The following is a 57,671-nucleotide window of genomic DNA, read 5'->3' on the forward strand; positions in this document are numbered from 1 at the left end:
AGATTAATCTCATCATTCTTATACCAAAAAGAGTATTCACTTTGGTGCTTGATCTCTTCAAGCGCCTCCGAGATAGTAACATTGTGCAGATTCAATGATATTTCCGCTACTTGAGAGTAACCCGTTTTCGCGGATGCGCAAAATAAGCTGAGCATACATAGTACAACAGATAGTCTCATGATGTTATATGTTTTTTTTAGGTTAACATTAGGCATATAATGCCTTGTGTGTGAAATAAATTTCATACTTTTGCAATGATTTAAAGTTTTTAATTGTGTTGCGATAATTAAGACTTGAGTCTTTAGAAACGGAAGATGTTGGTAGCATTTTCCGTTTTGTTTTTCTCTATTCCCTCTTTTTTCTATTTCATAGGCATATCGATTTAACGTTTATAACTCATTTGATTTACTTTTTCGAGATCGTGATTTGATCCCCTTCTATCTCATACTTTATAAGTCGATTAGCGGTCATGACCCGGAGGATTTGGTCTATGTTCTCTCCCCGTACGAAATCACCGGTAAAAGCTGCGTTCCTCAAATCATTCCCGAGGATCTGTATCCTTACGTTGAAACTCCTTTCCAGTTGCTTAGCGATTTTCTCTAGTGGATAGTTGGTGAAATAGAATTTACCACAAATCCACGAAGTATAACTTTGTAATCTCACTTCTCTCTTGATAAAGCGATGTGAGGCTTTCATATATTTTATTTGCTGTCCCGGCATTATCTGGATGAGATTTTTAGTGTCAAGTCCGACACCGACTTTCCCTTCCGCTAAAGTCACCTCTATATTATCATCGTCATCATAGGCCTTCACATTAAACTTCGTTCCTAATACTTTCACCTTAACATTTTCAGCGCTAACGATAAAGGGATGCTCCTTGTCGTGCGATACCTCGAAGAATGCCTCACCGTTCACCTTTACCTCCCTCTGCCCGGAGACGAAAGCTGTCGGATAACTCAATGTCGTACCGGCGTTGAGGATCACTTTCGTGCCGTCAGACAGGACTACGGAGGATCGCATTCCCATCGGATTCACCATCTCTACCATTTGGCTGTTCAGTTTCTTGTAGCCTTCGTGGAAAGAGATATAATTGGAGATGCTGAACAAAAGCGTGACGGAGGCGGCGACCGCAGATATTCTCAACCAAAACCTTCTGCGCAAGCTGCGTTCGATACGGTTGTTGACCTCTAGGAAGATATCTTCCCTCATTGCGTCACCCATTTGCTTTATGATCTCTTTTCTTGTCTCCATATTTCGTCTTTCTTATAATAAGGAGTAAGGATCGGTGAAATTCGTTTAAAGAGAAAGACATTTTTTTTAAAATGTTTGAAATATGTCCTAGATGCATAAAACATCCAAATAATTGTCGTGTAGAAAGTCATTTTCACCTAGTATTACTCCCTTCTGTGTAGAATATATACTTTAAGTGCTATAGGATATATACTTCAAGTGCTTTGGAATATATACTTCATTGGCTAATTTGATTTTATTGGAAAATGGATATTAATATGAAAACAAACGAAATATCAGGAAAATCCGATTTCAACCGTTTTATTAACTTCTCCACCGCAATCTTCATTTGCACTCGGACCGTACTCTCTTGGATGGATAGGATTTTAGCGACCTCCTTGGTACTTAATCCTTCCTCACGGATCATCAAGAATATTAGGCGACATTTTTCGGGAAGCTCATCAATTGCTAGATTAAGAAGTTCCCGCATTTCTTGCGATTCCAACATACCCTCAGGAGTAGCTTCTTCCTCTGGTTCAAATGAGCATAACTGATCCATCTGGATTTTATTGACACTATTGCTTCTTGAAATATGACGAAGCGCTTCGTTGCGTACCGTTATATACAAGTAAGTATCTATATTGTCTATCTCTTTTAAGCGTGCTTTTGATTTCCAAATGGAAAAGAACACGTCGGACACGACCTCCTTGCAAGCCTCTTTCTCTCCAAGGCAATAATACGCAAAACGGAATACCTGATCGTAATACAAATTATAAAAGCGCTCAAATGCCCCTCTGCCGTCTGAAGAAACAGAGGATAACAAGTTCATAATATTTTGTTTAGATACTTTCATGCCCTTTTATACTTAGAGAAAAAGCGGGTTGTCGCCTACACTTCGTAAGGTATCGCCAGAGACCTATGCACACGTAGACAAGCAACCCGCAGATATAGCGAGGGCTTGTGCCTTGTGTGCTGTTAAAACTGGCGATTTCAACGAAGTAAGGCACTACCAAAATTTTCACGATACAAATATAAGGTTTTTATCACATTTAAATCTCTTTAAAGCGTACTATTGATTTCTGTGAGATCATTATCTTTGTACGAAACATATCGGTGAAATTATGGACGAGAAAGTGCTCGAGAAATTGAAAATCTTGGCCGAGTCGGCAAAATATGACGTATCCTGCGCTTCCAGCGGAACCTCCCGTTCGCATAAGAGCGGGGCTATAGGAAGTGCCGCGGGATGGGGCATTTGCCATAGTTTCGCTGAGGACGGACGGTGCATCTCGCTTTTAAAGATCATGCTGACGAATTATTGTATGTATGATTGCGCCTACTGCATCAACCGGCGAAGTAATGATTTGCCGAGGGCTACACTCTCCGTTACCGAGTTGGTGAATCTTACGATCGAGTTTTACCGGCGTAATTACATTGAAGGATTGTTTTTAAGTTCCGGCGTGGTCCGAAACCCGGATTACACGATGGAACGGTTGGTGAGAGCCATCAAGGATTTGCGTCTCGTACATCACTTCAATGGATACATACATATGAAGAGTATCCCCGGAGCCAGCCAAGAATTGGTAAATGAGGCTGGGCTTTACGCCGATCGTTTAAGCGTGAATATAGAGATCCCGAATGAGGCGAGCTTGCAGACTTTAGCTCCGGAAAAGGATTTTAAAAGCGTATTTGCCCCTATGCGTTATATCCAACAAGGCGTATTACAAAGCGCCGAGGAACGCAAGCGTTTCCGGTATGCCCCACGATTCGCTCCCGCCGGGCAAAGCACGCAGATGATCGTTGGCGCTACGGCGGATACCGACAAGGATATACTTCGTCTATCATCGGCCTTATATCAGAGACCTACGATGAAGCGTGTTTACTATTCGGGATTCATTCCGGTAAATGCGTATGATAACCGTCTTCCGGCACTTACCACGCCTCCGCTGGTCCGTGAGAATCGTTTATATCAAGCGGATTGGTTATTGCGTTTTTATCAATTCAAGGTAGATGAGATTGTCAATGACGCATATCCGGATCTGGATCTAGACGTGGACCCGAAGTTGGCTTGGGCCCTGCGGCATCCGGAAGTCTTTCCAGTAGATATCAATAAAGCGGATTACGAGATGCTTCTTCGAGTTCCGGGAATTGGCGTGAAATCGGCAAAGATCATAATCGTTTCCCGGCGTTACGCTAATCTCGGTTCAGAGCAGTTGAAGAAAATAGGAGTGGTCATGAAAAAGGCTAGCTATTTTATTACTTGCCGGGAACTCCCGACGCAGACCGTGAATGAGGTCAGCCCTGAAACCGTCCGGCAACTATTGACGAGAAAGAGCGGAAAGAAAGTAGACGATCGGCAGCTTATACTGCCTTTTATAGATTAACGCCTGTTTTATAAGAAGGATTGATAATGATTATATTTGTTTACGACAAGACTTTTGAGGGATTGCTTACCGCCGTATTCGATGCCTATTCCCGCCGGACTTTTCCGGATTTGTTATTAGCCGAGGGCGAGCCATTTCCATTGTTCTATGACGAGGCGATCCGGATTTATACGGACGACCGGAAAGCAGAACGGGTATGGAAAGGGCTTGAGAAGAAAATCTCCAAGTCTTCTCTTTCCGGGTTGACGGTAACTTGGTTGTCGGAATTACCGGAAGTAGACCTGTTGTTATTCAGATATATCCGCAAAGCGATCGATGCTCCAGCTACGATTGAGTTCAATCTTGGTGACCCGGACATATTGGAAACGGCCAAGATCTGGAAGAAAGTAAACAACGAACGCTTGCGAGTGATGCAATTCTTTCGTTTCCAAAAAGCGGCGGATGGAACTTACTTTGCCGCCATCGCACCTATATATAACGTATTACCTTTGGTATTACCTTATGCGCAAGACCGTTTCGCTGATCAGCAATGGCTCATTTACGACTTAAAAAGAGAGTATGGATATTATTATGATCTTAACGATACGATAGAAGTCCGTTTCGAAGAGAAAGATTCACACTTATTGACCGGATTGCTCAGTGAGGATATCATGGATAAGGATGAGAAACTTTTTCAAAGTATGTGGAAAGAGTATTTTAAGTCTATCGCTATCAAGGAGCGTTTAAACCCACGGCTTCATCGCCAACATATGCCGGCTCGTTTTTGGAAATATATGCCGGAGAAGAGATAATAGTATAATTGCTATTAATCAGCCAATTACAGTTTTTGTTAATTTCATTATCGAAAAACTAAAGTTTTTTCAGCAGGAAACTAGAGTTTCTCCATTGGAAAACTTTTGTTTCATCTAAGGAAAACTAAAATTTCGTGCTATAGAAAAAAATGTTTCTCTCATATAAAACCAGCCTGTTATTTAACGAAAAAGGGATGAGCTTAATATCAAGTCCATCCCTTCTTATTACAATCAACACGTTTCTCTTATAGCTCACGAATCCAGATATTACGGAAGCTGATCGGCTCGCTAGGATCGCCATGGCTCTGTAGGATGATAGGGCCTGCGCCATGTTTCTTCACTTGTGGGAAACCGATCCACTCTGTCGTACCCAATATCGTCGTATGGTTCTGCAAAACCACGCCGTTCTGGATAACCGTTACGGTTGGATGCGTGCGATAAGAACCATCTTCCTTGAAAGTGGGGGCGGTATAAATGATATCGTACACGTTCCATTCGCCCGGTTTACGCATGGCGTTGGCCAAAGGAATGGATTGTTTGTAGATACTACCCGTCTGGCCGTTCACGTAAGTCGGGTTATTGTAGCAGTCTAACACTTGAACCTCATACATCCCTTGCAGGAAAATACCGCTGTTACCTCTCGACTGGCTCTCTCCAGTGATATTCGTCGGGACCTGCCACTCGATGTGCATCTGGAAATCGTTGAATTTCTGTTTGGTCTGGATATCACCTTTCTTCTTGTTTACGGTAAAAACGCCATCATGTACATCCCATTCGGCCGCACCGCCTTTTACGCTCTCCCAAGCGGAAAGATCCTTGCCGTCAAACAAAACGATAGCGTCGGAAGGAGCCGTGAAACCTCCACCTTTTAAGTCTGTACCCGGAGTGACAACGGGAGGAACCGGTTCGTAAAACTCGGACATCTCATGCGTGATACCGGCATAACCTGTAGGCATCTTGAACTCTTTTTTCTTGTCTTGAGCAACAACGGTAACGCAACCCGCTAAAGCGAAAGCCGCAACTGTAAGCAATCTTTTGTTCATGGTCTAAAATGATTTATTAGTTAGTTAACATTTCTTGCTGCAAATATACCGTTTTTTGCCGAAACAGATAACGATTTGTCAGAAATCTTATTGATTATGATCAAATAATCTTTTCTCGGCCAACTGCTCAAACTTGGTGTTCGGACGACCGTAATTGCAATACGGATAAATACTTATACCGCCTCTCGGTGTGAATATACCAGTAACTTCGATATATTTCGGATCCATTAATTTTATCAAGTCCTTCATGATAATATTCACGCAATCCTCATGAAACGCCCCATGGTTGCGGAAGCTGAATAAGTAAAGCTTCAAGCTCTTGCTCTCTACCATTTTCACGTCGGGGATATAATCGATATGAATCGTAGCGAAATCCGGTTGTCCGGTAATCGGGCAGAGACTGGTGAATTCCGGGCAATTAAACCGTACCCAATAATCATTTCCTTGATGCTTGTTCGTAAAAGCCTCCAATACCTCCGGAGCGTAATCCTGTTTATATACGGTAGAGCCACCTAATAAATGCAACTCTCCTTCTTGTTTTCTCTCGTCCATTTCTTTCATTTACTTTTGATTCTCTTCTTTCCTTTTCAGATATTTCTCCAATCCGTCCTTACGAAGTTTGCAAGCCGGACAATGCCCACATCCCTCAGCCATAACACCGTTATAGCAAGTCAGCGTCTGCGTACGTACTAGATCAAAGACGCCCAGCTCGTCCGACAATTCCCAGACTTCGCTCTTATCCCGGTCCATAAGTGGGGTATGAATTACGAATTGCTCATCCATCGCCAGATTTAATGTTACGTTAAGAGAACGCACGAACGTATCCCGGCAATCCGGATAACCACTATAATCAGCCTCGGAGACACCCGTTACCAAATGATAAATCCCCTTACCACGGGCTAAGATAGCGGCGAAAGTAAGGAATACCATATTACGGCCGGGCACAAACGTATTCGGATAGCTATCCTCCGGCTTCTCTTGATCCATCTCTATGCTCGCATTCGTAAGCGAGCAATTGGGATCTAACTGGCTGATAAGCGATACGTCCAATAACTGAAAAGGTACGTCCGCATCCGCGGCGATCTTTCGAGCGACCTCTATTTCCAAGGAATGTTTCTGTCCGTATGTGAAGCATACGGCCTCTACACGTGAAAAATGCTTCTTCGCCCAGAAAAGGCAAGTCGTGGAATCTTGTCCACCCGAGAAGCATACCAAAGCGGCATCTTGTTGTTTCATATCTTTCTTGTTTTTAATACGTGGTTTAGCAAGCACACGGAAAAGACATCTTTTCAGCCACAAAGATACGCTTTTTTTTAATTCTTTCGAGCGGCGATAAGCAACATCATCGGACGGCGAAGTTCGTCTCGCATCCCGGGAACCGTATCCAGCATCGATTCGTCCGGTTGAGGCTCCACCAGATGGGTGATACAGAAACCCGCCTTGATCAATCCGTTCACGTAAGTCGTAAGTGTCTTATGATATTTGGTTACATCCTCTCCCAAAAAACGAGCATGCCGGATTCCCTCTTGAAAATAATGATCCACCGGCCAATGCGCAGGTTTCCCTTCCGAATCGTAAATCCAATCTTGATTGCCATAAGCAGTAAAAACGGGATGTTCCACAGAGAAGACAAAGACACCCTCTTGCGTTAAACATTTATATACCTCTGTACAAACCGTATCGAACGACTCGAGATAATGGAATGTCAAGGAGCTGATCACGATGTCAAAAGAATTTGGAGCAAAATCAAAATCCTCGATTGCTATTCTTTTATATTCGATCAACGGGGAGGGATTTATCTCCCGTGCCTTGTCTAACATCTTCCCAGAAAGGTCAATGCCTAAAGCGAAGGTCGCCCCTCGCTCTATGGCATATCGACAATGCCAGCCAAAACCACACCCTAAATCCAATACACGCTTTCCGTTAAAATCAGGCAACATCTTCTTTAGCTCATGCCATTCTCCTGCTCCTCTCAGCCCTTGTACAGAGCGAGACATCTGACTGTATTGACCGAAAAAGCGTTCATCATCATACTTATTTTCTTTCATATTATATATTGTAGGGATATCTTGGCCAAAGATACTTATTTTTCGTAGATACCGACATGATTTCCTTCGCTATCTTCTAAAACGGCGAAGTATCCTTTATTTTCCGCTTCAATCTTTGTCTTGGGTATAATAATTTTACCCCCTTTATCCAATACTTTAGATAAAGTGTCCTCGATATCTTGGCTATTAAAATGGATTAAGATACCATCCGGCGAAGGTTGATAACTAGGAGCGTAGAACAAAGCCCCAACCGCTTCTCCTTGCTCGATAAAACAGGCCATCTTCTCTGTCTCACATTCGGAAACCGATAATTTTAGTCCCAAAATAGTTTCATAGAAATCGATCGCTCGATAAAAGTCTACAGTTGGAATCTCGAAAAAAGCAATTAAATTGTTCATTTTGTTTTCTTTTTATAGTTACTGTTAATGTCCTCGCGAAGACATCACAAAAGTAGAGCGTATCGTATCTATAGGATAGAAGAAAAAGGACATCTTGATCACTCCGAGAAATAATCAGAATAAGGAGCGCATAAGGAAAGATACTCCGTGGGTGTATAGCCGGAAAACAGCTTAAACTCTTTTATCATATGTGACTGATCTGAAAACCCACATTCATAAGCTAATTGAGCGAATGAAATGGATGGATTCTGTTGTACCTTAAATAAAGCCCGTTGCATCCTAACGATACGAAGAAACTCTTTGGGCGTAGCTCCTACATAATCTAAGAAAATGCGGTTGAACTGTTTAGAACTCAGGCATGCGGTTTCAGATAACTCAGAAATATTAGTTTTCGCTTGTTCATTTATTTGATGGAGGACTGCGGATATTCGCTTTAAATTATATTCATAGCCTTCAAACCTATAAAGACGGTGAATCAAAAACTGCTCGATCAAGCGGATGCAAGTTTCATGATCATCAGCCTCTATCACTTTTCTGGATAATATTGATAATTCCAAATCTTCTATAGCATCCACCGCTATAAGTTCTCCATAAAAGAACTTAAGGGGAAGTTGAAGGATGGCTCTTGCCGCGTACGGCTGAAAAACAACCGTGATCATTTCAATCTTTCCGGCTGACATCACATCTGAAAAGTTGAGGCATTGCCCACAGATGAACGCTTGAGGCTGCGATTCTTTTTTTCCTACTAATAAAAGCCTTTTACCCCTATGAAATACTAATTGTATGCAGCCCGTTGGTAAAGTCCGTTCAGATACAGAAACATCCGCGCCATCTTCCAGTATCCAATAATATCTCACATAAGGAGTTAATATATGAATAGGCTTTATTATTTTAAATGACTGCATCTTATAGAATTTAATTTATCGGGGCAAAGGTAAATAACCCCTAATCAATTCTATAGTAAAAAAGAGACATTTCATATTAATACTGCGACATTAAGCTTCAATCAACTATTTTTGGGTATATTCAAAACTGTAGTATTCTTGATTTCATTAAGTACAAAAGAGCTTTGCATCTTCACGATGCCATGAACCTTGGTTAATTTCTCGAACACAAATTGATTATAGGCATCTAAATCCTTAAGAACCACTTTGACAAAGAAATCATAAATACCTCCCGTCGAGTAACATTCCATTATTTCATCGATATTCCGTATTTCTTCTTTGAAGCGTTCGATATGCTCATCATCGTGTACAGCTAAAGATACATTACAGAAAATGATCAAGGGTAATCCTATTTTTTTATTGTCGACCAATGCCACATATCCTTTTATATATCCTTCGTTTTCTAAACGTTTGATTCGTTCGTAAATAGGAGTCTTGGAGATATGAAGTTTCTCAGAAAGCTCTTTTGCATTGATCTTCGCGTCCTTTTGCAAAGAATGAAGAATTTCAATATCTGTCTCATCAAGTAGTGCCATAGTTTTTTTTCCTGTTTTATTTGATTTAATATCCCCGAATTAGAATTATAGAATGCAAAACAGGACAAAAATAGGAAAATTATCGTATTTAAGATTGACATATAGGAAAACAATCTTCTTTAAATAACTTTGCAGCAAATAAAAATCTAATTCTAACACAATTATGTTTAAAAGTAAAGATCTTCTGTATCATAGTATCGCCATATTGACAGTCATTATATGGGGAACAACGTTTGTCTCCACAAAAATACTGATTAATACAGGATTATCACCGGTTGAGATATTGTTATACCGTTTCGTGCTTGCGTATTTTTGTATTTTGACTATAGCGCATCGACGGTTGTGGGCTAATTGCGTAAAAGATGAATTCTTATTGTTCTTGTCTGGATTATGTGGTGGTTCCCTATACTTCATAGCGGAGAATACGGCACTGGGCATCACATTGGCTTCCAACGTTTCATTATTGATCTGTACAGCACCGATCATTACAACGGTATTGTCTCACCTATTTTATAAAGAATCTCTTAGGAAAGGACTGTTATATGGATCTTTAGTTGCCTTATTTGGAGTCGGATTAGTTGTTTTCAACGGCAGTGTTCTTTTAAAAGTAAATCCACTTGGTGATTTTCTCACTTTAGTTGCCGCTACGATGTGGGCTTTTTACTGCCTTATCCTAAAGCGTTTGAGTCGTTCTTATCCCACCTTGTTTATTACACGAAAAGTATTTTTTTATGGGATACTTTCTCTTTTCTTCTATTTTGTGATCTACCCTTTAAATATCAAACTAGAGTTATTGAAACTGCCAGTCGTATATTTAAATATATTATTTCTGGGTGTCATCGCCTCAATGCTTTGTTATATCATGTGGAATACGGCAGTCAGAGCCCTCGGAGCATCAAAAACAGCCAATTATATTTACATTGTCCCTCTGGGCACCTTGATAACTTCTGCGATTTTTCTATCAGAAACTATTACGATAGCTTCTGGTATTGGCGCTTTAGCCATTATTAGTGGAGTTTATATCGCAGAGAGGTAAAAATAAAGAAGGGTTACTCATATGAGTAACCCTTTGATTTTCAGTGGTGCCACCAGGAATCGAACCGGGGACACAAGGATTTTCAGTCCTTTGCTCTACCAACTGAGCTATGGCACCATCATGTCGTTTTGTATATCGTTGTTTCGATTACGGGTGCAAAGGTAGGTATTATTTTTAATCCAGCAAATGTTTTGAAAGAAAAATTCACAGGACAGTAAATTATCTATTTTTCCTGCAAAAAAATCCACTTTTCTCTTGCAGGTTCAAAAACAATGTGTACCTTTGCACCCGTAATCGAGACAACGATACAACAAAACAAAAAAAACGGGATGTAGCACAGTTGGCTAGCGCGCCACGTTCGGGACGTGGAGGTCGGAAGTTCGAGTCTTCTCATCCCGACTCATCAAAAAGGCAAGAATCTTGAAAGAGATCTTGCCTTTCTTTTTTCAATCCTATTAATATCTAATGAATAACAAAAGGTATCAACATATATTGTTCGATCTGGACGGTACATTAACCGATCCTATGATTGGTATTACCAGTTCTGTAAAGTACGCCCTCTCCTATTTCAATATAGAAGTAGAAGATTTACGATCTTTATGCCCTTTCATCGGGCCACCATTAAAAACATCCTTTAAGGACTTCTATCAGTTTACGGATGAGCAAGCAGATGTAGCCATTGCTAAATACCGGGAATATTTTTCAAAACAAGGTATTTTCGAGAATACCCTGTATCAAGGTATTGAAGAATTACTCCGTTTGCTTACCGAAAACGAAATGAAAATCTACTTAGCCACCTCAAAGCCGCAACCCTTCGCTCAACAAATTCTAGAATATTTCCACTTAGAATCTTATTTTGCATTTGTTGGAGGAAGCACATTCGACGGAAGCCGTTCCGAAAAAGCGGATGTAATACAATATGTATTAGACAGCACCGATATAAAAACACGGTCTGACGTAGTCATGATCGGTGATCGTAAATATGATATAGAAGGGGCCAAAGCGAATAACATAGATTCAATAGGAGTCCTTTACGGCTACGGGGATGAAGAAGAACTAGCGAATGCCGGAGCAAACAAAATCGTTACTGATATAAAAGAACTATCATCTTTCCTTCTAACAGGGAATATCCCCATATAGAAAGCTTAAGCAGATCTATAAATCACATTAAAAATAAACATCAGCAATAAAGAGAATGAAATATTTGGAAAGCTCGGCTTCAACCGGGCTACCAATTTTTCTATAGCGATCTTCATCTGTACACGAACCGTACTCTCTTGAACCGATAATATTTCCGCGATCTCCTTCGTTTTCAATCCCTCCTCACGAGACATCAAAAACACAAGACGGCATTTCTCAGGAAGTTCGTCAATCGCTTTATCAAGCATCTCTCTCATCTCTTTTAACTCCAAATGCTCCTCCGGAGAACCCTCATCTTCCTCTTCCATTAATGGCAACAACTCATTTAAAGAAACCCTATTCAAGTCTTTATTCCTTGCTTGAAAACGAAAAGACTCGTTACGTACGGAAATATATAAATAGGTATCTATATTATCAATATCCTTTAATCGTTTCCGAGATTGCCAGACCGAGAAAAAAACATCTGTCACAACTTCACGGCATGCCTCCTTCTCGCCTAAACAATAATAAGCGAAGCGAAAAACCTGATCATAATATAAATTATAAAAACGTTCGAAAGCTCCCCTGTTATCTACCGACACAGATTCAAGCAACCCTTTGATATCTCGCACAAAAACTCCCACTCCTTTTTCTTTGATTTGGCAAACATACTAAATATAATCTAAATGCCTTTTTAAAAAGCAGACTATTTTTTCTCATATTTTACTTGCATATTCAAATTATTAAACTACTTTTGCACCCGCAATACGGAAGTAGCTCAGTCGGTAGAGCACTGGTCTCCAAAACCAGGTGTCGGGAGTTCGAGCCTCTCCTTCCGTGCGTGAGCGGCAACACAATGAATATGTGTTGCCGCTTTTTTATTATTCACCCTCTCTTCCCATTGCGATAAAAAAGCGTAAATAAGACAACATTTTTCGTTAAAGACACTATTTTTTCTTTCAATATATAAAGGAATATACTACTTTTATTGCCGATTTTAAATCTAATTGAGACTTAGTGTAAATCGTATACCATAGAAACAGATGACAACTAACAAATTTTCAAATCGATACTCGTCTGAGAGGAAAAAGTATTTTTTCAAAAGTAAGGCGTTTATCCTGTGCCTCGGATTATTTTTGGGAGCTGGGATTATGATCGCCCTTTATAAAACATCTGTATATTTCTCGACAGATGAATCTTGTATGATGTGCCACGTGCATCCTCACGTAGAAAACAGTTGGAAACTTTCCAAGCATGTAAATAATGGAAGTGGCGTTAAGACACATTGCGTAGCTTGTCACCTCCCACCCCAAACAAATACTTGGAAACATTATAGCGCAAAGGCTAAATTGGGTATGAAAGATGTTTGGTCATACTTGACTAAAGACAGTGCGGATTTCAATTGGGAAACTAAGTCCGAGTTGGAACACGCCGTTAAATATATCCCCAATGAATCTTGTAAGGAGTGCCATCAGAACTTATTCCCCGAAGGAATTACCGATGATGGTGTAACGGCACATTTATATTATGATGAGAATGAGAAAAAGCTAGATCTACAATGTATTAGTTGCCATTTGGATGCAGGACATTACAATCCGAACTACAATCACTCCAAGATGGTTGGCATACCGGGACAAAACACACCCGGGGCAACCTCGATAGATACCATCCTGTTTTTTAAGGAACCAACTACAGTTACCTCTTTCACCGACTATGTAGAACAAATTCCCGGAACAATGGTCTCATTCAAGATGATTGCTATCCCCGGAGGTTCATTCAAAATGGGTAGTGAGGAAAAAGAGGCATTTCATAAAGCAGATGAGTCGCCTGTACACAACGTAACTGTCAGTCCGTTTTTCATGGCTGAGGTCGAGGTGACTTGGGATCAATACTGGGCTTTCTATGGGAATACGATGAGTGAGGGCCGTACCCCGCCAGAGACCGTGTACGCAAATAACAGTAATCCGAATGTCGATGCCATCTCCGGTCCGACACCTCCGTTCGGTTTCCCGGATCAAGGCTGGGGTGGCGGAGATCGCCCGGCTATTACAATGACTCATTATGCGGCCGAGACTTTCTGCCAATGGTTATCCAAGAAAACAGGAAAGACTTATCGTTTACCGACCGAGGCGGAATGGGAATATGCGGCACGTGGCGGCACGGAAACGCCTTATTTCTTTACGGGCAATCCAAAAGATTTCTCCGATCAAGGCTTCTGGCGTAAATTTTTCGACGCAAAGACTGATAGTATAGGTTCTTATGTGATTTATAGCAAGAACAGCAAAAATAAGACGCAAGAACCGGATTTGGTAAAAGCCAACCCTTTTGGGTTAAAGAATATGTTGGGTAATGTAATGGAATATTGTGCCGACAAGTATGATCCTGAAGCTTACGCTAAAAGCGGAAGTAGCGCCACAGATCCATTAGTTACTGAAGGTACAGAATGGGTAGTGAGAGGCGGTAATTACACCTCCGATGCGGCAGATCTTCGCTGCGCTTCCCGTGATTATACCAAACATGAAGCTTGGTTAAAAACCGATCCGCAACAACCGAAGAGTATCTGGTGGTACTCCGATATCAGAGGAATCGGTTTCCGTGTTGTATGTGAACCTAATAAATAGTGTCTAAAAAAAATAATATCATGAAAAAAGAGAACAGCATTAGCAGAAGATCATTTCTGAAAAGTTCAGCCCTAGCGGGTGCGCTTGGAGCAATTGGAACAGGTAGTACAGTTGGTGTATTAACTTCTTGTGGTGGAGGTGAAAGTGCGAACGCAATAAAGCCTTTGAAAGAACCCGGTACTTATTACGTGCCCGAATTACCAGATTTGGCGACTGATGGAAAAGAACTAAAAGCTGGTGTAATCGGTTGTGGCGGACGTGGTTCCGGAGCCGCTTTTAACTTCTTGAACGCTGCGAACGGCGTTACGATCGTGGCTTTAGGCGATACGTTCCAAGAACGTGTCGATGATTTGGCAAAGAAATTAAAAGATGAGAAAGGAATTGATGTACCGGCTGATAAACGTTTCGTCGGCTTGGATGCGTACAAACAAGTGATTGATAGCGGCGTAGATGTAGTGATCGTCGCCACTCCTCCCGTATTCCGTCCAGTTCATTTCCAATACGCCACAGAAAAGGGCAAACATTCCTTCTTAGAGAAACCTATCTGTGTTGATCCGGTTGGTTACCGTACCATTATGGCTACCGCGAAACAAGCTGCGGCAAAGAACTTATGTGTCGTAACCGGTACTCAACGCCATCACCAACGCAGTTATGTCGAGTCTTACAAGAAGATCATGGAAGGATTGATCGGTGAGATCACGGGCGGTACGGTTTACTGGAATCAGAATATGCTTTGGTATCGGGATCGTCAACCGGGATGGAACGATTGCGAATATATGATCAAGGACTGGGTAAACTGGAAATGGCTTTCCGGCGACCATATCGTAGAGCAACACGTACATAATATAGATGTATTCACTTGGTTCAGCGGATTGAAACCAGTCAAGGCTGTAGGTTTCGGTTCTCGCCACCGTCGTATCACTGGCGACCAATATGATAACTTCAGCGTTGATTTCACAATGGAAAATGGTATCCATATGCATAGTATGTGCCGCCAGATAGATGGTTGTGCAAATAATGTAAGCGAATTCATCCAAGGAACCAAGGGATCATGGAGCAGTGACACGATGGAGATCAAGGATTTGGCAGGAAACGTTATCTGGAAATATGATAGCGAGGCCGAAAAAGCGAACTTCAAGCAAACTGACCCGTATACATTAGAGCATGTAAACTGGATCAACTGCATCCGTGGTGGTAAACAAATCGAGCAAGCTTCTGAGACTGCTATCTCCAATATGGCCGCAATCATGGGTCGTGAGTCCGCTTACACGGGTACCGAGACCACTTGGGATGCCATGACTGCCTCTGCATTGGATTACACTCCGAAAGATTTGAACTTAGGAAAGATGGATATGAGCGGCTTCGTCGTTCCTGTTCCGGGTAAACCAATCGACAAGAAATAATCCAGACTGTTTATGACATTAAATAGAAGAAACTTTTTAAGAACCTCCTTATCCGGCGCTGCTTTAGCGGTAGGAAGTACGGCCTTGGCCTCCTGCTCTTCCAAGTCGGCAAACACTGCCAAAGGAGAAAAAGGGAGCGACAAGCCCGGCAAGGACCTTGAATTAAAGCTTTCTTTCCAAGAGGGAATCGCCCCGGGTGAAAGTTTGAACGAGAAACTTGATTTTATGGAGAAGTTGGGCGTTGTAGGTTTTGAGCCGGGTGGCGGAGGATTAGCCGGCCGGGTAAACGAGATCAAGCAGGCCTTAAACGGACGTAATATCAAAGTGAGTGCCATTTGCGCCGGCTTCAAAGGCTTTATTCTTTCTACCGATCCAGCCATCCGCAAGGAATGCATGGATACGATGAAAGAGATCATCGCCGCAGCCGGTGAATTAGGTTCTACGGGCGTGATTATCGTTCCTGCCTTTAATGGTCAAGTCCCCGCCTTGCCTCATACGATGGAGACACGGGATTTCCTTTGCGAGCAATTCAACGAGATGGGAACTTTCGCCGCCCAGCATGGGACTAGCGTCATCTTTGAACCTTTGAACCGAAAAGAGTGTTTTTATCTACGTCAAGTAGCCGACGCCGCCTCTTTATGCCGGGATATCAATAATCCGGGTGTACGTTGCATGGGCGACTTCTGGCATATGACATGGGAAGAGACCTCTGATATGGGAGCCTTTATCTCTGGTGGAGAGTATCTCCAACACGTACACGTGGCCAGCCGCAAACGTCGCAGCATGCCGGGTGAGGATGGAGATGCCGATAACTATATCAATGGCTTCAAGGGATTGAAAATGATTGGTTATAACAACTACGTAAGTTTCGAGTGCGGATGTCAGGGAGACCGTAACGTGGTAGTCCCCGCCGCCGTCAAGTTATTACGTGAACAATGGGAACAAGCTTGATAAGATGCCTTTAGTATACCCAAATATGCAATTGAGTGAGGTGGTGGAAGAACACCCCTCACTCATTCCCGTAATCAACCGGTTTGGGATTCGTCTCGGGCTTGGCGACAAATCGGTGAAGACGCTCTGTGAAGAACATTCGCTGGATACGGACTTTTTATTGACAGTGATCAATACCTTCCTCAACGAGGAGTATTTTCCGGAGAAGAAGTTACAAACTTTCCATACATCGCAGATCATTGATTACCTGACAAAGACGAACCAATACTATTTACGTTATCAGCTTCCCAATATAGAACGCCATCTAGGTTCCTTTATCTCGATGAGTACGCCCGGCAACCCTACTCTTGGATTGATAGGACGCTTCTTCTCCTCGTTCAAGGAAGAACTCATCGCCCGCATTGAGAAAGATGATAAGATATGGTTCCCCTACTGCATGTCGTTAAGTAAAAAGCTGGGAAAAGAACCGGCGGGAACGATCGATGGATTGCAAATCACCTCCGAGCAACGTACGGAAGATACCATCGAGGCCCTTTTAGCCGACTTAAAAAGTATCATGGTCAAGCATCTTTCGGGAGATTACGACGAGAATTTATGTTATGCCGTCCTCTTCTCCATCTGTAGTCTGGAGAAAGATATCAAACAACACAACCGGATCCGGTATCGAATCCTTACCCCCATGGTCTCGGCCATGGAAAAATTATGTATCTAACGATCTGAAATGCATCGAAACAAACAAATAGCGATCATACTGTCTGATACCCTAAGAAGTATTGGGCTGCAAAGCTTGCTGACCGACTACTTCCCCCCGGTAGAGGTTTGCTATTTTCCAAATTTCGAGATGCTTTCCTCCACAGGAAGCGACACCTACGATTACTATTTCACCGATTCAGATACCCTTGTGCTCAACGCAGATTTCTTCCTCCCGAGAAGAAACAAGACCGCCATCCTCATCGACAGCACCGAAGAACACGGGGCGCTCTCGTCTACGAACCGTATCACGTTACGTTCCTCCCAAGAGACCATTATCGAGCAATTGCAACAATTATTTACGAGCGACAGCTCCGGCAACACCACAACCGAAAACAACAAGGACCTATCCAGCCGTGAGGTAGACGTACTTCAACTGATCGTAAAAGGCATCACGAATAAAGAGATCGCCGATAAGCTGAACATCAGCTTGAACACCGTCCTTACCCATCGTAAGAACATCACCGCCAAGCTGGGCATCAAGACCGTATCCGGCCTCACCTTCTACGCCATCATGAACGGGATCATCTCCGGCGACGATATCGAACTATAGCGAAGCCAACAAACCAGCTTTCAAAATCACTACATCTAGTGATTGACCATCCTGTTTCTTTACCGTTTCTTCGCGATTGAAAAAATATACTAACAAAAGAAATTCGATGAAGAGACACTACTTAGGTATCATCGCCCTAGGTGCGTTGGGGCTGCAAAATGTATACGCCGAGGACATCAAGGCTAACGAGAACGACACGATAAAAACCTATAACATGGGTGAGGTAATCGTGACCTCATCCACGAAGGAGACAAATAACCTCCGCACGTTACCCGGTTCCGTATCGATCCTTTCCCCACAAATGATCTCCGGCAGGCAGATCGACGCATTAAAGGATATAAGTTCTTTCGTCCCGAACCTATACATGCCGGATTATGGGGCAAAACTAACCTCAGCCATCTATATCCGCGGTATCGGAGCCAGAAGTAGCGGACAATCCGTGGGTTTATATGTAGACAACGTGCCTTATCTGGATAAAAGCACCTTCGATTTCGAGCTGACCGATATCCAACGCATCGAGGTATTACGAGGGCCGCAAGGAACCTTGTATGGTCGTAACGCCATGGGGGGCATCGTAAATATCTATACCATCTCCCCGTTCGATTACCAAGGAAAGAAACTCTCCCTATCGGCCGGAAGCTACGGGCAATATAAAGTCAAGGCCTCTCATTATGCTAAGTTGAGCGAGACCATCGGATTTACCGCCGCTGCTTACTATGACCATAGCGACGGCTTCTACACCAATGCCTACGATGGGAAAAAGATCGATAAGGAAGACAATGTAGGCGGCCGATTCAAGTTAGAAGGTCGCTTCAATCCGAACTTCCGTGCCTCCTACTCCCTTTCCGTAGATTATACGGATCAAGGAGCGTTTCCATATGGTATGTTCATCGGAACCGGAAATACCGATCACAAGTATGTAAATCCTATCAATATTAACGATCCCAGCTCTTATAAACGGACTGTTATCGCCAATAACCTGTCCCTCGAATACCGAAATGAGCACGTGATACTGAGCAGCACCACCGGTCATCAATATTTCAAGGATGACATGAAGATGGATCAAGACTTCTCCCCTCTCTCGATCTTTACCCTCAACCAAAAGCAAAAGCAAAACGCTTTCAGCGAGGAATTGGCGATCAAGAGCAACACGAGAAATAATTACCAATGGTCCTTCGGACTCTACGGTTTCTACGATGATCTACATACGGACGGCCCGGTCGATTTCAAGGAAGATGGGATTAAGACCGTCCTCCAGCCCGTATTCGATCAATTGAAGAAAGATCACCCTAAGATGCCCTATCTAAAAATACTGGACGATCATCTTTATATTCCGGGTTCTTTCGACACCCCTTCTTACGGCCTTGCATTGTATCACCAATCCACTTATAACAACTTGTTCACGGAAGGTCTGTCAATTACCGCCGGTATCCGCTTGGATTACGAGAAGCAAAAGATGGATTACAATTCTGAGGCTAAGATGAGAATGGGTTTCGGCTTCGTAGAAAACGGACCGGTTATCGACATCGAGAAACTTTTCCCGATCCCAACCACCGTGATGGACGCCAGTGTCTCCCAAGATTTCTGGCAAGTACTTCCGAAAGTCTCTTTAAAGTACGAATGCTCGTCAAACACGTTCACCTATGTATCAGTAGCGAAAGGTTATAAGACCGGGGGCTACAACGTACAAATGTCGGCAGACGTGATGCAAAGCCAGATGCAATACGATATGATGAGCGCTTTCAAGGACATGATGCCGATCGAGGTCAAAGAACCTACCCCCATCGAGGAAGTAGCCTCCTACAAACCGGAGAAAAGCTGGAACTACGAGATCGGTATCCGTAGCGAGTTGCTATTCCAACGCCTAAGCGCAGAATTAACAGGTTTCTATATGGACATTCAAGACGTGCAGTTGACCAAGTTCGTGAACAGCGGCAACGGCCGTATCCTCACCAACGCCGGGAAAGCCAAAAGCTACGGTATAGAGGCCTCCTTGCGTGCCCGCATCATCGATGGGCTAACCGCCGACGTTAATTACGGTTTCACCCATGCTACGTTCCGGGATTACAACAATGGGAAAGAGGATTTCAAGAACAACTTCATCCCATATACCCCACGTCATACCTTCAACGTAGGACTGCAATACACCCGCCTGTTCCGTAACGCATGGATAGACCAATTCTCCGCCTCCACCCAATTCAGCGGTGTCGGAAAGATCTTCTGGACCGAGCGAAACGACATCTACCAGAAATTCTACGGAACGGTGAACGCAAAGGTAGGCGTACGCAAAGGTATCGTCAACGTAAACCTATGGAGCCGTAATATAACGAACACCCATTACTCGGCATTCTATTTCGAGTCGTTCGGAAATCCGTTTATCCAATTAGGTAAGCCCTTCCAGATCGGTGCGGAGGTGGCGATCGCCTTTTAAGCGCAAGCGTTCGATAGAAATAAAAAACGGGAGAGCCGGTTCTTACACCAACTCTCCCGATTACTTTATTCCGACTTTCCTATATTCGGTAACTTACTTCAAAAACTATAATCCTTCGATCTTCTCTTCCGGTAAACCGGTGCTCTGGGCAATCAAAGATTTAGATACCCCCGACTCTTTTAAATTCTTGGCGATAGCATATTTCTCTGATAGGCGACCTTTCTCCAGACCTTCCCTCAAGCCTTCCTCCAGGCCTTCCTTCATCCCATTCGCCTTTGCTTCCGCTATCGCTTTCTCTTTTGCTTCCTCTACTTCCTGCAAGAAAGTCTCTTCCGCAAGACGGTTAACATTGTAGCGATCCACGGCACGGTCATAGGCGAGACGATTCTCCGGAGAGAGATTCGCCACGGCGGCCAAACGAGATAGATGAGCGAACACCTGTTCTTTCAAGGCATCCGGCATTCGAATCCAATGTTCCATATTCTTTAACGCATAAAAAAGTCTTTCTAATAAAGTTTCGCACTCATCCAGTTCCTTCGTAAAATAAGGGAACTGCAAATAAATCTGCCGGAAATGAGGGTTCAGCGTCTCATGACTTTCTAGATCCAGAATTCCAGAATCCACACGGAAACGATCCGGTAAATCCGGCTCCTTGAAATTCATGAAAAAAACACCATACACCGTATGTAGCTTATAGATTGCGCCATACGACATCGAAGGTTCCCGCACCTCCAGCCCTTCCTCCCCGTCATCCGGTGAGTGTACTTCCACCGCTAGCGGGGCCTCAATCTGACGGCTCACCGCACGACACATATAATATAATGTTCGGTCCACGAAATTCAGATGCTTGCGGTTCTGCATCTCCACGATGATATATTCTCCCGTGGAGGTACGGCAATAGAGGTCGTAAATAATCCCCTTGTCACGTACATGCTCCGCATGATCCTCCTTGTCGAGAAACACCAGATCCTCAATCCGATGCTCACCCGCCAACAACTCGTTCAATAACGTGATCAAGAACGGCTTGCTAGCCGGCTGACCGAAAATAATCTTAAAACCAATATCCGTAAACGGATTCACGAACTTTCCCATAGCTAATTATTTTTAGTTAAACCTATTGTTTATTCTAGACCGCAAACATACGGAATTTTTATCAAAGAATAAAACGCAAGCATTCAATTCTTTTCAACATAAACCTATGGAGCCACAATATAACGAAATCGGGAGAGCCGGTTCTTACACCGACTCTCCCGATAATATTATTCTGACATCTCTGCCTTCGACAGTTTTCAGGAAAAAAACTATAACCGCTCGATCTTCTCTTCCGATAAACCGATGCATTGAACAATCAAAGATTTAGACACTCCCGCCTCTTTCAGGTTTCGAGCGATAGCATATTTCTCTGATAAACGGCCATTCTCCATACCTTCTACCATTGCTTTCTCTTGCGCTTCTTTTGCCTCCTGTAAGGAAGCATCTTCCGCAAGACATATCTACATTAATACAATCTACACCTATTCCCTCGTCCAAATGTCAGTTCCCAGAATAGGCTCATCCCCCCATCCTTTGCCTCTAAGATAACTGAAGGTTCCCGAGGGATCAGCATATGCCACTGCCCGGCAGGAATCTGTAGAACCATATTCCCAATGGCAGGCGACAACTCATAACGGCCGCACTCCACCCCCTTCTCATCATAGAAGATCTCCGTGACCGCCCCCCGCAAGATAGCGACCGTCTCAGACGTATTCGAATGACGATGGATATCCACTAACGATCCCGACTGCAAGGCGTTCAGCATCCGCTGGGAAGTATCCTCGGAACTATTCCGCAAATCCAAGTTCACACGCAAACGAGGGCTATCTGCCGTTTTAGCCAACAAATCATCCAATAATTCTTGATTAATCAACATAAGCTATACCGTTCTAAAAGGCCAGAGAGCCTTGAATACCAAATAAGTTGTATTGCTCTTACCAAACATCAAATTGATGCAATAAAATCCAGCTATTACCATCCACTCAGGGAAATATAACACATGCTTGGCTCTGCCTTCCGCCTTTTCAACCTTAATGAGGTTATTGATGTCCAGCAGCTCGGGATTCTTGATGATATGAATTGTATTATCAACCTCTTTATCAACCCAATCTACCATGGCTTTAACAGCACCACTCATCTCTAGCACCTCAAATTTACCACCATTACCTATCTTATATGCCCAGTTAGGATATTTCAGATAATAGCGCTTCTCAATATCACGCTTCTGCGTAGCGGTATAGACAGGGGAGAATCTATATATATTCCACTTTGGGCAAATCTCTTTAAGCCTGCCTTCAGCCATTGCCTTGCTCTTTCCATAGTTCGAGATAGGATTCAGCTCTGTGCCTGAATTTATTAACCCCTTCACCATGCCAATGGCATCCACAGTACTGATAAACAACACAGACACATTATGGCTAACACAAGCTTCAAACACATTCTCAGCACAAGTCACATTCAGAAACTTGAACCTCTCAAAACTAAAGTCAGTTTCACCACCTCCAGCATGTGCCAATGCGGCCAAATGAATGCATCTATCCACCTTCTCCGCATCCAATAACGCCTCCAACGCATTTTTGTCAGCAAGGTCAAGAACCACTTGTTTCAAATGCTCATGCGTCCAATCTGATACCCTGCGGTCAACACCCACTACAGTGCAACCTTTAGCTATCAGATCTTTCACCAGATAGCAGCCAATCATCCCAGCTGAGCCTGTTACCAGTATTGTTTTATTCGACATATCCTTTTAATTTTTCAAGTATCCAATTCTGCGGTTTACCAGCCACCCTACCTAAAATGCACAAAAACGTCCAAACGATCATTTTTAAGTCAAAACCGACATTCACGTGATGAACATAAAACGCCTCTAATTCCCTACGGGTAGGCAACACTTTTTCCATATACTCTGCAGGATCTTCTACAGTGTCACCGTATAAATAATCATATAATGCGGCTGGACCTGTCAACCCCGGACGCACTCGGGCAGCTATACCATATTTACCCTCACGCATAATCACCACTTGATCTTGTGCGGCTGGACGAGGTCCCACTATCGCCATATCCCCCAATACACAATTCAGCAACTGAGGCAATTCATCAATCTTTGTAGCGCGCATAATGGCACCCCACTTGAAGATACGGTTCGTATCCGCCTTGAAACTCTTCTCATCCGCATCTTTGGCGATAGTCATGCTTCGGAACTTATACATCCTAAAAGACTTGTTATCCTTTCCAATACGATTCGCACAATAAAAAACAGGTCCCCAATCAGAGATAAGAATACCAATAATAGCTATCAAGAACACAGGCAATAAAACGATCAACGCACCACCACAAGCTATCACACAAAAAGCTCTTTTTACAAACTGATACATACAATCAAAGTCTTCTTAAAGTACACTCAAATGCCTCCGCATAATTCGTTCCACTTTGAGCGCCCCGATAAGCCGCTAACCCCTTGATCGCTTCCGCAGAGCGAGGATGAGGAAAAGGCCGCATTACACCCCGATAGGTAGCTAAAGCATTTATTTTAACCTCTAAGCAGTTCTCACCAACCTCCACGAATGTATTTGGCTGAAATCGGTTCATGGATGTATTAACTGACCATTCAGTAGAAGAGAGTACCTCCATAAACAGGAACTCCTTTAAAGGTTTCACCTCCGCACGGCGTTGAAACAGACGGATAGCAGCTTGACAAGCCATAGAGGTATGCATATGATCATTATTTGTGTCAGAAGGGTGATGCGTGATAACCACGTCACAATTCGATGCGATGATCGCCTTCTCTATAAACTGTACCAAACTAAGATGCGTAGCATTATTCATCTCTATATTAGGGAAGTTCCCCGCATACTTATTACGTATGCCAAGCATCTTTGAGCTAGCATCTAAATCATCGTTCAGTTCATTGTCGTCAGGGCGAAAAGCACGTGCTTTAGCCTCTGAACACATAATGCAGATGTCTACTGAATGGCCATCCCTTGTTAGTTTTTTAATTGTTGCACCAGCACCCAACACCTCATCGTCAGGATGAGCTACTACGACTAAATAGTTCATACTAGATTGTTCCATTATCTACATGTATATTCTGTCCAGTGATACTACATGCTTTCTCACTAACAAGAAAGGAAACAGTTTCCGCTACAGAACGAACACTGGTAGCCGCCTTCATAGAAGTACGTTTGTATATCCTATCTTTTTGGTCGTCTGTAAGAGTTGAGCTCATGGCTGTCTCCATAAATCCAGGCACTACCACATTGGAGCGAATGCCCATCCCCCCCCATTCACGAGCCGTATCCTTTGAAAATGCTTCGAGTGCACCCTTTGAAGAAGCATACATAGCAAGCCCTTTGTAACCCGTATGCGCACTAATACTTGAAATATGCACTATAGAACCACGGGTATGGTGAAGAAGCATATTACGTATTGCGTATTTTGTCATCATCATCGGAGTAAATACATTGACCGCATACATCGCCTTCAGTCGATCCAAGTTTAGATTTGTCACTATATCATCATAAGCCATCGCAGCATTGTTCACGTAAACGTCAAGTACGACTTTATTTCCCACAAATTCTTTAAAAACCGACTTTCTTATACTCTCGCTATCGCTAAGATCAATACTCTTGAAGAAGAGTTTGCCCGCATATTCAGCTTCCAATGCTTTAAACTCATCCGTATAACTACGAGCGACACCATACACAGTATTACCCTGCTCCAGCAACACTCTACAAATTTCCAAGCCCACACCACGTGAGCAACCTGTTACCAATACGTTCATGATCGTTTAATTTTACCAGTTCTTGTTAATGAGAAAGAATCCACAAACTTAATTCGACGAGGAATCTTAAAGTCCTGCAACTGTTCTTTCAAATAGTTACGAATCTCCAATTCCGTAAGGGTTGAGCCTTCAACTAATTGCACTTCCGCACAAAGCACATTACCCAAAATAGAGTTAGCCTTACCATAAACCAAAGCCTGCTGTACTCCTTCGATTTCAAGGATTACTTTTTCAGTTTCGCCAGGGTTAACCTTATAGCCGCCCACATTGATGAGTTCATTTTTGCGACTCCTGAAGCGGAATAAACCATTGGCTTCGTTCACCCATTCAATCAAGTCACCTGAATGATAGTAATCACCATCGAACTTAAAGCTATCCGACTGACCAAGCAGCGACTTGTGAATAAGCAACTCCTCCTCTTGAATCAAGAATTTGTCCCGAATAGCAGCTGGAATCTGGAAGCTATCGCCTTTAGCGGCAAATAAAGTTCCAGCTTCCGTGGAAGCATACACATTATTTATTTTAGCGTTAGGAAAAATCATCCCTATTGACTCATAAAGCTTCTTATCAGATTTCTCTCCCCCAAGTGTTACACGCTGTACGGTCTGATAAACTTTTTCGAAAGGCAATAGCAAGCGATAGAAAGTGGGCGTAGCAGACATATGAGTAACGCGATTTGTCTCAATTAGCGAATAAACCTCAGTACGGCTCTTATTAAACACATTCACCAAGAAGTTCAGATTCATAAACGCCTGGAAGAACACCTGCAAGCCTGCCATATGAGTTGGATTATATGCATACGCCCAAACCTGATTTATATATTTTTCGCCAAAACGTACCGCCCGCATAAGAGTCTGCACGCAATGTACCACTTTCTTAGGTTGACCGGTCGTTCCAGAAGTAAAGATCGTGATTTCAGATGTAGAGTTCTTAACCGCCTCTACAACAGCCTCCATGTTAACAAACGTAGTGGAAACAATTTTTGTTGGCACATTTATTTCAGCTACGTTTACACCATCGATTTCTGTCTCGTTTAGGTCAGCGTCAAGTAACACTAACGGAGCATTGTTAGCCAATGCCTTGATAAGATTAACGAAGAAGAGATACAAATCTAGCTGTTTGTACAGAAGGTAGTACTTGTCGCTCTCGTTGAGCGAAGCAAGCAACTGCTCATAGCTGTACTCAGAGCCATTATTCAAAAGGAATCTTTTCATCTGCAATTAAGAGAGTTTCGCATAGATTTCACCAATCGTATTAACTAGTCCATCCTCGAAGATGTCAATGTCAAACTCATCCTCAATCTTAACAGTTAATTCTGCAAGATCAAATGAAGTAAAAGCAAGATCTTCGCGAAGTCTTGTTTCTGCCGTAAGTTCAGCTACTGTATTCATATCTTTAGCAGCTCTAATCTCATTAATTATATCAAAAACTTTCTTTTCCATACTACTTTACTTTTAACAAGTTATACATTTATAATAAATCATACGAAGACAGATCAACCTCCCAATTGTCAATATTGAAAACATCTACCTTTGATAATTTTTCTTTATCCAAAATTCTGCAATCAAAGCGGAAGGCTTTAGGTTCAAATCTTCTTGGGATCTTAACCATTGATAGCGGAGTGAAATGGAGATGACCAACATAAAGAAACAATCCACACTCTTTCTTAACATCGCTCACCATTTTTCTAACAGCTTTATCGAAATTCCTTACAGTAAGCGGATATACATCCATCAGAAAGCAAGCCTTGACTCCCTCAAATGCAGAAATTTTCCACACGCACTGCATTTCATTATTTTGATACAGATGATAATCAGTAGGGTTGAACCATTTGAAACGGGTCTGCTCAAACTGAGGCCTAACTTTCCTGATGATTGTGTCGGCAATATTGTTAGATGATGACAAATGCGACAATCCTAATAAACAGTTTGAGAAAAGTATCGAGAATGGATTCAAAAGCTTCATCGATGCTTTATAATCACCAATCTTATACGGCAAGATATAGGTATCAAGCAAACCTATTCTCTTTTCTTTCAAAAATGCACGGCTAACCATTTCAGAATTATCATTAGGAAAACCAAAACAGGCAACCATTCCTACTTCTTCTGCATTTTTAATAGCAGCATTCAAGACACTCAACAAATTACTTACATTATCCCGATAACTATCTTTGATAAATAAATCAGATCCTAACCCTACAAGAACTTCTTCTCCTTTAACAGAATAGATAAATGGAATTAATGAGTAACTACCACATATTTCATCAAATTCATTATATAATAGCGTATGAAAAGAATGCTCTAAACAAGTAGAAGTATATTCGTTTTTAAAATAAGTGATAGACCTCTCTTGATTATATACCTCTCTGAAAGCACCAAGAAACTTACCGATTTCACAATCTGTTAAATCAGTTGTCTTTAATGTTACTGTACGCATAAAAATAATATTAATTATTTAAAGCACCAGTTTCTTCAAAAGGTTTATTATAAATCATCTGTTCTAATATTTTAGAATCAACCAAAGATCTATACCAAAGATGATACATGTAATGCATAACATACCCTTCCTTACCATCAAGAAAACCTAGCTTAATGATATAATAATAGAAAAAAAGAATCCAACTTCGAAGAAAAATAGGTAATTTGTAATAAAGTCCAAATTTCAATCTTCGTGTATTTCCTATTGTTTGATCTTTTGAGATTTGATTTTTATTTGTGTTTCTAGACTGAATATATTCAAAATAATCTTGCATCTCACGGGTTGCATACCAATTCATTTTATTTACCCAATGGGTCATATCTTTAAAATCATAATGAATAAATCGATGTTTGCAAAAAACAGATCTACCATGTGATAAAATTGTGTGTTCATCCATTTTTCTATCTTCAATGCGACCTATTCCTGTCTTAAACATCATCAATTTTCGCTTGGTATGGCAACCGTGTTTAATTTTATGACCAAGAAAATATAACCAAGCTTCCATAGTAAAACCATTAACTTCATCATCTGATTCATATTTTTGCACAAGTCCGGACAGCTCAATCTTTAGTTCAGAAGTAAGTCTTTCATCTGCGTCTAGCCTAAAAGTCCATTTTGTTGTTATATTTGTATTATCTAATGCCCAATTAAACTGGCGAGCATAGTTCTCAAACGGATGCTCGTAAAAATCCGCAGAGAATTTCGCTGCTATTTCTTTAGTTTTATCAATGCTACCACTATCTATTACAACACATCTGGTGGCAAAATCTTTAACAGATTCCAAACAGTCAGGTAAATTCACCTCTTCGTTTTTCGTAAGTATAACTACAGTAACATCTAACATACGCTTATAAATAATCAGTTAATTCACAGAAACAAATCCGTTAACATAATCATAAATCATATTGTCTGATTTTATAGTATCAACTTTTGGATGAGTAACTGCAAATGTTTCCGTTTTGTGATTAATCAGTTTTGTTGTAAATAAAACAGAAGAAGAGAATGAGTATATTTTCATATTATATATAGAAGATAAAACCTCAAGTGTTAATTGTAAACTGGACATATCAATATGCTGACAAACAACATTCTCTTTCTTCGAAGACATGGTATGAGACAAGTAATAATCAATTGCATATTGTGATATACAATTATTGACTATAGTAGAATATTCATCCACACTCATATTATTCATTAAATACAATGGCTGTCCCACAAATATAGACTTCCCTTCTAAATTCATACTTAAGGGAACTGATTTGAGAATGTGATCTGCATCTATACGTAACTGCTTTTTTAATCCAAAATAATATTTTGCACGATTAGGTTCTAACAAATAACAACTTCCTATTTTCTTATAGACTCGATCAACATTAATAAATAACAGCTTCATAAGCAATCGCTTTATACGATTATTTGAAGGGACAAAATTGTAATAATTCATAAACCCATCTTCAAGCATGATGATCTTTGCTGTTTTAGTATGATTCAAAATATACAAATTGGCAACAGTAACTATATTTGAAATAGTAACGAGATTATAGTCTAGCTGATTTAAAATCCTACTCAATATAAAAACCTGCTTAAGAATTGCTACATGCGACAACTCTGCATGAACAGACCAGACCTTATCAAACAAATGTTGCATAGGATACTCATTCTGATCTAAGCGATCTGTAATCATTAATAGGTAATGCTTTGAACATTGACTCCATTCACTAGTAGAAATGGCATAAAAAATATCATTATATTTTCGTGCCACTACCAGTATTTTATCTGACGAATTATTCATAATCTAATTATTGGTTGTTTTTTTATAATCAATATAAACAAATAAGGAAGAAGCAAATAAGGCAAAAACAGCATATTATGCAAAGCAAAAGAGCAGTATCCTAATGATATGAAAATAAATCCAAAATCAAAACATTTTCTCTTTTTTAAATCATTGAACATAAATAGAATCAATAATAAAAAAGCAAATCCCCAATCATAATAATAACGCAGGAAATCATTATGAGGGGTTAATGATTCATCATTAAAAAAAGTTTGAAAGAAATCAGTAGACTTACGAGCTCCATGAGGAAAAATGAAATAATTTTCTCGTATTCCATCCAATAAAAATATAGACAAAGATTCTCTTGTTAAAAAAGAGGCATCTTCATTTATGCGCAAAACAACTTTCAACTCATCGAACAGTGAAAAAGAAACAAGCGCAACACCAAAAACTGACATAGCAAAGAAAATCCTTTTTCCACAAAAGAGATATATTTGATAAATCCAATAAGGCAAAAAGAATAGTAACGATCGGGTTTTACATACAAATATGTAAGAAACAAAAAAGCATATTAAAAAGAATAGAACGACTGTCTTTCTTTTTGCATTTTTATACAGCAAATTAAAGGTTTCCCAATATAACACACACAATATAGAGACTATACTTGCAGAAAGATTACCATATTTAAAAAAACCAATAAAACGAATATCTCCACCTATGTCAATATAGTTAGCAGGAAACAGCATTGCAAATAAACTCAATATGAATACGATAAAAGACAATTTATTAAGCAATTTCAAATTCTGACAAACAAGAGTTGTGCTATCATATACCAGAATAGATGCAAGAATAAAATAAGCAATTGAAACATCAATAAGAATATACAACATACCACTCCCATTAGCATAAGAAAAAATAGAAATTATCAACAAAATAGGCAATATTTTCAAACAGAAAGAGAATGAATGTTTCAGTAAAAAAAAGTACAAACAACAAAACAAGGCATATACTATAGCATTAATTGATGAAATATTCGGAAGTATTCTTGTCATAATTAACAAGATCATGTAAGCATACACCAAAATATCACCCTGAAATTTACTTTTATTTATCAACATACTTATATTTCACAAAGAAATTGTTAGTTCCTAAACCAGAAGAGAATTTCTATCAGAAATTATCCTTACACCTTCCTTGATTGAAATCCTTAGATTTTTATAATTAATAAAAAGATATATACCTACTCCAATCAAAATAACATGCCACTGGTTAATAACAAAAGCATAAATCAAGACAAGTACACAAGGAAACCATTTTTTCAGCGCAAATATCTCCTTCAACACATCAGCTATCGCATGACTCTTATTCATGGTTGCTAAAGATTCTCGAGTCGTCATGAATGTATAAAACAAAGAACTAATAGGAACAACCAACGACAAAGCATATAATGAATTGAAATATTCACCACATAAGATTCCCAAAACCAGCGTCAACACAACAGATTCGAAACCAAAAACAACTAATCTGAATTCTTTCTTTTTTGACAGCAGATAAGCTGAATGCCCAGTAGTAGAACTCATAATTATTTGCCCCAAAATAAGAATAGGGAATATAATAGTGATATCATTTCTATATTGAGGTAACAAATAGGACAAAACAACCGCAACAAATATAGACAATAAAGACACCAAATCTATAAATAGAATATAAACACCTCTTATCCTGCTTATCAACTCATAAGCCTTATCTTCATCACAACTATAGAGTCTGTTCAATATTTTAGGATAGAATATGAACAAAAATGCTCCACAAGCCATAATTATACCATGAATCAAGGTATTAACAAATGAGTAACACCCAAACTCTTCTAAAGAAAAATAAGAACTTACTAAAGATGATGCCACTAACGTAAGAAGATAAAAACTCAAATTATAGAGTAATAGAGTAATACCCCTACGTAACAAAACAGATGCGATCGATCGATCAATTTGAAAGGAAGGAGGATTGGGCAAATCCACCCTAAAAATGATCAATGCTATCACATTACTCACCAAATAAGAAACAACAATCTGTCTAACAGTAAGTTTATTCCACATAATTAACACCAATACAAGTAGTACAAAATGAGGAAGGAACTGTTGGATATTCAATTTAATCAGCTTTCCATGTAGTTTATAATATGTTATATAAATTCGAGACAGATTAATTACGATACATGTCATTAGCAATAACATACCATATGAATCGAACTCATAGCGACTAAATAGCGAAACTATTGAAATTAAAAAAGCAAACACCATGAACAGAAAAGTATTTATCAATAAATTCAATGCCCATGACGTATTCCATATTTTACATCTATCACTATCTTTACTTACCGCATATTCCGTATTCAAGGACTCATTAATTCCCAGATTTGAATACGACATATATTGCATAATCAAAAAGACAAAGCTATATATTCCATATTTGATATCACCTAGAGCTTTTGCCAATAATATGGAATTCAAGAATTGAACTATATACGTCCCATATCGAAAGATTACATATACGGATGAAGGAGAACGTAACAGACCTAATATATTATATCTAGTACCCATTGCAGAACTTTACTTTCTCACCACATTAAGAACTTGATCAACAAACTTGCACTTTGCCACTATGGTACATAAAGCAGCCATATCAAATCCTTTACCAATTAAATTTTTTCTAAAACGAACTCCACTCTTTATAAAGGATTCAGAACTCTGAAGCGATGCAACACTCGTTTGAAACAAGATCTCATTATTTTTATTCTGCGGACGATAAACCGGTTCTATAAGTTTTACATATAAAATATCATAAAGCTTTGATCTTAAGACATAGGGCTTAATTCTCAATAGCAATGAATATCTCCAATTCTTCTTCAACACCCCCTTCTGACGATTATATATACCATAATGATGATGAGTAAACACTGGTATATTCAACAGCATAGGGCACCAACTATTTATTAGACGCAATGAAAGTTTACTATCTTCTCGATAATCATATGGAATATTATAGATTATATCCCATATTCTTTTACTGTGCAAAAGAGGATATGAGAAGAAACTTTCATTCAACATATTTGAAAAATAGCATCCCATATCATGTCTAAAATAATTAAAGAGATTAGCATATTTAGTTTTTAGATCATTCTGTGAATCTAAGTTTACCAATTTAATTTCATCACAGATCAATTTGCACACATTAGGTAAATCAAAAACATAATTAAATAAGCCTCCTCTCAAGCAGCCTTTAATTGCAAATTTCGAATTATCATAATCTTCATCAAATGAATCATCCAGACTTCCTATTTCTCTTAAAAGATCTGTATCCATTCCAAATTCTACTTCATCGATATTCTCTTTGTGTAAATCATCAAACAAAGTCAACCATTTTTGATTATGCGCATAAATGCTAATGTATTCACCATATCGATCCAATTCATCTTCATCTATAGTTCTCAAACACTCTCTAAAATGCTGACTTACATCGAATATTTTAGTTTTTAAAGAAAACTCAGAAGCTAAAAGTTCATTAATTTTCGCATCTTGTAAAGTTCCATTTGTAATTGAATCTTCACCCTTCCAATATCCAATCATAACTTCCTTACTATGGAATAGATCTAAAGCCAGTTTTACTCTAGAATCCAATCCTCCCGTAGCAAAGAGAAATTTTTTATGCACTCTTTTATTAAGGACTGTAGTCTGCAATTCTATTTCATCCTTTAACACCTTCAAGGCCTCCTCCATTGAGCCAAAGGAATAGGATGTAGTATGAACGTCACACTTTTTTATAATTGCCTGATGGATAGCAAAATCGTATTCGATATATTCATTTTCTAGTAACCTATATATATTTTTGAAAGGAGTTCTATTGCTACACAGTCCAACACTCGCAAGCATTGTAGCAAAAACAGTTTCGTCGAATTCTTGTTTTGAAACTTTTTCTACGTGATAATATGTATTAGTAACAACCACACCTTCTCTACCTATATAATAATAAAGAGCGTATGTATGGCACTCATCCACAAATATTCTAAGTTTATTATCTTGAATATAAGCTAAAGCATAAGAACCTATCAAATGTTTTCTTACATAATCAACACCTTTATCTTCTGACTTGAGATCTTGATAGATTACATTCAAATTAAAGGGATTATCATCATTTAAATACGCCCAAGTACCTATAATCGCAACTACCCCGTCATTATCAAAGTAACAATTTTCACTGTCTACATATCGCTTCGCATAACAAGTTAGTCCATTTGAACTATAATTTTTATTTAATTCATTTTTGGAATAAATACCTCTAAGAATATTTTCCCAATCCTGATTATTGGTAAATAATAATTTTCCCATATCAATTAATATTATTTCTAATGTAAGCACTCAATTGTTTCCACTATGCTATTCTAGTGTATATTATACTCCTTACCTGATTCAATTAATATGTAGAATAAAGTAGGCATTTTCATTCCACGTTCGTTACTATCATGAAGGCTATTTTGAGGAAACTATCTCCTTCCTAAAACAATCTTATAGATTTATATAATCTAGATTTATCAGTTGAAACAAAAAGAATAGAACCTTCTGTTGCAAAATATTAAATCATATCCCATGTAAGGATGGTATCTTCTGTTAGATCTGCAAGTACTTTACGACCTATAACAATATCTTCAAAACATGGAGCGATACCAGTGCCCGGACGCTTTGGCATAAGGTCTTCCTTTTTGATAATCTCGCCTGCTTTCATGCAACGAGTAAGCACCAATGAGCGACGAGCCTCGCGACGAGGAACCTGCTCACAATCGAGAACAACCTTCTCTGGATTACCTAGAATTTTGTCAATCCATTGGAAGTTGGCAATAGCCTTTTTGAAATCCTCTGGATCACCCGCATGATAGTGGTCGTTGCCAGGAAGAGTCTTGTCGAGAGTGAAGTGCTTCTCGATAACCTCTGCTCCCAATAAATAAGCTGCAGCAAGAGTCATCATATTGTCATCAGGGGCCACATGATCACTAAATCCAACACGAACGGATGGAAATGTCTTCTTCAATGTATCAATTACACGAAGATTTGCATCTTTAGGATTAGTAGGATATGATAACACACAGTGAAAAACAACGATATCTTTACATCCTGACTCTTGTAACGCACGAATAGCTTCATCACATTCCGAAAGATAAGCTGCTCCTACAGACACAAAAACAGGCTTACCTTTTGCTCCTATATGATGAATAAATGGCAAATTAGAAAGATCGGATGATGAGATTTTATAGAAATCTACCATGTCATAAAGATAGTCAGCTGAAGCATAGTCGAAAGGAGTAGATGTAAAATCCATTCCCTTGTCATGAGTGTATTTACAAAGCTCACGGTACTCACATTCACCAAAAGAGTCATGCTTTAAAAACAACTCATATTGGGTCTTTGTCGGCTCCTTTGTCAAGTCCCAATAAGCTGGCGAATTCTTAGATACGATAGTGCCAGCTTTATATGATTGAAATTTAGCACAATCAATACCAGCTTCAGCTGCAGCATCGATATACATCTTTGCTGCTTCGAGCGGATTGATGTTGAGTTTCTTAGCGGTATCATAGAAATTGACACCCATTTCTGCTATTACATAAGGTTTCATAATACAAATGAGTATGTTGTTTATAATCCACGAATAAGCGACATCACACGCTTACGGCCATCACGAAGGTTGTGCGAGAGAAGTTTTCCATGTAACTTCTCTCGTGCTTCCTTGGAAAGATTCATATACATTTTGAGAATACCTTCGATAATTTCATCGCTTGGGTTAAGACCAATGTACGAGAAACCATTCTCATTGCAAACAAAGCCATGCTTCTCCTCACGCTGATTTTGTGCCATTGCGATTGAAGGAATGCCAAGGAGTGCAAGCTCGTAACCTGTGCGTCCACGAGAAGTAATAGCAATATCACAGGAAGACATGAGTTCAGGCATATTGCTAACATCATAAAGAACCTGAATATGTTCATACTTATTATACTCAAGTAAAGCATCAACATTGTACTTAGCACGCCCAACAACTACAACAAACTCATATTTCTTATACTCATCTTTAGAGATGATGTCAAGCAAACGGTCTGTGTAGTTCTGCGGGTCAGCACCACCAAAAGCAATGAATACACGATTAACATCTTCCTTTATCTTGATTGGTTCGTAGAACATAAAGATCTTACCACAGATATAGTATTTCTCCCCGCCATAAACATTAGGCAATGCATGCTCACTATAAAGTGCATTGAAAACAAGGTCAGCTTTAAGAATTCCTTCACCATCATCCTCAAAGTTGATAAGTTTAGCGTTTGGCAAAACTGAACGCAAACCAATCATATAGTCAATGGACGTAGTGAGGATATCGTTGACAAATAAGCTGTACTGCTCACGTTTACAGATCTCGTAGAGTTCCGCAATGCCATTGACAGGGATAAGATTATGAGTAGTGTTACCAAAAACCTTAACATCTGTCTGGTTTACATCGTAGTAGACATCTGGCTTAACATAGAATTCATCAGCGATTTCAAGAGCACGATAGATGTGTCCAATACCACGCTTGTTATTACCATTCACATAGATAGCTATCTTCTGAGCCTCAAGTAAAGCAGCTGCACTACAGAGATCAGCGAAGGTATCAATATCCTGCGACTCTCGCTCTGGAATCTCGTAAACATCAACATTTACACCAATACGAGTACTCTCTGTTACGATATCTGCCTTTGAGATAACAAAAGCACCCGTCTCCATGTAACATGGTGGAAGATACTGACGGTTAAGACGCTTTTCATAGTTCGGTATCTTCTTTCCATCCTTTTCTCCCCAAGAGAGGTGAGGTGCATTGATTGCAGAGATAAGAGTGTCGAGTTTGCTTTTTATTGCGTATTCAATGGCACTATCTAATGTACCAACAGTGAGAGTTGGCGAAGTGGGCTGCATAGTGATGACATAATCCCACTGCTTATCCGTCGGAATAGCGTCATAGATAACCGCATCGAGAGTTACCTCATCGCCAGCAAGCTCCGCATCACGCCAATGCACCTTCGCTCCCATTTGCTGCGCAATGATACGTACAGGGTTAGAATCAGTCGAAATAATCACATCGGTAATATACTTTGACTGCAATGCATTTTTAATTGAGTAATATACTAAAGGATGCTGCCCAAGCAATCGGATATTTTTATTGGGAACTCCTTTAGATCCTGCTCTTGCAGGAATAATTGCTAAAATGTTCATGTTTATCTACAATTAGAATTTCTCTTCACCTTCAATGTTAGCACTCAATTATCCCATCTTACTATTTACCAGCAAGATAGAATAATAGTTTTTTTATATTAAGTGATTTCTGTTTGTATTACTTGCAATAAACTCCATTTAGGAGACCTTCATAGTAATTATTGCCATATATCATTTCACGGATGACACTACTCATCCAACTCTTTAGTTGTAGGTCATAAGACTTGCAGGTTCAAATGAACGTATGAAGATAGTCTACTTGCTGTTTAAGTTTTGGTAAGTCCTTACTGATAACACCTCAGATAATCACATTATCTTCCTTATCATAACCATGTATAACAAAGTCCCTCAGACCAACGACCCTCCTCCCATTATCAATTTGTATATCCGGATCTATATCCAAAAAATGATTGGTAGCTTCCCCTATAATCTCCAGTTCACGTTCTACTACCCAACGCAACAACTTATTTTACTCGTAAGCAATAAAATCCCTTTCCTCCCCAAAATATTCCTCAATGGATAAAACGGATTATTGGATATCATAGAGATATTTCCGAATGCTACAACTGAATTCATATCTTTCCTCTTACGATTCGATCACGAGCATAACTTATTTTTTCTTATAACACAAGCTTTTTCCGGTAAAAGAAGTTATCACCTCAAACCCGTTACGAACCTAAAACGTTTGTTTTTTATAATTACTTAGACAAATTACTATCGATAACCCAATCCCCCAACGTATGCCGCTCACTATCAAAATTAATCCCAACCTTTACGATCGGCAACCCACAAAGGGCGAAGCGCTCCGGGTAATTGCGCAAATTGATTTGCTCAAGGGCTATATCTGCGGTCCTGTTTAACTTCAATTCCACGACATAGAGTGTTGTCGATGTGCGCATCACCATATCCACACGGCCTTTCGGGGTACGGACTTCCACGTCCACATACATTCCTAGCAGGCTGAAGATCGTGTAAAGCAAGGACTGGTAATGGCCCTCGTAATCCGTATTGTCACATTGGGGGATGGTGGACAGGAAGGTCTGCAATAAACGCAGGGCATCGTCCATCCGCTCTCCAGAGATCGCCTCGAAAAGAAGGGCTACCGTAGTAAGTCCATCCGCTGTGTATTGATGCAAATAATTGGGCAATAAGCTTTTCATCAATCCCATACGAACCTCTTTATTGGGGATGTCAAGCGTGTACAAATTCGTGAGCGAGGAATAGTCCTTTATCGTGATGTAACCGCTCTGATAGAGCAATGGCGTAATATCGACCATCCGTTCCGTGGGTGCGTCAAACGACTCTGCCAAAACCTTGCGTGCGCCTATTTGCTGGGGTTTCACGTGATACTTGTTCAGCATCTCGATCAAATAGGTGGGCGTACCGCTACCGAACCAATAGGAATTTAGTTTACTGTCGGCCAAGGCGTTCAACAGGCTGAACGGGTTGTATATATCGGGCGACGGCCACGTGAAATGGTAACCGTCATAATTCGATTTCAAGGCACCCAAGGCACCCTCCGGAGAAACGCCGAGGTTGTCGGCCAAACGACCGATACCCTCGCCCATCTGCTCACGCATCTCCTCCTCCGTGATGCCACAGAGGGCGGCGTACTCCGGGAGCATGCTGATGTTCTTTATATTGTTCAACTCACTGAAGATGCTCAATTGGGAGAACTTGGTAATTCCGGTCAAGAAAACAAAACGCAAATAAGGATCGCAGGCTTTCAGCGGACTATAGAAGTTACGCATCACGTCGCGAAGCTTCGGCAGCTCTTTCTCCTCATGCACCACGTCCAGCAAGGGAGCGTCGTACTCGTCGATCAAGACAACCACCTTTTGACCGGTCTGGGCGTAGGCACGTTTGATGAGACTTTCCAGACGTTGGTTCGTATAAATAGCGCTCTCATCACGTCCGTATATCTGCTCGTAACCATACAATTTCCTCTCCAACTCACTCAGAAGCCGATCCTTGTCCATATGCTTTGCCGTGCTCATGTCGAAATGAAGCACCGGATAGCTTGTCCACTCCTTCTCCAGACACTCGATAGCCAAACCCTCAAACAAATCCTTTCGCCCCTCGAAATAACTATGGAGCGTAGAAGTAAGCAACGACTTCCCGAAACGGCGGGGACGGCTCAAGAATATATAACCAGACGCGCCGTGTGTCATTCGGTAGACCAATTCCGTCTTATCTACATACACATAATTCCCCTCTCTCAATTTGGAGAATGTCTGTATCCCTATCGGATATAATCGCCGCCCTTCCATCTTCGTCTCTGTTTATTGGTTCGTCAAGACAAATATAACGTTATTTCCCTAAACGATCAATTTTCAACCCTCTATTTTTCTATTCCACGCCTCATTGCCCTATACACCTCCTTGAGCGCCCCGGCCCCATACCCCATGAACTCCGGTTCATCCATCTCTACGCATAGTTCTTGTACCAAGCGGGTCAGACTCTGGGGATTGATACTCTTTTTTTTTCGCTTTGCTGTAGGTGGCGGTGCCTACGTGGGCCTCCGCACAAAACTCACGGATAGAGATTCCTAACCGCTTACGTGGAAATTCCACTAACTCATCAAATAAAATTTGGTTCAAATCTAAATTTTCCTTCATACTATGCTAATTTTTATTAAACAATCATCCGATATTTCAGCCTATAGGCTGAAACGCAGAATCAATTATTAGCAATAGCTTTAGAAAATTAATCTGAAATCCTATTGATATGGACCAACAAATGTCTTACTTTCTTCCTCCCATCACCAACACGCTTCCTACCGGGAACTGTACACTACGGGAAGTGTACCGATGGATCACCGAGGATAAATCTCTCGAAACGGTTACCAACGAATTACGCGCCTTCATCAGGGAAGGCAGGGTAGCGGAATACCGCCAACTCAAACAGCGACAACTGCCGTTCGTAACGCCCCACGGCGTTTTTTCCCGTCGTAAGAGCGACGCTCTCATCTCCGCCTCGGGGTTGGTAGTGGTCGATATCGACCATCTCGCCTCTCTCGAGGAGGCGGAACAACTCCGGGACCACCTCTTCGAGGACCCCTATCTCGGGACCCGCCTCGCCTTTGTCAGCCCCGGAGGACTGGGAGTGAAACTTTTCATACCCGGAGACGAGACCGTTCGATGGGCCATGAGTTACATACAGCTCCTGTATGCCGACACCTTCAAGGGTGAGGTGGATACCTGTGGCAAGGATATCGCCCGCTGCTGTTTCTTGTCTCACGATTCTAACGCTAAAATATTCATACCATGAACAACGATCTTTCCAAACTAGTAGAAGCCGTACGGGCGGCCCATGCCGACATCGCCCCCACTTACGCCGAGTATGTACAATTGGCTTTCGCCATCGCCACCGATTGCGGGGAGGCAGGACGTAGCGACTTCATCAGTCTCTGCGAGCCATCGTCCAAGTTCAACGCCCTACACGCCAACAAGCTTTTCTCCAGTGCCTTGCGCACCGGAAACCAGAATGTCCATCTGGGCACCGCTTTCCACTTGGCCAAGCTGGCGGGCGTGGAAATAGGTTTCAAGTTTCAAGGTTTCACGAAACCCTTTTCCTCACACACACGTGTGAGTACATATAATACAGCCGATACGGTAGATCAAGCCCACGAGACCAGCGATCGGGAAACCGAGGCAAACGGCGCCCCACTCCACATCGGCAGCGAGCCTTACACCTCCCTGCCACGACTGGTACCCGGCTATCCATGGCCCTCGTTGCTACGGGACATCCTCGGTTTCGCCGATAATGCCGAGCAGCGGGATATCCTTTTGCTCACGGCTCTCACCGCCCTAGGCGCCACCTTGGGCAAGACGGTGCGTTGCCTCTATGGGATGCATTGGATCTATCCCTGTATCCAGCTCTTCGTGATCGCTCCGCCCGCATCGGGTAAGGGCATCATGGCGTGGCTGCGTAAGTTTATCGAGCCTATCCACCGGGAGATCCGCCAACAAGTGGACCTAGCGATGAAACAGTACCGCCAAGATTTGGCGGCCTATCATGCCTTAGGCAAGGAGAAAGCCAAGATGGAGATGCCCCAGATGCCTAAAAACAGTATGTTTATCATCTCCGGCAACAACACCGGGACGGGTATCTTGCAAAATATCATCGATTCGGACGGCACCGGTATCATTTTCGAGACCGAGGCGGATACCATCACCACCGCTATCGGGGGTGATTACGGGCATTGGAGCGATACGCTCCGTAACGCTTTCGACCATGCCGGGCTCTCGTTCAACCGACGGACCGATAACGAATACCGGGAATGCGATTCCACCTTCCTCTCGATGGTGCTCTCGGGTACGCCCGGACAGGTAGCGCCGCTTATCCCCTCGGGCGAGAACGGGCTCTTCAGCCGTGAGGTCTTCTACTACAAATCGCAGATCCGGGAATGGATCGACCAATTCTCCGTCGACGAGGTAGACGCCGAGAAGGAATTCCACCGGATGGGCTACGAGTGGAAGGCCACGATCGATCAGCTCAAGTGCCGGGGTACCATTACCTTGCGCCTCGACGAGCGGCAACAAGCCGCTTTCAACGACAGCTTCGTACGTCTTTTCCTGCGTGCCCGGCAATCCAACGGGCAGGAGATGAACAGTTCCGTGGTACGCCTCGCCATCAACCTCGTACGTTTCATGGAGGTGGTAGCCATGCTTCGTGCCTTGGAACAACCGGAATTACTGCTGCCGGCCCAAGGCATCAACAGCGACAACCTAAAGGACAAGATCATCGGAGGCTGGGAACTCCATATCACCGACGATGACTTCGCCGCCCTTCTGACAATGGCGGAGCCGCTCTACCTCCACGCCACCCATATCCTCTCATTCCTGCCTACCGGCGAGATCACCAGCCGAGGCCTCTCGGAAAAGGACAGTCTGCTCAGCTCCATGCCAGACGAGTTCACCACCGTCCAATGGATGGAGGCCGCCGAGCATGCCAACATCCCCAAGAACACCGCCAAGACATGGCTACGCCGACTATGCGACTCCGGAGCCCTCCTGCATGGCGAGCATAAAGGGATTTACTTGAAACCCTTATAATGTACGTACGTGTGTGTGAGGAAAGAGGGTTCATGAAACCTTGAAACTTGAAACTCTCCTATAGTCATTTTAAAATTCAATACAGATGAAAAAAATAGATCTCGCCCGTCAATATTGCCTGACAGGCACCCCTTCGAACGCTTTGCATAAGTTGAACCGATATATCCGTGACGTGAAAGGACTGAAAGAGGCCCTTATCCGTCATGGTTATCACTCGAAAGATCGCTCCATCACGCCGAAGCAAGTACAGATATTCTATGATTTTTTAGGGGAACCCTAAAATTCTTCTCCTAGAGCGAATAGGTGGAAACAAATGGTATATCCGGGCTTTCCGCCTATCGTATCTTTGCTACAGAAACAAAAACATCAACCTTGTCCCCTATGCGCTACTTTAATTATCAAGAGTTTGAAGACTCCGCCACGGCCCGGCGAGACGGGATCGACAACAGCCTCACCCCGGTGGCCCGGAGGATGGTCACGATCCTAGTGGAAATGCTGTTAGACCCGCTACGGCGGGTCTGGGGCAGCCCCATCGTCATCAGTAGCGGCTATCGCTGCCCCGAATTGAACATCCTTATCGGGGGAGCCAAGCACAGTCACCACCTCCTCGGTTGCGCCGCCGACCTGATAGCCGGCTCTCCAGATGATCATCGCCTCTTGTTCCGACTGATACAAGAGACGCACGAGCTGTGCGGACTCGAGTTCACTCAGCTCATTCTAGAGCCCGGCGCCCGATGGATCCATATCTCTTACGTACCCGGCAACCTTCGCTGTCAGGTTATCGATAAAGAAAAGTCGCCTAATTGACTTAAGTCTTTCAAACCGAAGACTTAAATCAAGGAGCACGAAAAGCCAAGTCATCAAGCGTGAGAACTCAACTCATCATCCCCCAAGTTCTTTATGTATCACTTAAAATATCTTACGATTATGTCATTAAACTATTCCATTGCCATGATGGGCAACCCGTTGAAAAAAGAGGAACCCAAGAAAGCCTACGCCAAGGCGCAAACCAACGGCGAGCTCAGTCTAAAAGAGCTATCTACCCTGATAGCGAGTAAATGTACGGTGCACCAAGCTGACGTTTCGGCCGTGCTCATCGCCACCACCGAGTGCATGCTGGAAGGTCTGAAAGCTGGCAAGCAGGTGGATTTCGGCGATCTGGGCGCCTTCCGCCTCCAGATCAATTCCGGGGGAGCGCCGAGTGCCGACCTGTTCACCTCCGACTATATCAAGGGGGTGAACATCCAGTTCGTCCCCGGCGAGGAACTTCAAGTCATCTTCCAAGGCCTCAAGTTCAACCTCGTCCCCACCCGGGCCGCCCAAGCCGCCGTCATCAAGGCCCAGAAGGCCGGTAAGACAACAGTGGATATCTCCGGTAAGAACGGCTCCTCGGACTCCGAGTCGCCTGACGAGATTTAGTGTTACTTTTGGCTTGACCCAAAAGTAACCAAAAGGTCAAGGCTGACGCTGACGGGCTACTTCGAGACCTACGCTCGCTGTCGCATCCCAACTCGCTTCGCTCAGACAGGGATGCTCCGGACGCTCGCTTCGGTCTCTTCGCTTTACGCCCGTCCGCTGAGGCCGTCCAAAGGAAAGCGTCGCTTTCCTCTTATATCCTCCGTGGTATTTTAATTCTCAATTCATAAATTATAAATCAAAAATTCAACCATCATGATCACACAAACCTATCCTGCTCCGGAAACCTCTAAGAAGAGCGTTTGGAGCATTATCTTAAAAGTCATCATTGCCGTGGCCACCACAATCGCCGGAGCATTCGGACTACAAGCCTGCCAGATGCTCTAGTTTAAAGTTGGCTCTCACTCTTCACATCCCTCTTTACATTTAAGTACATGTGCGCATATCATATACATAATATAATACTTACAAAAGAGGGGGATGTGAGACCTCCTCACAGAGCCGGAAGGCTCTACATCCGGCCTAAGCGGACGGGCGTAAAGCGGAGAGACCGAAGCTAGCGGCAGGAGCGTCCCTGTCTGAGCGAAGCGAGTTGGGACGCGACAGCGAGCGTAGGTCTCGGAGTAGCCCGTCCGGTTAAGCCTTGAACTTTTGGTTACTTTTCTTTCAAGAGAAAAGTAACGACAAGCTATCCATCCAAGACCTCGTACTTAGAGTGCCGGCTTTTGAACTCGGGGACGATCGCCTTCATCTTGCCCACGATGGCCATATCGTCCCTCGAGCGGCCTAGGCCGACGAGTTCATCTATATCTTGGCAAACCGTATCATAATCGTACTCCCGTACCTTGGCGATCTTGATCTTCGGATGGAAGGTAGGCAGCGTGATCTCCTCGTCGTTCAGTACCTCCTCGTACAGCTTCTCGCCGGCACGAAGGCCCGTGAAACGGATCCCCACGTTCTTGGCGCCCGAAAGCTGGATCATACGTTTCGCCAAGTCGATGATACGCACGGGTTTGCCCATGTCGAAGACGAAGATCTCCCCACCGTTACCCATCGTACCCGCCTCCAATACCAACCGGCAGGCCTCCGGGATCAGCATGAAGAAACGGATGATATCCGGATGCGTCACTGTCACGGGACCGCCCTTGGCAATCTGTTCACGGAACAATGGGATCACGGAGCCGTTAGAACCCAGCACGTTGCCGAAGCGGGTCGTAACGAACTGCGTCACGCCTTCCACATGGCCCTCCTTGATCGCTTTGTCGAGGCTCTGCACGTAAATCTCGCAGATACGTTTCGAGCAACCCATCACGTTCGTGGGATTCACCGCCTTGTCCGTGGAGATCATCACGAACTTCCTCGTGCCATACTTCACGGCCAAGTCGGCGATCACACGGGTACCGTCCACGTTGTTACCCACACTCTCACAAGGATTATCCTCCATCATCGGAACGTGCTTATAAGCTGCCGCATGGAACACGTAGGCGGGGCGATGCTCCGAGAAGATCTCCTCCATGCGAGACTTGTTAGCGATGTCCGCCACCAAGGTATAGGCGTTGATATCCCGCCAATCCCTCGCCATCATCAAGCGGATGTCGTGCAAGGGAGTTTCCGCCTGATCTACCAAGATCAAGCGATCCGGAGCGAACGAGGCGATCTGGCGCACCATCTCGCCACCGATGCTGCCGGCGGCTCCCGTTATCAGGATGCGTTGACCACGAAGCAAGCGGCCCACCGCCTCCATGTCTATCTCTATCTTTTCCCGGGGAAGCAGATCCTCGATCTCAACCTTCCGGAGTTGTGTATGTGTCAAATCGCTCCTGCCATCCCATTCTTGCGCCGCCGGGGTCACGTAGATCTTGATCCCCGCCTCCGCCAAACGGGCCACCATATCCGGCTGTTCCCGGATGGAGTCGCTCTTCAAGGGGGAGACGAAAAGGATCGTCGCCCGCTCCCGGCGCATCGCATCGATCAGCTCCTCATCGAAAGGGTACACACGCACTCCCATCAATATACGATTCTGCATGTTCCCGGCCTCCGAGACGAAGCCTGCCAGCACGTACTGTGCGGGATCTTGGTTCTGGATGCTCTTCGCCAAACTGATACCGCCCTGCTTCACGCCGAAGATAAAGGCACGCTCAGCCTTCGACTGGCGAAAGGTCGTCACGTAGAAATACTTCACGAACACACGCATCGCCCACATCAAGCTCATCGCCAGCAGGGAGGATAGCACAAGGTCTCGTTTACGGATATACACCAAGTAAGGCGAAAAATCCGTAAACTCTTGGAAGGTCACCACGCAAACCACACCGAACAGCACGGCGAAGCCCACCCGTTGCAAATCCACGAAGGAAGAGTAACGAATGATGCCCGAATACGTACGGAACAGCCTAAAGCCCACCAGATAAGGCACTAGGCAAACACCCCACGTGAGCGACAGGTGCCAAAAGATGCCCATCGTGGCGAAGATCCCGTTATTCAAGGCATATACCAGCAAGCCTGAAAACAGGATCACCAAGCAATCCAACAGGATAATGCTCCAATACGGCAACGCTTTCCTTGAGAAATACCACGTTGAGAGTTTAGAAAAAAGGTTCATCATGAATAAAATTTTTGGTTCATGTCAGCTGGGGCAAGCCCTCCACCTCACCGGCATGCCATCTTCGGTAGTCAGTCAAGGAGGACTCGGGGACGGTCAGCACCACGTAATCCGTCTCGTCCCGCCTCAAAATATGTTTACGGGCGTACGAACGCAACGAGCGATCCGTCACGGACACCATCACGATTGGGAACGGGTAGGCGAACAGGCGCAGCGGCGTGATCTCGCTATCCGGGAAGGTGAGACACAACTGATAGGCAGAACGCTCGAAAGCCACCCAATAAGGACCCGTACAATATAAATGGATCGAGGTACGGTTCGTGCGCTCACGATCCATGATATCGCTCAGATGCTCGTTTAGTAACGTAACCAAGCGTATGCCAGAAGGAAGAGAAGGCATGTTTTGAATTTTTAATTTTCAATTCCCACGTGTTTTAGCCAGCGGTCGTAGTCGGCTAACCGACGGATCAAGGATAATTTACTCTTCTTCGGGGAGGATTCCCGGCTCCACGGATCGATCAACTCGTGCGCACGATAATAATAGATACTACTATCCGTACAACCATAAAGCGTAAGTAGTAATAATGCCAACGACTGTTCCGCACGAATCAAGGGTAAGAACGAGACGATCGTTCCGATCAACGACTTTTGCCGCTCCTCGTCCCCTAGTATCGTATAGGCGGGCAACAAGAGAGAATAGAGCTTGCACCGCATCACGGCAGAATCCAGCTGTAACTCTCCATAGGCACGCAAGGTCTCGGTCGCCAGCTCACGATCTATAGCCGTAACGCCACCATCCCCCCAATGACGGCCCAACGCCTCATGAAGACCATTTTGTATCCGGGAATTGTCCAAACGGGTATATACATGCTTGCCTTCCTCGGCCAAGCTGATCACCTCATACTCGCCCGGCTGAACACGCAATAAAGGAACCCACATCCAGTTGTCCACGCATACCATTACCTCCCGCTCGCCGACACCGGGCTGTATTACTACACTTGCCTCAACACCTTTGAAACGACCATCCGTGATGCGTATCCGGTCTCCTTTACGCAAATAACCCGCTTCCGGCACATACACCGGAAGCTCATCCGAGTAAGAACGGGCCACCCAACGCAAGTTTTCCATCTCACGATCGGAGACAAAAGGATATGAGCCACGGCCATCCACGCTAGGCAGGAAATTATACAAGGGAAAATCTCGTTTCAAACGAAAGATCTCATACACAGAAGAGCGGATAAACACATAATTGTAGAGCAACGGACGGTGAGTCTCCACCAAACGCCCCTCACGGCGATGCATCTCCACGAAAGAGGGGGCGAAAAAATCGAACGTAGGCTCGCCCAAACGCACCCTGCGATCTAACTCCTTCTCCAAACCCTTGGCTGGACCTTTGTGACAAGCGGGAAGAGATAATACATACCATCTTACGGTGTGGACATCACGCAATGGTAAAGGGGGAAGATCATGACCCATAGATACTTCAATGCCATATCAGCACATTCTATTAATACGCTGATAATCTAATACTTAAATCAAATATTCTTTTCTATTCCCGAAAATTTTAAAGCAATAGAAACCATGTCAATATCTCTTCTATCGGGACGTGGAAGATCGGCTACTTGGGAAGTAGCGTAAAAGATAGGAAATGATTATTACCCAGTTGTAGAGACGGAGCGTGCTCCGTCTCCCACCATCTGGCAGTAATTTAAAATACCCATTTGAGGGGATGAGACGGGGCACGCCCCGTCTCTACACGATGTTCGTACGATTTTTTTGGGAGACGTGATGATGCAGGAAATATGAGGTCGTTTCGTCTCCATTGTCGTGTCCATACACCACGAATAGAAACGAAAAATCGAGGAAAGATAAATTTAGAAAACAAACAAAGCCTACACAAAGCCTAAAAATTGTTTGTTATTCGGTGTTTTTTACTAAATTTGCGGCGTGGAAGATTACGCTACTTCCCAAGTAGCCGATCGCCTACCCCACCTTTGATACATTATTATATATGCTCTCGAAGCAAGCCTTGTTCACCGCAGACATCTTATCCAAAGAGAAGCTCTTCAAATAGATTTGCGTCGTCTTGATTGATTGGTGTCCCAGCAATTCGCTGATCATCTCGATCGGTACACCCTGTTCCTTCAAGGTCGTTGCGAAAGAGTGACGGATTGAATACGAGGTAACCATTTCCGTCACACCACAGGCATTTGCCAGTTCCTTCAAGGAACTGTTGAAATCAGCCAAGGCAGAGGTATATTCCCGGAAGGCCTCTTCACCCGTTTTCGTCCCACTCAAGAAAGTGAATAGATAAGGAGAATCCCGAAGCGTGCCGGTCATTAACGCAGCCAACAACTCCTTGGCCACAGGCTGTATCTCGACCAACATCGGCGTACCCGTCTTCTGGCGGTTATACCTCAAGACACCATTCCGGATATCACTCTTTTTCAAATGAGCGAAATCGACAAACGCCATACCGCAAAACAAGAACATCAAACACAATGCCCGCTGTGTTTTCCGCAGCCCCGAATCATCCAACGGAGCGGTCATCAACAAACGCAAGGATTCCGTAGGCAACGCCTTCTTCTGTTTGCTTTTCACTCCCATGAAAATCCCCTTGAACAAATAACGGGAAAAAGGAGCCTCCCCATTCTCCATCGCCAACCCATACACACGGCGAATCCTACGCATATAGGTAGACACCGTATTCCACGAGCATTCCCGGTCCCGCAAATAGTCTTGATACCTCAAAAGCATTTCCCGGTCGATACGGGTATAAGGAATCACCTCCTGCCCACAAAAACGCAGGAATGAATTCAAGGCATCTTGATAACTCTTGGCGGACGAATAACGTCCTTGCTCTCTCAATCGGGCTATATACATCCGCATACCTTCCGCTAAATCATACTGTTTCATATTTTCACGTATAAAAAAAGTAAATTACAATAAAAAACACGGTTAATTCGTGATTGTCTACTTACATTTGCAGAAAAACAAATACCATGGACAAGATCGTAGAAATAGCCCGGTTCACCTATCCGGCGGATGCCCAACCGCTGATGGCCCTGTTGAGGTCAGAAGGGATAGAATGTTATCTCCGCAATGAGTTAAGCAGCCAGATCATGGCCGGTTACGTAGACGTAGGCGGCGCACGGGTGGAGATTCTGGAAAGCGACGTTCCCCGAGCCATGAAGATCATGGAGGAAGGCGGTTACGACCTACCCCGGGAAGACGAGCAAGCGGAACCGGTAGAACAAGTCGCCGGATTCGCACGTCATATCCCTTTTCTACGAAAATATCCCTTAGAGAAACAAATCATGATCCTATTCGTCATCATAGCTGTCTTTTTGGCTTTGGTGATTTACTTCGGATCGCTTATTTCATCAAACTAAACAAATGTAATCAATGGCACGCAGAAAGATAACAAATAGTCAAGCCGTATGTATCACCTTACTATGGGGTGTCTTATGCTACATGCTGCTTGTATACAGCGAAACGATCAATTTCGACGTCATATTTGCCCTTGTAGCCTCCGCTATCATTGTGTTCGTTCCGATCTATAAGAATTTCAAGCATAGAGACGAATAACATTTCGTCGTTTTTTCAAACTTAATATATCTAAATGATATTTTTTATGCATTTTCTCTTTCAATTATTTGCTAGTGTCAAAAATTAGCTTACCTTTGCCACGTCGTTAAACAAACGGCGTACGGATAACAAAATGGTATAACATTCTAAATATAAAATTCAGTCATGAAGGCAAGTGAAGTTTTAGACAACTTGAAAAGAAGATTTCCGAACGAACCGGAATATCATCAAGCAGTATCAGAGGTTTTAGGGACTATCGAGGAAGCTTACAACGAGCATCCGGAATTTGAGAAAAGCAACTTGATCGAGCGCCTTTGTATCCCCGATCGCATTTTCTCTTTCCGTGTAACTTGGATGGACGATAAGGGACAAATCCAGACGAACATGGGTTACCGTATCCAGCACAACAACGCTATCGGCCCGTACAAAGGCGGTATCCGTTTCCACGCTTCCGTAAACCAATCGATCCTTAAGTTCTTGGCTTTTGAGCAAACGTTTAAAAATTCACTGACTACATTGCCGATGGGTGGTGGTAAAGGAGGTTCCGACTTTAGCCCGAGAGGAAAGTCAAACGCTGAGATCATGCGTTTCTGCCAAGCCTTCATCCTTGAGTTATGGCGCCATATCGGTCCGGACACGGATGTTCCCGCCGGCGATATCGGTGTAGGCGGACGTGAGGTGGCTTATATGTATGGAATGTACAAGAAATTGGCTCGTGAGAATACGGGCACATTCACGGGTAAGGGTATCGAGTTCGGAGGTTCCTTGATCCGTCCGGAAGCTACAGGTTACGGAAACGTATATTTCTTGTTGCAGATGCTGAAAACCCGCAACATTGACATCAAGGACAAGGTAGTTTGTGTATCAGGTTCCGGAAACGTGGCTCAATATACGGTAGAGAAATTAATCAGTCTTGGAGCGAAAGTTGTCACGATGTCTGATTCCGACGGTTATATCTATGATCCGGATGGTATCGACCGTGAGAAACTGGATTATATCATGGAGTTGAAGAACTTGTATCGTGGCCGTATCCGTGAATACGCGGAGCAATACGGATGCAAATATGTACAAGGCGCTCGTCCTTGGGGAGAGAAATGTGACATCGCTATGCCGAGCGCAACCCAGAATGAGTTGAACGGCGACGATGCCAAGACTTTATTGGCTAACGGTTGCTTCGCCGTATCCGAGGGTGCTAACATGCCTTCTACACCAGAAGCTATCGACGCATTCCTTGAGGCCAAGATCCTTTACGCTCCGGGTAAGGCCGCTAACGCAGGTGGTGTATCCGTTTCCGGTCTTGAGATGACTCAGAACGCACAGAAGTTAAGCTGGAACAGCGAGGAAGTAGACCAGAAACTTCAGAGCATCATGGAAAACATCCACGAGCAATGCGTAAAATACGGAAAGCAAGAGGATGGTTACGTAAACTACGTGAAAGGCGCCAACGTAGCCGGTTTCATGAAGGTCGCTAAGGCTATGATGGCACAAGGAATACTCTAGGTAATTGAAAATTGAGAATTGAGAATTGAAAATTAGTTAGAGAGGAGAGATTGATGATCATATAAGCGAGGGGGATAGGCTTTGAGAGGCTATTCCCCTTTCTTATTTCCGACGAAGTCCCAATTTTCAATTTTCAATTCTTAATTTTCAATTAAAAAGCGGTATCTTAGTGCCGTAAATCGATAAGTATGATAACAGAAGAACTTAGGAAGCTATACCAATCATATACCGGATCACCGGCAGAGGAAATAACGGAGTTACCGTCATCCGGCTCTAACCGCCGGTATTTCAGGATAAAAGGTCCTGAGACGTTGATTGGAGTTAGTGGCACTTCTATTGAGGAGAACGAGGCTTTTATCTATATGGCAAAACATTTCCGGGGGAAGGGCTTACCCGTACCGCAAGTATATGCCAGCTCGGACGACCATTCATTTTATATCCAAGAAGATTTAGGAGATACGCTTCTTTTCAACGCCATCGAGAAAGGCCGTAAAAGCAGTGTATTCGACGAGGAGGAACGCCGTTTATTACACAAAACGATCACCAAACTCCCCGACATCCAGTTCTTGGGGTCCGACGGTTTCGATTTCTCATATTGCCATCCGCAAGCCGAGTTCAACCAACGGTCTATCCTTTGGGACTTGAATTATTTCAAGTACTGTTTCTTAAAGGCTACCGGGATGGAGTTTCAAGAAAACCGTCTGGAAGATGATTTCTTGAAGATGAGCGACGTATTGTTACGCAGTTCATCCGCCACGTTTCTATACCGCGATTTCCAGTCACGCAATGTTATGGTAAAGGACGGAGAGCCTTGGTTCATTGATTTTCAAGGTGGACGAAAAGGCCCGGTTTATTACGACGTGGCTTCCTTCCTTTGGCAGGCGAAAGCGAAATATCCGGAGGATCTGAGGAATGAATTACTATCGGATTATATCACGGCCCTACGTAAATATATCCCGGTAGACGAGGCTTACTTCCATAGCCAGCTGCGCCATTTCGTCCTGTTTAGGACCTTGCAGGTATTGGGGGCTTATGGTTTTCGGGGGTATTTCGAGAAAAAGCCTCATTTCATCCAAAGCGTCCCGTTCGCGATCGAGAACCTGCGGCAGTTATTGAAGAATGACTATCCGGAATACCCCTATTTATGCTCCGTCCTTCGTGAGCTTACCGGGTTGAAACAATTCACGGACGATATCCAGAAACATATGCTGGAAGTAAAAGTCATGAGCTTCGCCTATAAAAAAGGAATCCCGAACGACCCTAGCGGGAACGGAGGTGGATTCGTATTCGATTGCCGTGCGATAAATAACCCCGGTAAATACGAGCGTTACAACCATTTCACCGGTTTGGATGAGCCAGTGATCCAGTTCTTGGAGGATGACGGGGAGATCACGAACTTCCTCGAGCATGTCTACCATATCGTAGACGCCTCGGTAAAACGATATATGGATCGTGGATTCACCAATTTGATGATTTGTTTCGGATGTACGGGAGGACAGCACCGTTCGGTCTATTCCGCACAACATCTGGCGGAACATCTTAACACCAAGTTCGGAGTAAAAGTACATTTAGTACATAGAGAACAAAATATAGAACAACTCTTTAACCCTACATTATGAAAGCTATGATTTTCGCGGCCGGTACTGGTTCCAGACTGAAGCCGTTAACCGATCACACGCCAAAAGCGCTTATACCTATCGGGGGCAAACCGATGCTAGAACACGTCATACTGAAACTGAAATCCTCCGGTTTCGACCAGATCGTGATCAATATCCACCATTTAGGCAACCAGATCGTGGATTTTCTGGAGGCGAACAACAACTTCGGTGTCCGGATCGAAATCTCGGACGAGAGCGATTATCTGCTGGACACGGGAGGAGGAATCAAGAAGGCCACTTCTCTTTTATGCGGGAACGAGCCTTTCTTGATACATAATGTCGATATCTTATCGAACGTGGATCTCAAGAAACTATACGATACCCATGTACAAACGAACCCGTTGGCTACCTTACTCGTCAGCCAGCGCAATACCTCACGTTATCTATTATTTAATAAGGAGAATAGACTGTGTGGTTGGCGTAATCATGAGACCGGCGAGGTAAAATCTTACTATCCCTATTTTGACCCGGATCAACACAACGAGTACGCCTTTAGCGGAATCCACGTACTTTCGCCCAAGATATTGGAGCTGATGGAAGAATGGACCGGAAAGTTCTCTATCATTAACTTCTATCTGGCTATTTGCGCCAAAACCGATATCAGGGCTTATATGGCGGATAACCTAAAACTATTGGATATCGGCAAGCCGGAAACCTTGGCCGCCGCCGAGGAATGGCTACGAACATTATAAAACAGTACAATAGGCATTATAAGCCTCTAACGATGGGCATTATAAAGGGCTAACAACTGCGATCGTTAGCACCTTACAATGCCTATTGTTATTTTCTCAAGATTTCAGCACCACGCCAAGACTTTTCTTCCCATCCATCTTAATCGTAATCGGAGCATCAAAACGTACATGACGAAGATATTCCGTCTCCTCTACGGCAGGTTGCGCATTCAAGAACGCCTCATCGAACCAACCATCTCCCTTAAATGGATTAACCGTAAAATAGCCCACTCCGAACGAAGTCAGGTTCTGGAAGAAATGGGTACCTTGACTCGGGTCTACCCGATAATTCTCCAATCCGCATTCCACGATCACCCGTGCGTTACTGATATGCGGCCATTTCACCGGGATACCCAACCAAGAGTCGCTGCTCCCCCATCGGCCGGGGCCGACTAATACGTATCCTTTCTCCTGATCGGTGAACGAACGGTTCATCTTCTCGATCTCATAAGCGATCAACTGATTATTGGATGAATTAAAAGCGCCCGTCTTCACATAGATAATATCCTGTACGTCGCCAACGATACCATGCCCCAAAACACTGGTAGAAGAAAGGATGGTTTCCTCGTTCTTCACCAAGCTCAGATCCTCGTCCATAATCTCTTTATTATCTACGATCGGACGGATTTGCAACAGATAGAAAGTCGCCCTTGTATGATCCGACGGGTCCATGTTGACAGCGAACTCAATCTCTACCGGACGGCCCATTTCCTGCTGCCCGATCCGTAAGATCTGATCCAACGTATCCGCCAGCGGGAACACGTCATGCTGTAGGATATTCACGAAAGAAAGGATCTTACGACCGCCCGGATAATAACCGTCACGGATAATCTGATCGTACGGATCGTATGTAGAGACAATATATTTCAAGGAACCTTCAGCGTCAGCGTCCTTCAAGCCCAGCTTCACCAAGTTAAAGGCATCATCTACCGAGAAGGCTTCCGCCATATTCTTCAAATCCAAGGCATAGAAACGAGTCTGAGTCTCCCTAAGAGCGAAATCCATCGTACTCATCTGCAAGATGCTATGGGGATGTCGGGGAGAGAAACGCAAGGTTTGCCCGCCATCGACGATATACTTACCCAATCCCAAGGCGATATTCGCGATCCCATCTTCCGCCTTCTCGTTACCGATCGGATAGAAATTCAAGGAACGGGCCACGCCCGACATCGTCGGATAGAAATGATCATTATAACGGGAGCCCACCACTTCTTGCAAGACGATAGCCATCTTCTCCTGATCGATCAAGTTCGAGGTAGCCGTCATATACGCCTTACTATCCTTATAAAAGACAGAGGCATACACCGCCTTGATAGCGTCGCTCACCGTACGGAGCATATCGTATTTCTCCTCGATCTTAGGTACCATATACGTAGAATAGATCCCGGCGAAAGGTTGATAATGCGAATCTTCCAGCAGGCTGGAGGAACGCACGGCGATCGGGCTTTTCACCACATCGAAGAAAGCCATCAAGTCCTCGATTAAACGGGAGGGCAAGCTGGCCCGCAAGAAATACCGGAGGATCGTCTCGTCGTCCGCATCGCCCAGCGCTACCGGATACAACTCGTTCGTCTCCATGAACTCGTCGAAGATATCGGTACAGATCACGACCGTCTTCGGGATATTCACAGCAAAATTATCACTCTCCAGCTTAGGGTATCGCTTCACCATCGCACCGATAAAAGCAAGACCTCTACCCTTACCTCCCAGCGAACCGTCGCCGATACGGGCAAAATTACTATACTCATCAAAACGATCCTTCTGATAAACCGCCACGACACCCGTGTTCTTCATCCGGCGATATTGCACGATCAAGTCGAAAATCAATTTCCGGGCCTCATCCATATCCTTATAGTCACTCACGTCCACATGCTTCAAAACCTCGGCGGGCGGAAACATGGCACGGGAATAAAAGAAACGGGAGAAATGATTCCGGGAGAGATGGTAAACCAGCGAGTCGTCGGGAATCTGAAAGACTTTCTTTTGAAGGTCTTTCAAATCCTTGATGCGCATGATCTCCTCTTTCGTATGCGGATTCAAGATCACGAAATCGCCGAAACCGAAACGCTGCATGATCTTCTTTTTCAAATCCTGCGGATAACTCTTGGAATTCTTATCGATAAACGAGGCGTTCAGTTCCTTCGCGTACACATGGTTGCTGGCCTCCGAAGATTCCAGCACGAAAGGAATGATCAAACCCGTTTTCCGAACATACTGTCCGAACTTATAACCGGCATACGGATCTTTCACGCCATTGTGCATAAAACTCATATCCGAGATAATACCCAACATATTATCCCGATACTGATCAAAAATACGTACCGCCTCCTCGTAATTCCGGGCCAATTTGATCTTCGGACGACCCCGCATACGCAACGTACGCTGGTGATCGTTCAACGCCTCCTTCGCGAACATTTGGCTCTGCTCCAACACGAACTTATATAAATGAGGCAAAGCGGACGAATAGAAACGAATGGAATCCTCCACCAACAAGATGATCTGTACGCCCACGCTGGCCGTATCGTCCGGAGCGTTCATCTTATCCTCGATCAACTTGATAATCGCCAGTAACAACTCCGAGTTACCCAACCAGCTGAACACATAATCGATAGCGCTCAGATCCTCGTTGGCGATCCGCTTAGACACCTCTTTCGAGAAAGGAGTCAATACAACGATCGGGATATTCGGATAATGCACCTTTATCTCGCTCGCCGCAGCGAATATATCCCGGTTATCCATATTCGGCATGCAAATGATCAATTCGAAGTTCCGGTTCTTCAACTCATTCAAAGCCTCTTCCTCGGTAGTCACCTGCGTAAACCGGGGTGGGTAACGGAGGCTTAAGGAAGTATATTCGTTAAATATCTGCTCATCTACACGCCCGTCATCTTCCAGCATGAAGGAATCATATTTCGTAGCGATAAGCAATACATTATATATACGCTTATTCATTAGATTGGCAAACGGGGTGTCTCTGAACACCAAGTCTTTTAAGTTCGGTATACCGCTCATAATAGATTCTGATAGAATTATTCGAGTCAAATGTAAGGAAAAATAATAACTATTGAAACATGAAAGTACGCATTCTGACTCTAACTGAAGATTTTTAGGTTTTCACTGATAAAAAGTAAGCGAAACTCTTGGTCATTCCAAAGAATTACCTACATTTGCCAACAGAATGTTATCCTTTTAAAGAATATAAATGCTATGAAGACTGAAGTTATTTTATCAGCGCTAGAGGCAAAACATCCGGGAGAAAAGGAGTATTTGCAAGCAGTAAAAGAAGTGCTTTTATCAATTGAGGAAGTGTACAACCAACATCCGGAATTTGAGAAAGCGAAAATCATTGAACGCCTAGTTGAGCCGGAACGTATTTTCACTTTCCGTGTGCCTTGGGTAGATGATAAAGGTGAGATACAAGTTAACTTGGGATACCGTGTTCAGTTCAACAACGCAATCGGCCCGTACAAGGGAGGTATCCGTTTCCACCCGTCCGTTAACTTGTCTATCTTGAAATTCTTAGGATTCGAGCAAACATTTAAAAACGCTTTGACAACCCTTCCGATGGGTGGTGGCAAAGGCGGTTCCGATTTCGCTCCGAGAGGAAAGAGCGACGCCGAGATCATGCGTTTCTGCCAAGCGTTTATTCTTGAATTATGGCGTAATCTTGGTCCGGACAGGGATGTTCCGGCAGGCGATATAGGTGTAGGTGGCCGTGAGGTTGGTTATATGTACGGTATGTACAAGAAATTGGCTCGCGAGAACACAGGTACGTTCACGGGTAAGGGCATGGAGTTCGGAGGTTCTATCCTTCGTCCGGAAGCTACCGGCTTCGGCGCTCTTTACTTCGTACATCAAATGTTGGAGACTCACGGAATCGATATCAAGGACAAGACGGTCGCCATCTCCGGTTTCGGCAACGTGGCTTGGGGTGCCGCAACAAAGGCAACCGAGTTGGGCGCTAAAGTGGTTACTATCTCCGGTCCTGACGGATATATCTATGATCCGGCGGGTATCTCCGGCGAGAAGATCGACTATATGTTGGAATTGCGTAATTCCGGAAATGATATCGTAGCTCCTTACGCAGACGAATTCCCGGGCTCTACCTTCTATCCCGGCAAGAAACCTTGGGAACAAAAAGTAGATATAGCCTTGCCATGCGCTACCCAGAATGAGTTGAACGAGGCTGACGCTCGTAAGTTGATCGAGAACAAGACTTTGTGCGTAGCTGAGGTTTCTAACATGGGTTGTACGGCTGAGGCTGTAGACTTGTTCATCGAGCATAAGCAATTATTCGCTCCGGGTAAGGCTGTCAACGCCGGTGGTGTAGCTACTTCCGGATTAGAGATGACTCAGAACGCTATGCATATCTCATGGACCGCCGCCGAGGTAGACGCTAAATTACATCAGATCATGAGCGCAATCCACGAACAATGCGTAGCTCACGGTAAAGATGGCGAATATATCAATTATGTAAAAGGCGCAAATATCGCAGGCTTCATGAAAGTAGCGAAAGCTATGATGGCTCAAGGTATC

58 protein-coding genes and 3 tRNA genes (2 of these 61 cut by a window edge) are annotated in these 57,671 nt (G+C 43.3%); 24 read left to right on the plus strand and 37 right to left on the minus strand.

The window, feature by feature from the left end:
* From DWX33_RS11515 to DWX33_RS11525, 3 genes are all read right to left on the minus strand, one after another.
* Nucleotides 1-155, minus strand: the start of a protein-coding gene (locus DWX33_RS11515; protein ID WP_122380442.1) for a TonB-dependent receptor. Its footprint begins 3,151 nt before the window's first position; the window shows 155 of its 3,306 coding nt (coding positions 1-155); its start codon is at nucleotides 153-155; the stop codon falls past the left edge of the window.
* Nucleotides 156-405: 250 nt separating this feature from the next.
* Entirely contained in the window at nucleotides 406-1,251 is an 846-nt protein-coding gene (locus tag DWX33_RS11520) for a FecR family protein (RefSeq protein WP_005868648.1), read from the minus strand.
* Nucleotides 1,252-1,486: 235 nt separating this feature from the next.
* Nucleotides 1,487-2,083: an RNA polymerase sigma factor gene (locus DWX33_RS11525; protein ID WP_122380443.1), complete on the minus strand. Its 597-nt coding sequence runs from the start codon at nucleotides 2,081-2,083 to the stop codon at nucleotides 1,487-1,489.
* A 268-nt stretch (nucleotides 2,084-2,351) separates the two neighbouring features.
* Between DWX33_RS11525 and DWX33_RS11530 the strand changes: the two genes are divergently transcribed.
* Nucleotides 2,352-3,611, plus strand: coding sequence for a putative DNA modification/repair radical SAM protein (locus tag DWX33_RS11530; protein WP_122380444.1), 1,260 nt, complete (start codon nucleotides 2,352-2,354; stop codon nucleotides 3,609-3,611).
* 26 nt (nucleotides 3,612-3,637) lie between these two features.
* On the plus strand, nucleotides 3,638-4,402 hold the full coding sequence (locus DWX33_RS11535) for a TIGR03915 family putative DNA repair protein (protein WP_094582202.1): 765 nt from the start codon (nucleotides 3,638-3,640) through the stop codon (nucleotides 4,400-4,402).
* Between the two features lie 245 nt (nucleotides 4,403-4,647).
* Here the strand turns inward: DWX33_RS11535 and DWX33_RS11540 are convergent, their stop codons facing one another.
* From DWX33_RS11540 to DWX33_RS11570, 7 genes are all read right to left on the minus strand, one after another.
* Nucleotides 4,648-5,445, minus strand: a complete 798-nt coding sequence (locus tag DWX33_RS11540) for a DUF1080 domain-containing protein (protein ID WP_008772537.1) — start codon at nucleotides 5,443-5,445, stop codon at nucleotides 4,648-4,650.
* An 87-nt stretch (nucleotides 5,446-5,532) separates the two neighbouring features.
* Nucleotides 5,533-5,997, minus strand: a complete 465-nt coding sequence (gene queF, locus DWX33_RS11545; protein ID WP_005868655.1) for a preQ(1) synthase — start codon at nucleotides 5,995-5,997, stop codon at nucleotides 5,533-5,535.
* A 9-nt stretch (nucleotides 5,998-6,006) separates the two neighbouring features.
* A complete protein-coding gene (queC, locus tag DWX33_RS11550) occupies nucleotides 6,007-6,681 on the minus strand; it encodes a 7-cyano-7-deazaguanine synthase QueC (RefSeq protein WP_005858432.1) in 675 nt (224 codons plus the stop codon).
* Between the two features lie 77 nt (nucleotides 6,682-6,758).
* Nucleotides 6,759-7,493: a bifunctional 2-polyprenyl-6-hydroxyphenol methylase/3-demethylubiquinol 3-O-methyltransferase UbiG gene (locus DWX33_RS11555; RefSeq protein WP_005868658.1), complete on the minus strand. Its 735-nt coding sequence runs from the start codon at nucleotides 7,491-7,493 to the stop codon at nucleotides 6,759-6,761.
* Between the two features lie 35 nt (nucleotides 7,494-7,528).
* Entirely contained in the window at nucleotides 7,529-7,891 is a 363-nt protein-coding gene (locus DWX33_RS11560) for a VOC family protein (RefSeq protein ID WP_005868660.1), read from the minus strand.
* A 98-nt stretch (nucleotides 7,892-7,989) separates the two neighbouring features.
* On the minus strand, nucleotides 7,990-8,796 hold the full coding sequence (locus DWX33_RS11565) for a helix-turn-helix domain-containing protein (protein WP_009276098.1): 807 nt from the start codon (nucleotides 8,794-8,796) through the stop codon (nucleotides 7,990-7,992).
* Nucleotides 8,797-8,897: 101 nt separating this feature from the next.
* Nucleotides 8,898-9,371, minus strand: a complete 474-nt coding sequence (locus DWX33_RS11570) for an Lrp/AsnC family transcriptional regulator (RefSeq protein ID WP_005868663.1) — start codon at nucleotides 9,369-9,371, stop codon at nucleotides 8,898-8,900.
* A gap of 163 nt (nucleotides 9,372-9,534) precedes the next feature.
* Here DWX33_RS11570 and DWX33_RS11575 point away from each other — a divergent pair, with 163 nt between their 5' ends.
* Nucleotides 9,535-10,407, plus strand: a complete 873-nt coding sequence (locus DWX33_RS11575) for a DMT family transporter (protein ID WP_122380445.1) — start codon at nucleotides 9,535-9,537, stop codon at nucleotides 10,405-10,407.
* Nucleotides 10,408-10,451: 44 nt separating this feature from the next.
* Here the strand turns inward: DWX33_RS11575 and DWX33_RS11580 are convergent.
* A tRNA-Phe gene (locus tag DWX33_RS11580) sits at nucleotides 10,452-10,524 on the minus strand.
* Nucleotides 10,525-10,732: 208 nt separating this feature from the next.
* On the opposite strand from DWX33_RS11580, the gene DWX33_RS11585 reads away from it, so the two are divergent.
* A tRNA-Pro gene (locus tag DWX33_RS11585) sits at nucleotides 10,733-10,806 on the plus strand.
* Nucleotides 10,807-10,872: 66 nt separating this feature from the next.
* On the plus strand, nucleotides 10,873-11,547 hold the full coding sequence (locus tag DWX33_RS11590; protein WP_057326608.1) for an HAD family hydrolase: 675 nt from the start codon (nucleotides 10,873-10,875) through the stop codon (nucleotides 11,545-11,547).
* A 5-nt stretch (nucleotides 11,548-11,552) separates the two neighbouring features.
* Here DWX33_RS11590 and DWX33_RS11595 read toward each other — a convergent pair whose 3' ends face one another.
* Nucleotides 11,553-12,158: an RNA polymerase sigma-70 factor gene (locus DWX33_RS11595; protein WP_005858709.1), complete on the minus strand. Its 606-nt coding sequence runs from the start codon at nucleotides 12,156-12,158 to the stop codon at nucleotides 11,553-11,555.
* Between the two features lie 135 nt (nucleotides 12,159-12,293).
* Between DWX33_RS11595 and DWX33_RS11600 the strand changes: the two genes are divergently transcribed.
* The 7 genes from DWX33_RS11600 to DWX33_RS11630 all read left to right on the plus strand — a co-directional run bounded on the left by DWX33_RS11600 (nucleotide 12,294) and on the right by DWX33_RS11630 (nucleotide 20,235).
* Nucleotides 12,294-12,366: transfer RNA gene (locus DWX33_RS11600), tRNA-Trp, on the plus strand.
* A gap of 203 nt (nucleotides 12,367-12,569) precedes the next feature.
* Nucleotides 12,570-14,147: an SUMF1/EgtB/PvdO family nonheme iron enzyme gene (locus DWX33_RS11605; protein ID WP_122380446.1), complete on the plus strand. Its 1,578-nt coding sequence runs from the start codon at nucleotides 12,570-12,572 to the stop codon at nucleotides 14,145-14,147.
* Nucleotides 14,148-14,167: 20 nt separating this feature from the next.
* A complete protein-coding gene (locus tag DWX33_RS11610) occupies nucleotides 14,168-15,550 on the plus strand; it encodes a Gfo/Idh/MocA family oxidoreductase (protein ID WP_087346351.1) in 1,383 nt (460 codons plus the stop codon).
* A 12-nt stretch (nucleotides 15,551-15,562) separates the two neighbouring features.
* On the plus strand, nucleotides 15,563-16,501 hold the full coding sequence (locus tag DWX33_RS11615; RefSeq protein WP_009276120.1) for a sugar phosphate isomerase/epimerase: 939 nt from the start codon (nucleotides 15,563-15,565) through the stop codon (nucleotides 16,499-16,501).
* Nucleotides 16,502-16,526: 25 nt separating this feature from the next.
* A complete protein-coding gene (locus tag DWX33_RS11620) occupies nucleotides 16,527-17,213 on the plus strand; it encodes a LuxR family transcriptional regulator (protein ID WP_005858717.1) in 687 nt (228 codons plus the stop codon).
* A gap of 9 nt (nucleotides 17,214-17,222) precedes the next feature.
* Nucleotides 17,223-17,804, plus strand: a complete 582-nt coding sequence (locus DWX33_RS11625; RefSeq protein WP_012056204.1) for a LuxR C-terminal-related transcriptional regulator — start codon at nucleotides 17,223-17,225, stop codon at nucleotides 17,802-17,804.
* A 106-nt stretch (nucleotides 17,805-17,910) separates the two neighbouring features.
* Complete coding sequence (locus DWX33_RS11630) at nucleotides 17,911-20,235, plus strand: TonB-dependent receptor (protein WP_122380447.1); 2,325 nt, start codon at nucleotides 17,911-17,913, stop codon at nucleotides 20,233-20,235.
* A gap of 105 nt (nucleotides 20,236-20,340) precedes the next feature.
* On the opposite strand, the gene DWX33_RS11635 is transcribed toward DWX33_RS11630, so the two are convergent.
* The 20 genes from DWX33_RS11635 to DWX33_RS11720 all read right to left on the minus strand — a co-directional run bounded on the left by DWX33_RS11635 (nucleotide 20,341) and on the right by DWX33_RS11720 (nucleotide 39,204).
* Nucleotides 20,341-21,327 carry a PD-(D/E)XK nuclease family transposase gene (locus DWX33_RS11635; protein ID WP_122380448.1) on the minus strand — a complete coding sequence of 329 codons (987 nt, stop codon included), beginning with the start codon at nucleotides 21,325-21,327 and terminating at the stop codon, nucleotides 20,341-20,343.
* A 209-nt stretch (nucleotides 21,328-21,536) separates the two neighbouring features.
* On the minus strand, nucleotides 21,537-21,671 hold the full coding sequence (locus tag DWX33_RS23075; RefSeq protein ID WP_255223108.1) for a hypothetical protein: 135 nt from the start codon (nucleotides 21,669-21,671) through the stop codon (nucleotides 21,537-21,539).
* A 62-nt stretch (nucleotides 21,672-21,733) separates the two neighbouring features.
* Nucleotides 21,734-22,144 (minus strand): WbuC family cupin fold metalloprotein, encoded by a 411-nt coding sequence (locus DWX33_RS11640; protein WP_009017060.1) that lies wholly within the window; start codon nucleotides 22,142-22,144, stop codon nucleotides 21,734-21,736.
* 3 nt (nucleotides 22,145-22,147) lie between these two features.
* Nucleotides 22,148-23,008, minus strand: coding sequence for an NAD(P)-dependent oxidoreductase (locus DWX33_RS11645; protein WP_009017059.1), 861 nt, complete (start codon nucleotides 23,006-23,008; stop codon nucleotides 22,148-22,150).
* On the minus strand, nucleotides 22,998-23,642 hold the full coding sequence (locus DWX33_RS11650; protein WP_009017058.1) for a sugar transferase: 645 nt from the start codon (nucleotides 23,640-23,642) through the stop codon (nucleotides 22,998-23,000). Before DWX33_RS11650 ends, DWX33_RS11645 begins: the two co-directional genes overlap by 11 nt.
* A 4-nt stretch (nucleotides 23,643-23,646) precedes the next feature.
* Nucleotides 23,647-24,324 carry a PIG-L deacetylase family protein gene (locus DWX33_RS11655; RefSeq protein ID WP_009017057.1) on the minus strand — a complete coding sequence of 226 codons (678 nt, stop codon included), beginning with the start codon at nucleotides 24,322-24,324 and terminating at the stop codon, nucleotides 23,647-23,649.
* A gap of 1 nt (nucleotide 24,325) precedes the next feature.
* Entirely contained in the window at nucleotides 24,326-25,048 is a 723-nt protein-coding gene (locus DWX33_RS11660) for an SDR family oxidoreductase (protein ID WP_009017056.1), read from the minus strand.
* Nucleotides 25,045-26,262 (minus strand): fatty acid--CoA ligase family protein, encoded by a 1,218-nt coding sequence (locus DWX33_RS11665; RefSeq protein WP_009017055.1) that lies wholly within the window; start codon nucleotides 26,260-26,262, stop codon nucleotides 25,045-25,047. Before DWX33_RS11665 ends, DWX33_RS11660 begins: the two co-directional genes overlap by 4 nt.
* A gap of 6 nt (nucleotides 26,263-26,268) precedes the next feature.
* The gene (locus tag DWX33_RS11670; RefSeq protein ID WP_009017054.1) at nucleotides 26,269-26,490 is read right to left on the minus strand and encodes a phosphopantetheine-binding protein; all 222 of its coding nucleotides are present in this window, start codon (nucleotides 26,488-26,490) and stop codon (nucleotides 26,269-26,271) included.
* Nucleotides 26,491-26,518: 28 nt separating this feature from the next.
* The gene (locus tag DWX33_RS11675) at nucleotides 26,519-27,484 is read right to left on the minus strand and encodes a hypothetical protein (protein ID WP_122380449.1); all 966 of its coding nucleotides are present in this window, start codon (nucleotides 27,482-27,484) and stop codon (nucleotides 26,519-26,521) included.
* Nucleotides 27,485-27,494: 10 nt separating this feature from the next.
* Nucleotides 27,495-28,370, minus strand: coding sequence for a glycosyltransferase family 2 protein (locus DWX33_RS11680; RefSeq protein ID WP_009017052.1), 876 nt, complete (start codon nucleotides 28,368-28,370; stop codon nucleotides 27,495-27,497).
* Between the two features lie 18 nt (nucleotides 28,371-28,388).
* Nucleotides 28,389-29,288: a hypothetical protein gene (locus DWX33_RS11685; protein WP_147425512.1), complete on the minus strand. Its 900-nt coding sequence runs from the start codon at nucleotides 29,286-29,288 to the stop codon at nucleotides 28,389-28,391.
* Between the two features lie 26 nt (nucleotides 29,289-29,314).
* On the minus strand, nucleotides 29,315-30,352 hold the full coding sequence (locus DWX33_RS11690; protein WP_147425513.1) for a hypothetical protein: 1,038 nt from the start codon (nucleotides 30,350-30,352) through the stop codon (nucleotides 29,315-29,317).
* Nucleotides 30,353-30,448: 96 nt separating this feature from the next.
* Nucleotides 30,449-31,900, minus strand: a complete 1,452-nt coding sequence (locus tag DWX33_RS11695; protein WP_122380451.1) for a lipopolysaccharide biosynthesis protein — start codon at nucleotides 31,898-31,900, stop codon at nucleotides 30,449-30,451.
* 9 nt (nucleotides 31,901-31,909) lie between these two features.
* Nucleotides 31,910-33,685 (minus strand): hypothetical protein, encoded by a 1,776-nt coding sequence (locus DWX33_RS11700; protein WP_122380452.1) that lies wholly within the window; start codon nucleotides 33,683-33,685, stop codon nucleotides 31,910-31,912.
* 244 nt (nucleotides 33,686-33,929) lie between these two features.
* Nucleotides 33,930-34,964 carry an N-acetylneuraminate synthase family protein gene (locus DWX33_RS11705; protein WP_122380453.1) on the minus strand — a complete coding sequence of 345 codons (1,035 nt, stop codon included), beginning with the start codon at nucleotides 34,962-34,964 and terminating at the stop codon, nucleotides 33,930-33,932.
* A gap of 20 nt (nucleotides 34,965-34,984) precedes the next feature.
* Nucleotides 34,985-36,586 carry a cytidylyltransferase domain-containing protein gene (locus DWX33_RS11710; RefSeq protein WP_009017046.1) on the minus strand — a complete coding sequence of 534 codons (1,602 nt, stop codon included), beginning with the start codon at nucleotides 36,584-36,586 and terminating at the stop codon, nucleotides 34,985-34,987.
* A 298-nt stretch (nucleotides 36,587-36,884) separates the two neighbouring features.
* A complete protein-coding gene (locus DWX33_RS23170) occupies nucleotides 36,885-37,049 on the minus strand; it encodes a hypothetical protein (protein WP_333559168.1) in 165 nt (54 codons plus the stop codon).
* A gap of 235 nt (nucleotides 37,050-37,284) precedes the next feature.
* The gene (locus DWX33_RS11715; protein ID WP_122380454.1) at nucleotides 37,285-38,856 is read right to left on the minus strand and encodes an ATP-binding protein; all 1,572 of its coding nucleotides are present in this window, start codon (nucleotides 38,854-38,856) and stop codon (nucleotides 37,285-37,287) included.
* 147 nt (nucleotides 38,857-39,003) lie between these two features.
* Nucleotides 39,004-39,204, minus strand: a complete 201-nt coding sequence (locus DWX33_RS11720; RefSeq protein ID WP_005868570.1) for a hypothetical protein — start codon at nucleotides 39,202-39,204, stop codon at nucleotides 39,004-39,006.
* A 109-nt stretch (nucleotides 39,205-39,313) separates the two neighbouring features.
* Here DWX33_RS11720 and DWX33_RS11725 point away from each other — a divergent pair, with 109 nt between their 5' ends.
* From DWX33_RS11725 to DWX33_RS22385, 6 genes are all read left to right on the plus strand, one after another.
* Nucleotides 39,314-39,856 (plus strand): BT4734/BF3469 family protein, encoded by a 543-nt coding sequence (locus tag DWX33_RS11725; RefSeq protein ID WP_005858738.1) that lies wholly within the window; start codon nucleotides 39,314-39,316, stop codon nucleotides 39,854-39,856.
* Nucleotides 39,853-41,643 carry a DUF3987 domain-containing protein gene (locus tag DWX33_RS11730; RefSeq protein ID WP_122380455.1) on the plus strand — a complete coding sequence of 597 codons (1,791 nt, stop codon included), beginning with the start codon at nucleotides 39,853-39,855 and terminating at the stop codon, nucleotides 41,641-41,643. The genes DWX33_RS11725 and DWX33_RS11730 overlap by 4 nt, the downstream gene beginning before the upstream one ends.
* Before the next feature lie 85 nt (nucleotides 41,644-41,728).
* The gene (locus DWX33_RS11735) at nucleotides 41,729-41,923 is read left to right on the plus strand and encodes a DUF4248 domain-containing protein (RefSeq protein WP_005868558.1); all 195 of its coding nucleotides are present in this window, start codon (nucleotides 41,729-41,731) and stop codon (nucleotides 41,921-41,923) included.
* A 101-nt stretch (nucleotides 41,924-42,024) separates the two neighbouring features.
* Nucleotides 42,025-42,450, plus strand: coding sequence for a D-Ala-D-Ala carboxypeptidase family metallohydrolase (locus DWX33_RS11740; protein ID WP_008779379.1), 426 nt, complete (start codon nucleotides 42,025-42,027; stop codon nucleotides 42,448-42,450).
* Nucleotides 42,451-42,570: 120 nt separating this feature from the next.
* Nucleotides 42,571-43,062, plus strand: a complete 492-nt coding sequence (locus DWX33_RS11745) for an HU family DNA-binding protein (protein WP_057326604.1) — start codon at nucleotides 42,571-42,573, stop codon at nucleotides 43,060-43,062.
* Between the two features lie 252 nt (nucleotides 43,063-43,314).
* Nucleotides 43,315-43,446 carry a smalltalk protein gene (locus tag DWX33_RS22385; protein ID WP_005868555.1) on the plus strand — a complete coding sequence of 44 codons (132 nt, stop codon included), beginning with the start codon at nucleotides 43,315-43,317 and terminating at the stop codon, nucleotides 43,444-43,446.
* 301 nt (nucleotides 43,447-43,747) lie between these two features.
* Here the strand turns inward: DWX33_RS22385 and DWX33_RS11755 are convergent, their stop codons facing one another.
* The 4 genes from DWX33_RS11755 to DWX33_RS11775 form a co-directional block, all read right to left on the minus strand.
* Nucleotides 43,748-45,661 carry a nucleoside-diphosphate sugar epimerase/dehydratase gene (locus DWX33_RS11755; RefSeq protein ID WP_122380456.1) on the minus strand — a complete coding sequence of 638 codons (1,914 nt, stop codon included), beginning with the start codon at nucleotides 45,659-45,661 and terminating at the stop codon, nucleotides 43,748-43,750.
* A 16-nt stretch (nucleotides 45,662-45,677) separates the two neighbouring features.
* The gene (locus DWX33_RS11760; RefSeq protein WP_122380457.1) at nucleotides 45,678-46,058 is read right to left on the minus strand and encodes a hypothetical protein; all 381 of its coding nucleotides are present in this window, start codon (nucleotides 46,056-46,058) and stop codon (nucleotides 45,678-45,680) included.
* Nucleotides 46,059-46,069: 11 nt separating this feature from the next.
* The gene (locus tag DWX33_RS11765; RefSeq protein WP_009017042.1) at nucleotides 46,070-47,134 is read right to left on the minus strand and encodes a transcription termination/antitermination protein NusG; all 1,065 of its coding nucleotides are present in this window, start codon (nucleotides 47,132-47,134) and stop codon (nucleotides 46,070-46,072) included.
* A gap of 507 nt (nucleotides 47,135-47,641) precedes the next feature.
* A complete protein-coding gene (locus tag DWX33_RS11775; RefSeq protein WP_008772578.1) occupies nucleotides 47,642-48,574 on the minus strand; it encodes a site-specific integrase in 933 nt (310 codons plus the stop codon).
* A gap of 86 nt (nucleotides 48,575-48,660) precedes the next feature.
* On the opposite strand from DWX33_RS11775, the gene DWX33_RS11780 reads away from it, so the two are divergent.
* The 5 genes from DWX33_RS11780 to DWX33_RS11800 all read left to right on the plus strand — a co-directional run bounded on the left by DWX33_RS11780 (nucleotide 48,661) and on the right by DWX33_RS11800 (nucleotide 53,096).
* A complete protein-coding gene (locus tag DWX33_RS11780; RefSeq protein WP_005858748.1) occupies nucleotides 48,661-49,050 on the plus strand; it encodes a DUF2007 domain-containing protein in 390 nt (129 codons plus the stop codon).
* 13 nt (nucleotides 49,051-49,063) lie between these two features.
* Nucleotides 49,064-49,246 carry a hypothetical protein gene (locus DWX33_RS11785; RefSeq protein WP_005858749.1) on the plus strand — a complete coding sequence of 61 codons (183 nt, stop codon included), beginning with the start codon at nucleotides 49,064-49,066 and terminating at the stop codon, nucleotides 49,244-49,246.
* Between the two features lie 165 nt (nucleotides 49,247-49,411).
* Nucleotides 49,412-50,746: an NADP-specific glutamate dehydrogenase gene (locus DWX33_RS11790; RefSeq protein ID WP_122380458.1), complete on the plus strand. Its 1,335-nt coding sequence runs from the start codon at nucleotides 49,412-49,414 to the stop codon at nucleotides 50,744-50,746.
* Nucleotides 50,747-50,934: 188 nt separating this feature from the next.
* On the plus strand, nucleotides 50,935-52,365 hold the full coding sequence (locus tag DWX33_RS11795; RefSeq protein WP_005868544.1) for an RNase adapter RapZ: 1,431 nt from the start codon (nucleotides 50,935-50,937) through the stop codon (nucleotides 52,363-52,365).
* Nucleotides 52,362-53,096 (plus strand): nucleotidyltransferase family protein, encoded by a 735-nt coding sequence (locus DWX33_RS11800; RefSeq protein ID WP_121961431.1) that lies wholly within the window; start codon nucleotides 52,362-52,364, stop codon nucleotides 53,094-53,096. Before DWX33_RS11795 ends, DWX33_RS11800 begins: the two co-directional genes overlap by 4 nt.
* Nucleotides 53,097-53,192: 96 nt before the next feature.
* Here DWX33_RS11800 and DWX33_RS11805 read toward each other — a convergent pair whose 3' ends face one another.
* On the minus strand, nucleotides 53,193-56,147 hold the full coding sequence (locus tag DWX33_RS11805; RefSeq protein ID WP_121961432.1) for a PEP/pyruvate-binding domain-containing protein: 2,955 nt from the start codon (nucleotides 56,145-56,147) through the stop codon (nucleotides 53,193-53,195).
* A 195-nt stretch (nucleotides 56,148-56,342) separates the two neighbouring features.
* Between DWX33_RS11805 and gdhA the strand changes: the two genes are divergently transcribed.
* Nucleotides 56,343-57,671: the 5' portion of an NADP-specific glutamate dehydrogenase gene (gdhA, locus tag DWX33_RS11810; protein ID WP_005868539.1), read on the plus strand. The gene runs 6 nt beyond the window's last position; 1,329 of the gene's 1,335 nt are visible here — the first part of the coding sequence; it begins with the start codon at nucleotides 56,343-56,345; its stop codon lies off the right edge, out of view.

The organism is Parabacteroides sp. AF19-14, from assembly GCF_003635485.1.
GTDB classification, from domain to species: Bacteria; Bacteroidota; Bacteroidia; order Bacteroidales; family Tannerellaceae; genus Parabacteroides; species Parabacteroides distasonis.

Bases quoted from the DNA above. Each gene is read 5' to 3' on its own strand.
- DWX33_RS11520 (WP_005868648.1), bottom strand. From the start codon at position 1,251: ATGGAGACAAGAAAAGAGATCATAAAGCAAATGGGTGACGCAATGAGG.
- DWX33_RS11525 (WP_122380443.1), bottom strand. From the start codon at position 2,083: ATGAAAGTATCTAAACAAAATATTATGAACTTGTTATCCTCTGTTTCT.
- DWX33_RS11530 (WP_122380444.1), top strand. From the start codon at position 2,352: ATGGACGAGAAAGTGCTCGAGAAATTGAAAATCTTGGCCGAGTCGGCA.
- DWX33_RS11535 (WP_094582202.1), top strand. From the start codon at position 3,638: ATGATTATATTTGTTTACGACAAGACTTTTGAGGGATTGCTTACCGCC.
- DWX33_RS11540 (WP_008772537.1), bottom strand. From the start codon at position 5,445: ATGAACAAAAGATTGCTTACAGTTGCGGCTTTCGCTTTAGCGGGTTGC.
- queF (WP_005868655.1), bottom strand. From the start codon at position 5,997: ATGGACGAGAGAAAACAAGAAGGAGAGTTGCATTTATTAGGTGGCTCT.
- queC (WP_005858432.1), bottom strand. From the start codon at position 6,681: ATGAAACAACAAGATGCCGCTTTGGTATGCTTCTCGGGTGGACAAGAT.
- DWX33_RS11555 (WP_005868658.1), bottom strand. From the start codon at position 7,493: ATGAAAGAAAATAAGTATGATGATGAACGCTTTTTCGGTCAATACAGT.
- DWX33_RS11560 (WP_005868660.1), bottom strand. From the start codon at position 7,891: ATGAACAATTTAATTGCTTTTTTCGAGATTCCAACTGTAGACTTTTAT.
- DWX33_RS11565 (WP_009276098.1), bottom strand. From the start codon at position 8,796: ATGCAGTCATTTAAAATAATAAAGCCTATTCATATATTAACTCCTTAT.
- DWX33_RS11570 (WP_005868663.1), bottom strand. From the start codon at position 9,371: ATGGCACTACTTGATGAGACAGATATTGAAATTCTTCATTCTTTGCAA.
- DWX33_RS11575 (WP_122380445.1), top strand. From the start codon at position 9,535: ATGTTTAAAAGTAAAGATCTTCTGTATCATAGTATCGCCATATTGACA.
- DWX33_RS11590 (WP_057326608.1), top strand. From the start codon at position 10,873: ATGAATAACAAAAGGTATCAACATATATTGTTCGATCTGGACGGTACA.
- DWX33_RS11605 (WP_122380446.1), top strand. From the start codon at position 12,570: ATGACAACTAACAAATTTTCAAATCGATACTCGTCTGAGAGGAAAAAG.
- DWX33_RS11610 (WP_087346351.1), top strand. From the start codon at position 14,168: ATGAAAAAAGAGAACAGCATTAGCAGAAGATCATTTCTGAAAAGTTCA.
- DWX33_RS11615 (WP_009276120.1), top strand. From the start codon at position 15,563: ATGACATTAAATAGAAGAAACTTTTTAAGAACCTCCTTATCCGGCGCT.
- DWX33_RS11620 (WP_005858717.1), top strand. From the start codon at position 16,527: ATGCAATTGAGTGAGGTGGTGGAAGAACACCCCTCACTCATTCCCGTA.
- DWX33_RS11625 (WP_012056204.1), top strand. From the start codon at position 17,223: ATGCATCGAAACAAACAAATAGCGATCATACTGTCTGATACCCTAAGA.
- DWX33_RS11630 (WP_122380447.1), top strand. From the start codon at position 17,911: ATGAAGAGACACTACTTAGGTATCATCGCCCTAGGTGCGTTGGGGCTG.
- DWX33_RS11635 (WP_122380448.1), bottom strand. From the start codon at position 21,327: ATGGGAAAGTTCGTGAATCCGTTTACGGATATTGGTTTTAAGATTATT.
- DWX33_RS23075 (WP_255223108.1), bottom strand. From the start codon at position 21,671: ATGGTAGAAGGTATGGAGAATGGCCGTTTATCAGAGAAATATGCTATC.
- DWX33_RS11640 (WP_009017060.1), bottom strand. From the start codon at position 22,144: ATGTTGATTAATCAAGAATTATTGGATGATTTGTTGGCTAAAACGGCA.
- DWX33_RS11645 (WP_009017059.1), bottom strand. From the start codon at position 23,008: ATGTCGAATAAAACAATACTGGTAACAGGCTCAGCTGGGATGATTGGC.
- DWX33_RS11650 (WP_009017058.1), bottom strand. From the start codon at position 23,642: ATGTATCAGTTTGTAAAAAGAGCTTTTTGTGTGATAGCTTGTGGTGGT.
- DWX33_RS11655 (WP_009017057.1), bottom strand. From the start codon at position 24,324: ATGAACTATTTAGTCGTAGTAGCTCATCCTGACGATGAGGTGTTGGGT.
- DWX33_RS11660 (WP_009017056.1), bottom strand. From the start codon at position 25,048: ATGAACGTATTGGTAACAGGTTGCTCACGTGGTGTGGGCTTGGAAATT.
- DWX33_RS11665 (WP_009017055.1), bottom strand. From the start codon at position 26,262: ATGAAAAGATTCCTTTTGAATAATGGCTCTGAGTACAGCTATGAGCAG.
- DWX33_RS11670 (WP_009017054.1), bottom strand. From the start codon at position 26,490: ATGGAAAAGAAAGTTTTTGATATAATTAATGAGATTAGAGCTGCTAAA.
- DWX33_RS11675 (WP_122380449.1), bottom strand. From the start codon at position 27,484: ATGCGTACAGTAACATTAAAGACAACTGATTTAACAGATTGTGAAATC.
- DWX33_RS11680 (WP_009017052.1), bottom strand. From the start codon at position 28,370: ATGTTAGATGTTACTGTAGTTATACTTACGAAAAACGAAGAGGTGAAT.
- DWX33_RS11690 (WP_147425513.1), bottom strand. From the start codon at position 30,352: ATGACAAGAATACTTCCGAATATTTCATCAATTAATGCTATAGTATAT.
- DWX33_RS11695 (WP_122380451.1), bottom strand. From the start codon at position 31,900: ATGGGTACTAGATATAATATATTAGGTCTGTTACGTTCTCCTTCATCC.
- DWX33_RS11700 (WP_122380452.1), bottom strand. From the start codon at position 33,685: ATGGGAAAATTATTATTTACCAATAATCAGGATTGGGAAAATATTCTT.
- DWX33_RS11705 (WP_122380453.1), bottom strand. From the start codon at position 34,964: ATGAAACCTTATGTAATAGCAGAAATGGGTGTCAATTTCTATGATACC.
- DWX33_RS11710 (WP_009017046.1), bottom strand. From the start codon at position 36,586: ATGAACATTTTAGCAATTATTCCTGCAAGAGCAGGATCTAAAGGAGTT.
- DWX33_RS11715 (WP_122380454.1), bottom strand. From the start codon at position 38,856: ATGGAAGGGCGGCGATTATATCCGATAGGGATACAGACATTCTCCAAA.
- DWX33_RS11720 (WP_005868570.1), bottom strand. From the start codon at position 39,204: ATGAAGGAAAATTTAGATTTGAACCAAATTTTATTTGATGAGTTAGTG.
- DWX33_RS11725 (WP_005858738.1), top strand. From the start codon at position 39,314: ATGGACCAACAAATGTCTTACTTTCTTCCTCCCATCACCAACACGCTT.
- DWX33_RS11730 (WP_122380455.1), top strand. From the start codon at position 39,853: ATGAACAACGATCTTTCCAAACTAGTAGAAGCCGTACGGGCGGCCCAT.
- DWX33_RS11735 (WP_005868558.1), top strand. From the start codon at position 41,729: ATGAAAAAAATAGATCTCGCCCGTCAATATTGCCTGACAGGCACCCCT.
- DWX33_RS11740 (WP_008779379.1), top strand. From the start codon at position 42,025: ATGCGCTACTTTAATTATCAAGAGTTTGAAGACTCCGCCACGGCCCGG.
- DWX33_RS11745 (WP_057326604.1), top strand. From the start codon at position 42,571: ATGTCATTAAACTATTCCATTGCCATGATGGGCAACCCGTTGAAAAAA.
- DWX33_RS22385 (WP_005868555.1), top strand. From the start codon at position 43,315: ATGATCACACAAACCTATCCTGCTCCGGAAACCTCTAAGAAGAGCGTT.
- DWX33_RS11755 (WP_122380456.1), bottom strand. From the start codon at position 45,661: ATGATGAACCTTTTTTCTAAACTCTCAACGTGGTATTTCTCAAGGAAA.
- DWX33_RS11760 (WP_122380457.1), bottom strand. From the start codon at position 46,058: ATGCCTTCTCTTCCTTCTGGCATACGCTTGGTTACGTTACTAAACGAG.
- DWX33_RS11765 (WP_009017042.1), bottom strand. From the start codon at position 47,134: ATGGGTCATGATCTTCCCCCTTTACCATTGCGTGATGTCCACACCGTA.
- DWX33_RS11775 (WP_008772578.1), bottom strand. From the start codon at position 48,574: ATGAAACAGTATGATTTAGCGGAAGGTATGCGGATGTATATAGCCCGA.
- DWX33_RS11780 (WP_005858748.1), top strand. From the start codon at position 48,661: ATGGACAAGATCGTAGAAATAGCCCGGTTCACCTATCCGGCGGATGCC.
- DWX33_RS11785 (WP_005858749.1), top strand. From the start codon at position 49,064: ATGGCACGCAGAAAGATAACAAATAGTCAAGCCGTATGTATCACCTTA.
- DWX33_RS11790 (WP_122380458.1), top strand. From the start codon at position 49,412: ATGAAGGCAAGTGAAGTTTTAGACAACTTGAAAAGAAGATTTCCGAAC.
- DWX33_RS11795 (WP_005868544.1), top strand. From the start codon at position 50,935: ATGATAACAGAAGAACTTAGGAAGCTATACCAATCATATACCGGATCA.
- DWX33_RS11800 (WP_121961431.1), top strand. From the start codon at position 52,362: ATGAAAGCTATGATTTTCGCGGCCGGTACTGGTTCCAGACTGAAGCCG.
- DWX33_RS11805 (WP_121961432.1), bottom strand. From the start codon at position 56,147: ATGAGCGGTATACCGAACTTAAAAGACTTGGTGTTCAGAGACACCCCG.